The 57,671-nt window shown below is 53.4% G+C and carries 50 protein-coding genes, 1 other RNA gene and 1 pseudogene (2 of these 52 only partly in view); 29 read left to right on the top strand and 23 right to left on the bottom strand.

Translation table 11 applies throughout. From position 1 onward, the window contains the following. The 8 genes from Q8902_01820 to arfB form a co-directional block, all read left to right on the top strand. Window positions 1–2,056 carry the 3' portion of a PBP1A family penicillin-binding protein gene (locus tag Q8902_01820; protein ID MDP4198289.1) on the top strand. Its footprint begins 386 nt before the window's first position, so 2,056 of the gene's 2,442 nt are visible here — the last part of the coding sequence; its start codon lies off the left edge, out of view; the stop codon is at window positions 2,054–2,056. Between the two features lie 30 nt (window positions 2,057–2,086). Then, window positions 2,087–2,671 (top strand): DUF3501 family protein, encoded by a 585-nt coding sequence (locus Q8902_01815; GenBank protein MDP4198288.1) that lies wholly within the window; start codon window positions 2,087–2,089, stop codon window positions 2,669–2,671. A gap of 77 nt (window positions 2,672–2,748) precedes the next feature. Beyond that, on the top strand, window positions 2,749–3,168 hold the full coding sequence (locus Q8902_01810) for a 6-carboxytetrahydropterin synthase (GenBank protein ID MDP4198287.1): 420 nt from the start codon (window positions 2,749–2,751) through the stop codon (window positions 3,166–3,168). A gap of 219 nt (window positions 3,169–3,387) precedes the next feature. After that, the gene (gene folE / locus Q8902_01805; GenBank protein ID MDP4198286.1) at window positions 3,388–3,975 is read left to right on the top strand and encodes a GTP cyclohydrolase I FolE; all 588 of its coding nucleotides are present in this window, start codon (window positions 3,388–3,390) and stop codon (window positions 3,973–3,975) included. Between the two features lie 21 nt (window positions 3,976–3,996). Continuing rightward, window positions 3,997–4,569 carry a response regulator gene (locus Q8902_01800; GenBank protein MDP4198285.1) on the top strand — a complete coding sequence of 191 codons (573 nt, stop codon included), beginning with the start codon at window positions 3,997–3,999 and terminating at the stop codon, window positions 4,567–4,569. 80 nt (window positions 4,570–4,649) lie between these two features. Next, an RNA gene (ffs, locus tag Q8902_01795) (signal recognition particle sRNA small type) lies at window positions 4,650–4,749 on the top strand. A gap of 37 nt (window positions 4,750–4,786) precedes the next feature. Beyond that, window positions 4,787–5,158, top strand: coding sequence for a hypothetical protein (locus Q8902_01790; GenBank protein MDP4198284.1), 372 nt, complete (start codon window positions 4,787–4,789; stop codon window positions 5,156–5,158). After that, complete coding sequence (gene arfB, locus Q8902_01785; protein ID MDP4198283.1) at window positions 5,127–5,597, top strand: alternative ribosome rescue aminoacyl-tRNA hydrolase ArfB; 471 nt, start codon at window positions 5,127–5,129, stop codon at window positions 5,595–5,597. The genes Q8902_01790 and arfB overlap by 32 nt, the downstream gene beginning before the upstream one ends. 12 nt (window positions 5,598–5,609) lie before the next feature. Here arfB and Q8902_01780 read toward each other — a convergent pair whose 3' ends face one another. Beyond that, the gene (locus Q8902_01780) at window positions 5,610–6,044 is read right to left on the bottom strand and encodes a hypothetical protein (protein MDP4198282.1); all 435 of its coding nucleotides are present in this window, start codon (window positions 6,042–6,044) and stop codon (window positions 5,610–5,612) included. A gap of 171 nt (window positions 6,045–6,215) precedes the next feature. Here Q8902_01780 and Q8902_01775 point away from each other — a divergent pair, with 171 nt between their 5' ends. From Q8902_01775 to Q8902_01765, 3 genes are all read left to right on the top strand, one after another. Beyond that, complete coding sequence (locus Q8902_01775; protein ID MDP4198281.1) at window positions 6,216–6,803, top strand: thioredoxin fold domain-containing protein; 588 nt, start codon at window positions 6,216–6,218, stop codon at window positions 6,801–6,803. 110 nt (window positions 6,804–6,913) lie between these two features. After that, window positions 6,914–7,123, top strand: a complete 210-nt coding sequence (locus Q8902_01770) for a hypothetical protein (GenBank protein MDP4198280.1) — start codon at window positions 6,914–6,916, stop codon at window positions 7,121–7,123. Then, window positions 7,120–7,407, top strand: a complete 288-nt coding sequence (locus tag Q8902_01765; GenBank protein MDP4198279.1) for a hypothetical protein — start codon at window positions 7,120–7,122, stop codon at window positions 7,405–7,407. Before Q8902_01770 ends, Q8902_01765 begins: the two co-directional genes overlap by 4 nt. 56 nt (window positions 7,408–7,463) lie before the next feature. Here Q8902_01765 and Q8902_01760 read toward each other — a convergent pair whose 3' ends face one another. Together Q8902_01760 and purF are read right to left on the bottom strand one after the other, a co-directional pair. After that, on the bottom strand, window positions 7,464–7,838 hold the full coding sequence (locus tag Q8902_01760; GenBank protein MDP4198278.1) for a hypothetical protein: 375 nt from the start codon (window positions 7,836–7,838) through the stop codon (window positions 7,464–7,466). A gap of 57 nt (window positions 7,839–7,895) precedes the next feature. Next, on the bottom strand, window positions 7,896–9,503 hold the full coding sequence (gene purF, locus Q8902_01755; protein ID MDP4198277.1) for an amidophosphoribosyltransferase: 1,608 nt from the start codon (window positions 9,501–9,503) through the stop codon (window positions 7,896–7,898). A gap of 108 nt (window positions 9,504–9,611) precedes the next feature. Here purF and Q8902_01750 point away from each other — a divergent pair, with 108 nt between their 5' ends. From Q8902_01750 to Q8902_01740, 3 genes are read left to right on the top strand one after another with little or no spacing between them, the layout of a single operon-like run. Further along, window positions 9,612–9,860 carry a type II toxin-antitoxin system HicB family antitoxin gene (locus Q8902_01750; protein ID MDP4198276.1) on the top strand — a complete coding sequence of 83 codons (249 nt, stop codon included), beginning with the start codon at window positions 9,612–9,614 and terminating at the stop codon, window positions 9,858–9,860. 2 nt (window positions 9,861–9,862) lie between these two features. Then, window positions 9,863–10,087, top strand: coding sequence for a type II toxin-antitoxin system HicA family toxin (locus tag Q8902_01745; GenBank protein MDP4198275.1), 225 nt, complete (start codon window positions 9,863–9,865; stop codon window positions 10,085–10,087). Window positions 10,088–10,112: 25 nt separating this feature from the next. Beyond that, window positions 10,113–10,481: a VOC family protein gene (locus Q8902_01740; protein ID MDP4198274.1), complete on the top strand. Its 369-nt coding sequence runs from the start codon at window positions 10,113–10,115 to the stop codon at window positions 10,479–10,481. A gap of 113 nt (window positions 10,482–10,594) precedes the next feature. On the opposite strand, the gene Q8902_01735 is transcribed toward Q8902_01740, so the two are convergent. The 3 genes from Q8902_01735 to Q8902_01725 all read right to left on the bottom strand — a co-directional run bounded on the left by Q8902_01735 (window position 10,595) and on the right by Q8902_01725 (window position 14,228). Continuing rightward, window positions 10,595–11,833, bottom strand: a complete 1,239-nt coding sequence (locus Q8902_01735; GenBank protein MDP4198273.1) for a T9SS type A sorting domain-containing protein — start codon at window positions 11,831–11,833, stop codon at window positions 10,595–10,597. Between the two features lie 15 nt (window positions 11,834–11,848). Continuing rightward, the gene (locus tag Q8902_01730; protein ID MDP4198272.1) at window positions 11,849–12,829 is read right to left on the bottom strand and encodes a hypothetical protein; all 981 of its coding nucleotides are present in this window, start codon (window positions 12,827–12,829) and stop codon (window positions 11,849–11,851) included. A 373-nt stretch (window positions 12,830–13,202) separates the two neighbouring features. After that, window positions 13,203–14,228, bottom strand: coding sequence for a hypothetical protein (locus tag Q8902_01725; protein MDP4198271.1), 1,026 nt, complete (start codon window positions 14,226–14,228; stop codon window positions 13,203–13,205). Between the two features lie 1,348 nt (window positions 14,229–15,576). On the opposite strand from Q8902_01725, the pseudogene Q8902_01720 reads away from it, so the two are divergent. Next, a pseudogene (locus tag Q8902_01720) lies at window positions 15,577–16,764 on the top strand (aminotransferase class I/II-fold pyridoxal phosphate-dependent enzyme). A gap of 1,293 nt (window positions 16,765–18,057) precedes the next feature. Here the strand turns inward: Q8902_01720 and Q8902_01715 are convergent. The 3 genes from Q8902_01715 to Q8902_01705 all read right to left on the bottom strand — a co-directional run bounded on the left by Q8902_01715 (window position 18,058) and on the right by Q8902_01705 (window position 21,404). After that, window positions 18,058–18,909, bottom strand: coding sequence for a PCMD domain-containing protein (locus Q8902_01715; GenBank protein ID MDP4198270.1), 852 nt, complete (start codon window positions 18,907–18,909; stop codon window positions 18,058–18,060). A 69-nt stretch (window positions 18,910–18,978) separates the two neighbouring features. Then, on the bottom strand, window positions 18,979–20,331 hold the full coding sequence (locus Q8902_01710; protein ID MDP4198269.1) for a hypothetical protein: 1,353 nt from the start codon (window positions 20,329–20,331) through the stop codon (window positions 18,979–18,981). 59 nt (window positions 20,332–20,390) lie between these two features. Then, the gene (locus Q8902_01705) at window positions 20,391–21,404 is read right to left on the bottom strand and encodes a hypothetical protein (protein ID MDP4198268.1); all 1,014 of its coding nucleotides are present in this window, start codon (window positions 21,402–21,404) and stop codon (window positions 20,391–20,393) included. Window positions 21,405–21,583: 179 nt separating this feature from the next. Between Q8902_01705 and Q8902_01700 the strand changes: the two genes are divergently transcribed. The 4 genes from Q8902_01700 (at window position 21,584) to meaB (ending at window position 25,774) form a co-directional block, all read left to right on the top strand. Beyond that, entirely contained in the window at window positions 21,584–22,789 is a 1,206-nt protein-coding gene (locus tag Q8902_01700; protein MDP4198267.1) for an OmpA family protein, read from the top strand. Window positions 22,790–22,879: 90 nt separating this feature from the next. Next, window positions 22,880–23,590, top strand: a complete 711-nt coding sequence (locus Q8902_01695; GenBank protein ID MDP4198266.1) for a hypothetical protein — start codon at window positions 22,880–22,882, stop codon at window positions 23,588–23,590. Between the two features lie 6 nt (window positions 23,591–23,596). Further along, on the top strand, window positions 23,597–24,727 hold the full coding sequence (locus tag Q8902_01690; protein ID MDP4198265.1) for a GNAT family N-acetyltransferase: 1,131 nt from the start codon (window positions 23,597–23,599) through the stop codon (window positions 24,725–24,727). Between the two features lie 105 nt (window positions 24,728–24,832). Beyond that, window positions 24,833–25,774 (top strand): methylmalonyl Co-A mutase-associated GTPase MeaB, encoded by a 942-nt coding sequence (gene meaB, locus Q8902_01685; GenBank protein MDP4198264.1) that lies wholly within the window; start codon window positions 24,833–24,835, stop codon window positions 25,772–25,774. 63 nt (window positions 25,775–25,837) lie between these two features. On the opposite strand, the gene Q8902_01680 is transcribed toward meaB, so the two are convergent. After that, window positions 25,838–26,101: a hypothetical protein gene (locus tag Q8902_01680; GenBank protein ID MDP4198263.1), complete on the bottom strand. Its 264-nt coding sequence runs from the start codon at window positions 26,099–26,101 to the stop codon at window positions 25,838–25,840. Next, a complete protein-coding gene (locus Q8902_01675; GenBank protein MDP4198262.1) occupies window positions 26,101–28,068 on the bottom strand; it encodes a M1 family aminopeptidase in 1,968 nt (655 codons plus the stop codon). The genes Q8902_01680 and Q8902_01675 overlap by 1 nt, the downstream gene beginning before the upstream one ends. A 50-nt stretch (window positions 28,069–28,118) precedes the next feature. Between Q8902_01675 and Q8902_01670 the strand changes: the two genes are divergently transcribed. Together Q8902_01670 and Q8902_01665 are read left to right on the top strand one after the other, a co-directional pair. Continuing rightward, window positions 28,119–29,393, top strand: coding sequence for a sigma-54 dependent transcriptional regulator (locus tag Q8902_01670; protein MDP4198261.1), 1,275 nt, complete (start codon window positions 28,119–28,121; stop codon window positions 29,391–29,393). A gap of 16 nt (window positions 29,394–29,409) precedes the next feature. After that, complete coding sequence (locus Q8902_01665) at window positions 29,410–29,961, top strand: LptE family protein (protein ID MDP4198260.1); 552 nt, start codon at window positions 29,410–29,412, stop codon at window positions 29,959–29,961. 3 nt (window positions 29,962–29,964) lie between these two features. Here Q8902_01665 and Q8902_01660 read toward each other — a convergent pair whose 3' ends face one another. Then, on the bottom strand, window positions 29,965–33,471 hold the full coding sequence (locus Q8902_01660) for a choice-of-anchor D domain-containing protein (protein ID MDP4198259.1): 3,507 nt from the start codon (window positions 33,469–33,471) through the stop codon (window positions 29,965–29,967). Window positions 33,472–34,192: 721 nt separating this feature from the next. Between Q8902_01660 and Q8902_01655 the strand changes: the two genes are divergently transcribed. Both Q8902_01655 and Q8902_01650 read left to right on the top strand, forming a co-directional pair. Continuing rightward, window positions 34,193–35,239 (top strand): ABC transporter ATP-binding protein, encoded by a 1,047-nt coding sequence (locus tag Q8902_01655; protein ID MDP4198258.1) that lies wholly within the window; start codon window positions 34,193–34,195, stop codon window positions 35,237–35,239. Beyond that, window positions 35,236–35,856 carry a CDP-alcohol phosphatidyltransferase family protein gene (locus Q8902_01650; protein MDP4198257.1) on the top strand — a complete coding sequence of 207 codons (621 nt, stop codon included), beginning with the start codon at window positions 35,236–35,238 and terminating at the stop codon, window positions 35,854–35,856. Before Q8902_01655 ends, Q8902_01650 begins: the two co-directional genes overlap by 4 nt. Window positions 35,857–35,880: 24 nt before the next feature. Here the strand turns inward: Q8902_01650 and Q8902_01645 are convergent, their stop codons facing one another. Next, a complete protein-coding gene (locus Q8902_01645; protein ID MDP4198256.1) occupies window positions 35,881–36,213 on the bottom strand; it encodes a hypothetical protein in 333 nt (110 codons plus the stop codon). Window positions 36,214–36,288: 75 nt separating this feature from the next. Between Q8902_01645 and ftsY the strand changes: the two genes are divergently transcribed. Then, on the top strand, window positions 36,289–37,272 hold the full coding sequence (gene ftsY / locus Q8902_01640) for a signal recognition particle-docking protein FtsY (GenBank protein ID MDP4198255.1): 984 nt from the start codon (window positions 36,289–36,291) through the stop codon (window positions 37,270–37,272). A gap of 21 nt (window positions 37,273–37,293) precedes the next feature. Further along, window positions 37,294–39,207 (top strand): DNA mismatch repair endonuclease MutL, encoded by a 1,914-nt coding sequence (gene mutL / locus Q8902_01635; GenBank protein ID MDP4198254.1) that lies wholly within the window; start codon window positions 37,294–37,296, stop codon window positions 39,205–39,207. 24 nt (window positions 39,208–39,231) lie between these two features. Here mutL and Q8902_01630 read toward each other — a convergent pair whose 3' ends face one another. The 3 genes from Q8902_01630 to Q8902_01620 all read right to left on the bottom strand — a co-directional run bounded on the left by Q8902_01630 (window position 39,232) and on the right by Q8902_01620 (window position 44,176). Next, complete coding sequence (locus tag Q8902_01630; protein ID MDP4198253.1) at window positions 39,232–39,987, bottom strand: hypothetical protein; 756 nt, start codon at window positions 39,985–39,987, stop codon at window positions 39,232–39,234. Window positions 39,988–40,111: 124 nt separating this feature from the next. Then, window positions 40,112–41,275, bottom strand: coding sequence for a methionine adenosyltransferase (metK, locus tag Q8902_01625; GenBank protein MDP4198252.1), 1,164 nt, complete (start codon window positions 41,273–41,275; stop codon window positions 40,112–40,114). A 564-nt stretch (window positions 41,276–41,839) separates the two neighbouring features. Further along, a complete protein-coding gene (locus Q8902_01620) occupies window positions 41,840–44,176 on the bottom strand; it encodes a hypothetical protein (protein ID MDP4198251.1) in 2,337 nt (778 codons plus the stop codon). Window positions 44,177–44,582: 406 nt separating this feature from the next. Here Q8902_01620 and Q8902_01615 point away from each other — a divergent pair, with 406 nt between their 5' ends. Then, on the top strand, window positions 44,583–45,824 hold the full coding sequence (locus tag Q8902_01615; GenBank protein MDP4198250.1) for a T9SS type A sorting domain-containing protein: 1,242 nt from the start codon (window positions 44,583–44,585) through the stop codon (window positions 45,822–45,824). Between the two features lie 117 nt (window positions 45,825–45,941). On the opposite strand, the gene Q8902_01610 is transcribed toward Q8902_01615, so the two are convergent. Together Q8902_01610 and Q8902_01605 are read right to left on the bottom strand one after the other, a co-directional pair. Then, window positions 45,942–47,582 (bottom strand): DUF885 domain-containing protein, encoded by a 1,641-nt coding sequence (locus Q8902_01610; protein ID MDP4198249.1) that lies wholly within the window; start codon window positions 47,580–47,582, stop codon window positions 45,942–45,944. 31 nt (window positions 47,583–47,613) lie between these two features. Beyond that, a complete protein-coding gene (locus Q8902_01605) occupies window positions 47,614–48,600 on the bottom strand; it encodes a sugar phosphate nucleotidyltransferase (GenBank protein ID MDP4198248.1) in 987 nt (328 codons plus the stop codon). A 153-nt stretch (window positions 48,601–48,753) separates the two neighbouring features. On the opposite strand from Q8902_01605, the gene Q8902_01600 reads away from it, so the two are divergent. Then, window positions 48,754–49,764, top strand: coding sequence for a hypothetical protein (locus Q8902_01600; protein ID MDP4198247.1), 1,011 nt, complete (start codon window positions 48,754–48,756; stop codon window positions 49,762–49,764). 21 nt (window positions 49,765–49,785) lie between these two features. On the opposite strand, the gene Q8902_01595 is transcribed toward Q8902_01600, so the two are convergent. Further along, window positions 49,786–49,935 carry a hypothetical protein gene (locus Q8902_01595; GenBank protein MDP4198246.1) on the bottom strand — a complete coding sequence of 50 codons (150 nt, stop codon included), beginning with the start codon at window positions 49,933–49,935 and terminating at the stop codon, window positions 49,786–49,788. 38 nt (window positions 49,936–49,973) lie between these two features. On the opposite strand from Q8902_01595, the gene Q8902_01590 reads away from it, so the two are divergent. Further along, complete coding sequence (locus Q8902_01590) at window positions 49,974–53,483, top strand: T9SS type A sorting domain-containing protein (GenBank protein MDP4198245.1); 3,510 nt, start codon at window positions 49,974–49,976, stop codon at window positions 53,481–53,483. On the opposite strand, the gene Q8902_01585 is transcribed toward Q8902_01590, so the two are convergent. Then, window positions 53,463–54,278, bottom strand: coding sequence for a hypothetical protein (locus Q8902_01585; protein MDP4198244.1), 816 nt, complete (start codon window positions 54,276–54,278; stop codon window positions 53,463–53,465). The two genes, Q8902_01590 and Q8902_01585, sit on opposite strands and share 21 nt — an antisense overlap. Window positions 54,279–54,400: 122 nt before the next feature. Next, complete coding sequence (locus tag Q8902_01580) at window positions 54,401–54,934, bottom strand: tetratricopeptide repeat protein (protein MDP4198243.1); 534 nt, start codon at window positions 54,932–54,934, stop codon at window positions 54,401–54,403. A gap of 420 nt (window positions 54,935–55,354) precedes the next feature. On the opposite strand from Q8902_01580, the gene Q8902_01575 reads away from it, so the two are divergent. Then, complete coding sequence (locus Q8902_01575; GenBank protein MDP4198242.1) at window positions 55,355–56,536, top strand: DegT/DnrJ/EryC1/StrS family aminotransferase; 1,182 nt, start codon at window positions 55,355–55,357, stop codon at window positions 56,534–56,536. Between the two features lie 35 nt (window positions 56,537–56,571). Here the strand turns inward: Q8902_01575 and ispE are convergent, their stop codons facing one another. Both ispE and Q8902_01565 read right to left on the bottom strand, forming a co-directional pair. Beyond that, window positions 56,572–57,408 carry a 4-(cytidine 5'-diphospho)-2-C-methyl-D-erythritol kinase gene (gene ispE / locus Q8902_01570; protein MDP4198241.1) on the bottom strand — a complete coding sequence of 279 codons (837 nt, stop codon included), beginning with the start codon at window positions 57,406–57,408 and terminating at the stop codon, window positions 56,572–56,574. Further along, window positions 57,405–57,671, bottom strand: the 3' portion of a protein-coding gene (locus Q8902_01565; protein ID MDP4198240.1) for a ribonuclease P protein component. It continues 168 nt past the right edge of the window; only the last 267 of its 435 coding nucleotides appear in the window; its start codon lies beyond the right edge, outside the window; the stop codon is at window positions 57,405–57,407. Before Q8902_01565 ends, ispE begins: the two co-directional genes overlap by 4 nt.

Below are 57,671 nucleotides of genomic sequence, written 5' to 3'. Positions count from 1 at the left end.
CTGGGGCATTAACATCTGGGGCAATATCCGCGCGGCATGGACGGACCTCATCACGCTCTCGCCGCGACAAGGCGCGAGCACGATCACCCAACAATTGGCTCGGAATCTCTATCTCTCTCAGGAAAAGTCTATTCTACGCAAGCTGCGTGAAATGGCGAGCGCCGTACAGATCGAGCGGTCGCATACCAAAAATGAGATTCTCGCGATGTATCTGAACGTCGCGTACTTTGGCCGCGGCGCCTATGGGATCGAAGCAGCCAGCCAGGTATATTTTGGCAAAGATGTCAGTCATTTATTGCCACAAGAGGGCGCGTATCTTATTGGATTGCTCAAAGGTCCGGAAAATTACGATCCGGACGACGATTACGATCACGCGGTTGCGCGCCGGAACACCGTGCTCGATAACATGGCCGATGCAAAGTACATCACGCGCTATCAGGCCGGCGAGTTCAAAGCGACACCATTGCGCGTGCAGGATGCCAAAGGCTACGAAGGCATCGCGCCGCATTTCGTCGAGATGATCCGTCAGGAGCTGACGAAACAGCCGGAGCTTCAGGGATACGATCTCTACCGCGATGGACTCGTGGTGTACACGACGCTAAACGCGACCATGCAGCGCGCTGCGAACAAGGCCGTCCTGGAGCACATCGCTGAGTACCAGCAGAACGTGGTCGATAAACGATGGAATTGGGCAGCACATAAAGGCCTGCTCGATACACTCCTGATGAAAGCGGCCCATGCCCGCCCCGAGTATCGCATTGCAGCGGGCATTCCGGCAAAGCAAAGCGTCGAGCGCGGATTGCGCGCTGACAAAGCCTTCGTCGATAGTGTCAAAGATGCAGCCATTCGCATGCAGTGCGGATTTGTGTGTCTCGATCAGTCGACCGGTCAGATCCTCGCCATGGTCGGCAGTTCGAATTTCCGGGAGGCCCGCTACGGACTGAATCACGTTACGCAAATCGTTCGTCAGCCCGGCAGCGCATTCAAGCCGATCATTTATGCGTCCTGTTTCGAGCATGGCGCAACACCAGAGACTTCAGTCTCGAACGAGCCGATCTCGATTCCGGATGGCGATCACATTTGGTCGCCCGGAAATTTCGAAGGAGAGTCCGTCGGAGGCTACCGTACGATCCGAGCCGCGTTACAATATTCGGTGAATCTTTGTGCGGTACATGCTCTGCTCGAAATCACAAATCTGAACGATGTGACGCGCATGGCGAAGCGATTGGGCATCAAGTCGAACATCCCGCCTTATCCATCCATCGCGTTGGGCACCGCGGAAGTAAGTCCGATGGAGTTGACCAGCGCATACAGCACATTCGCCAACGATGGCGTCCGCGCGACACCCTATGCGATCGTTCGGGTCGAGGACCGGAACGGCAAAGTCATTTATCGTTCGCATCCGGAATTCGAAAATGTTCTGGAGCCGCGCATTTGCCACATGATGACATCGGCATTGAGCGATGTTGTTAATGCCGGCACGGCAGCGCGCATCCGCACACTCGGATTTCACTTTCCCGCCGCGGGCAAGACCGGTACGACACAGAATTTCGCTGATGCATGGTTCATCGGTTACACTCCACATTTTACTGCCGGCGTATGGGTCGGGTTCGATGATAAACGCGTAGCATTCACTGGGGCCGATGGACAGGGTGGTCGTGCCGCCGCGCCAATCTGGGGTTTGTTTATGAAGTATACCTACGAAGCACTCCGGCCTGCGATTCAATACTTCGTTACGAGTTACAGCAACACGAGCTCGCCGAACTTCCCCATTCAGGACCATTCCGGCGACACGAACGGACAGGGCCTGGAGTACATGCCGAAGATCGATGGTGGGCAGCACAATCCACCTTCCTCCGATTCGGTGCCGGGCCGCAAGACGTTCATTGATGATACGAATGCCGAAGAGCCATCAACGATCGGGCAATCCCAGCCGCACGCACAGAGTTTCGATCGTCCAAGCCTTGATGATAGTAATTCAAAACAGGAAAAGACCCTTCGTGCACCCTCGCTCAATGATACGCTGACACGAGCGTTGCAGAAGCGGGAACGGTAACGAGGATGCGATACCACTTGTTTAACTCCTATGCCCATCACCCTCACTGACATTCTTGACATCGCCCAATACGAAAAGATCCGACCGGAACTGCGCAAACGCGTAATCGAGGAGAAGCGGCACCGGCGGGTGCAGGTCGGCCCGGTCATGACGTTCGTCTTCGAGAACCGGATGACGGTGCAATTCCAGATTCAGGAAATGCTGCGCACGGAGCGGCTCGTGCATGACGAGGCAATCCAGCACGAGATTGATACATACAGCAAACTCCTGCCCTCCCGGAATGAGCTATCGGCAACGCTTCTCGTCGAGATTACAGAAAAAGAGAAGATCAAGCCGACACTCGATTCGCTCGTGGGCCTGACGGAAAATAGCATTTTCCTCGTAATTGGCGAATGGGAGATCGCGACGCAGTTTGATGAGGAGCAGTCCGAAGAAGGGCGCATCAGCGCCGTCCAGTATGTTCGATGGCACCTCACCGATCAGGATGTCGAGCGCATTCGCTTTGGACAGAGTGATGTAAGCCTGATCGTCCGGCATCCGAATTATCGTTTCGCGACCCAGCTTACGAACGAACAACGCGAGTCGATTGCGCGAGATCTTTCGGAGCCAGTGTAACTCATCGCTCAATCTCGTGTCCCAAGTGGGACAAAATAGCCCTGTTGCGGGTTCATTATTCTCTATTTCCCCTAATAATGGTATACGTCACCCGTAAGGCGCATTTCTCCGCGGCGCACCGGCTCTTCAACCCGAAGTTCAGCGATGCCGAGAATGAACGCATCTTCGATAAATGCAACAACCCTCGCGGGCATGGGCACAACTACATCGTCGAAGTAACGGTGGCCGGCGAGCCAGACCCGGAAACTGGATATGTCATCGATCTGAAGCGGCTTGCGGCTCTGATGGAAGAGCATGTTATTGGCCGGTTCGATCACAAGCACCTGAATTACGATGTGCCCGAGCTTGAAGGGATTATCCCAACGGCCGAGAATATCGCGCTGAAAGTTTGGGATCTGCTGGAACCGCAGATTACAGACGGTCATCTTCATTCGGTTCGAATTGCCGAGAGCGATAATAATTACGCGGAATATCGCGGCGCTCCCATGAAGCATTAAGAATGAAAAATTCAGGAATGCAACCGATTACATCAAATGCTCACTTCATGAGACCGCTATCCGCGTGCTCTTGTCCCCGACTCTTCATTCTTAACTCGTCACGCCTAATTCTTCATTCTTAACTTCTCGATGAGTATTACTACACTTCCGAATCGAACCCGCAATCTGGACGAACTCCCCGCAAATGAGCGCGAAGGATTTATTGCTTCCGCATGTGCGATGGGGCCGGCAGAGAACGAGGCTGAGTCAAACCCTCGCATCCGTGAACTCACCCGCGAATTGCTCACCGAGATTGGCGAAGACCCGGAGCGCGCCGGACTCTGGCGAACGCCCCACCGGGTTTCGGCCGCGTGGGAATACCTGACGCATGGATACACGGCAAATATTAAAAAAATCCTGAACGGCGCGATCTTCGAGGAAAAGTACGACGAAATGGTCGTCGTCAAAGACATTGACTTTTTCTCGATGTGCGAGCATCATCTGCTGCCATTCTACGGCCGGGCGCATATCGCGTATATTCCGAACGGGAAGATCGTCGGTCTTTCGAAGCTCCCGCGCATGGTGGAAGTGTTCGCACGGCGACTTCAGACGCAGGAGCGGATGACGCGGCAGATTGCCGATACGATCCAGGAATATCTCGATCCCGTTGGTGTTGCAGTCGTTTGTGAAGCGCGACATCTGTGCATGATGATGCGCGGTGTCGAAAAACAAAATTCGGTCACAACGACAAGCGCGATGCTCGGCGCATTCAAGGAAGCTCAAACCCGGTCGGAGTTCATGACTCTGATCGGGACAAAATTTCTGTAATGGAAAACGGTCTGAGTCATCATGATGAAACGTCAGGAAGCCCTTCGGCTAATCCGCACGATTGCCGGACACGCAAACGTCGCCATATCTGAGTCCGACGACGGTCCAAATATCAGCGTGACGCTTTCGTTGCGTCCCGATATTGAGCTGGTACCGCCATCGCCTCCCGGCACGGTACCCGAGCCAGGGCAGCGGTATCGCGTGCTGCACATCGAGGATATTGGCCGCACCGCCGATCTCGTTTACTATTATCTCCGCAATCATTACGATGTCGATACCGCGATGACGGCCGAAGAAGGACTCAAGGCGGCACTCGAACACCATTATGATTATATTTTGACCGATCTCAAGCTGAGCGAAGGCATGGGAGGATTGGAACTGACCAAACTCTTCCGACAGACGAGCGAGTATTCCTGGACACCAATTATCGGCGTTGCCGGCTTTGCCACCGAGGAGGATGTTCGACTGAGTATGGCCGCCGGGTGCAGCGCGTTTCTCTCCAAGCCCTTCCTGAAGTCCGACCTGCTGCGCATTCTGCATGAACTCGAAACCCGCATCATCAAGGTCAAAGCCGCGCAAGCCGCCGGTGCCTGAGGAGTGCCGCTCGAGAAATATTGGCTGATTTCAATTGCCAGAAACCACTCGTTACTCGTTCCGCGTTACGCGCTTCGAGGGACTGAGTCCCACGCAATTCGAACGCGCCCAACCGAGTCAGGTCCGGAAGGAAGCAGCTCTCAGCGATTGTACGAGTGTGACGTGGTAAGCTTGGTCCCTTTTTATTTGCTTTGACGAGATCGGACCGATCCGACCAATGAGTAAGCGCAAGACAGCACACCGCCCGACGGCCCCCGCCCGCTTAGCACAGCGTGCCGTTCCGACACGCCGGACTCTCGTGCTCCTGGAATCCGGATTGCTCGTCGGGCTGGCGGAGGGACTCATGGAGGATTTTATCCATCGATACTCTATCTCCCCGTACCTCAAGGCGCTACTCTTGATGGTCGGTGTGCTTGGGGTGTTTGCGCTGGCCATTCGAATTATCGAGCCGATCGTGCGAGGGACTCTCAAAGCCGTATCCAAACTCGATCAAGGTGGCGGAGCGATGGGCCGCATTGCGCTCCATGTTGTTATCCTCTTCCTCATTTTTGTCTGTTATGTCCGAGTCTTCTTCCCAAACATTAAGTGAGGCGCGTGGCGCGGGCGTTTCGCTTGCGATCCACATCTCGGACCGCCTGCAAATTCCACTCGCCGAGATCGAGATTTCCTTCACTCGTTCGAGCGGACCCGGCGGACAGCACGTCAATAAGACTTCCACGCGAGCCGAGATCGCGTTCGATCTGGCGCACTCGCCGAGCATCCCGGAGGCCGACCGCGCGTGGATGATGGGTCGGCTCCAAAGTAAACTCGATACCGAAGGCAAACTGCACATCGCCGCGCAGGAATACCGCAGTCAACTTCGCAACCGGCAAGCCGCGATCGATCGATTGGAAGCACTACTCCAGCAAGCCATTCTACGGCCAAAGAAACGAAAGAAATCGAAGCCGACCAGATCGGCCGTCGAGCGGCGGCTTAGCTCCAAGAAGCGAGAGAGTGAGAAAAAGCGGGAGCGAAGGACGAGAGAATAGAAGAGCTGGATATTATCTATCAATCAATTCGGGATACGGCAGCAAGCCGGTCTTGATATAGTCGACAAGGATTTCGGACTTGTGGCTGCCGTCCCAACAGTGTGTCTTTATCAGTACGCCATCGGAAATCTGATGAGCCGTGATTTTACAGACAGGATATTGGTGAATATATGGTGAGAAAAGTCGCGAGAAGTATGACGGTTTAGAAGTGTCCGTCGTAATAAGGCTGTCATTCGCGACGAGAACTGGTTGTGAAGAATAGGTCGAAACGAACCGCTTCGCGCGACTCCATGCCGTATCGAACTGGGCTCTCGGGACATGGATATTCGGAGAACTACCGTAAATGCTGGCTAAGTATTTTCGCTCGGCGTGATTCGGGAAGCTGCATCCGGCGACCAGCGCGAGAGCCAGCACGAGCAGGACGTTCAATCGAATTTGTGATTGCATACCTGGCAATTCGAACAACATGGCATGAGCAACGTGCCCGGATGAATTGTATATTCAAAAAGTGCTCGGATGACTTCCGTGAGGATTTGGTCATCTTATCCGCTGGATTTTTCAGAGAGAACTTTCGTTTACACAAACGCTAGGTAAGATAAACAACGATATGATATATCAATGAAAGGAATGAATATGAAGGTCTGGATACTCGGATTCGCTGGGTTGATTGGGGTCTTCGCTGTTGCGAAGGTAGCGGGACTATGCCCCGGCGGCTCGTGCAGCACCTCACAAGCGGTCGCGCATTCGCAGGCGGTGGCAAGTAATGTAAGCAATACTTTAGCCGCGCCAGCCGCGCCATTCGAATCGCTCGAGCAAGCAATGGCCGAGGCGAAATCACAGAACAAGTACATCCTTGTCGATGTCTATACCGACTGGTGCCACTGGTGCAAGAAATTGGATGAGGATGTTTATCCCGCACCAGAAGTCCAGAAGGAAATGCATAATTACTTCACGGCGGTGAAGATCAACGCGGAATCCGCGACAAGTCATACGTTTGGCGGCAAAGAACTCACGGAGCGTCAACTCGCGACTCAGTGGCAGGTCACCGGCTACCCGACGGTCCTCTTCTTAACACCCGACGGCAAGATCGTCGACCAGCTTCCCGGTTACATGCCTGCGAAGGAATTCGCCGGAGTCCTGCGATATATCGGCACCGGCGCATACCGGACGACATCGTTCGAGCAGTGGCAGACGGCTCACGGCTAAGGCGAATTGATAGGACACCAGCCGGGGTCATCTTTACAAGGTGGTGTCCTGCCGCAGTCAACGCTCATGGTTATTAGAACTTTTTCGGTTCTAAAAGAGTCAGATAGAGTATGAAAGCCACAGCAAAGCCGAAGACAGCCAAAGCAAAAAAGATGACCGACGCCGAGTGGAGAGCGCTGGTAACCTCCATGTGTGGTAAATATGCGTGGGTGGGAGGTTCTTCAGATGACGTGATCCGCGATCGACGGGAAGAAGTCGCGCGTGAAGAAGCAAAGTTCGCAATGCGATACCTCAAGCGATCAACGAACGGCAAGAAGTGAAGTACGTCCTGGATGCAAACGCACTGATAGCATTCTTCGACTCCGAGCGGGGTCATCTCGTTATCCAAGATATCTTATTGTCATCCCGTGAGCTGGTTACCATTCATTCCCTCAATGCCTGCGAAGTGTTTTATCATTTCTGGCGGATGGCCGACCACCTGACGGCAAATCGGGTGCTACGGGACATGGTGGCACTGGGAATCGAGATGCATGACGAGCTTGATCCAAGTATCTCGCAATATCCACTCGAAGTGTCTTCGTTACGTCCGATCACAAAGAACTGAAACCACTCGAACGAGACAACGTCTGCCGATTTCTCTTTTTTCGCTAACGGCGCAATCTATTTCTTCTTCACCGCCCATACTTGTCCAACGTGGACGTAATCGGCGGCGAGGGTATCTTCACCAATCGCGCGCGGTACGCTGTGGCGGTCCTTGGGGTGCAGGAGCTTCGGCGGGTCGATCTCCTTCATGACCGTATCGAAGTGACCCTTCGTTTCGAGAATCAGTTGGTAGCGGATTTTTTCGATCGTATCCTTGCCGAAATTCTCGTAGAGCGTCGTGATATAGGGTTTGCCGGCGTCATAATCGCGAAAGACTGTTATTTCGAGACCGGGTGATTTCTCCCATTTTTCGGGTTCCGATTTGCAGGAAGCCAGAAGCGCCAGGCAAGTGGCCAGTACGATCGGAAGAAATTTGATTTGTTTGCGGTTCACAACTACTGGTGTAGCAAGAAAAGCACCAAATGAGTTGCACGCTTGGAAAGCTATGGCTCAGTCGTCGGTTTCGGCAGCCTCTTCATCGAAGGGGACCGGATAGTTGCCGGTAAAGCAAGCTGTGCAGTATCCGATGTCTTGTCCAGCCTTATTCTTTCGCGGTACGCTTTCAAGTAATTTCTTGACCGATAGATACCGTAACGAATCAACGCCAAGGTACTCGCCGATTGCATCCTGATCCGAATGATGATTCGCAATCAACTCGTCTTTGCTTGGGAAGTCCATCCCATATTTGCAGGGATGTGTAATGGGTGGAGCCGTGATGCGTAGATGGACTTCGCTCGGAGCCGCTTCACGGATCAAGTTGACAAGTGCTTTTGATGTGGTCCCACGAACGATCGAATCATCGACGACGACAACGCGCTTATCCTTAAGCACGCCCTTGACGGTGTTGAACTTGACCTTGACTTTCATCTCGCGGCGGTCTTGTCCCGGCTGGATGAACGTGCGGCCTACATAGTGTGAGCGGATGAGGCCGATCTGATATTTCGTCTGATTGCCGAGCTGCTGGTTTTGGCTTGCATAGCCAAGCGTCGCGGTGTTCGAGGAGTCCGGCACGTTGATAACCGTCACCTTTTTGCCTTCGCCATTCTTGACGGGCGATTCCACGGCCAGGCTCTTGCCCAATTTGCGGCGGACGCGATCGACATTCTCTTCGAAGATTTTCGAGTCGGGTCGCGCGAAATAAATATACTCGAAAATGCAATAGGTCGGCTTTGGTGCATGCTCGGCGAGTTGCACCGAACGAATCTCGCCCGTTGCCACTGTGTGCGCATCGATGATCACGATCTCGTTCGGCTGGACATCGCGCAGATATTCGAAGCCAACGATATCGAATGCGCACGTCTCGCTCGCGACCATGTAGGCGTACTCGCCGTCGGGTTTTTTCAGGCGCCCGATCGCAAGCGGACGAATGCCATGCGGATCGCGCACAGCGATAAGTGCAGAGTCGGTCAGCAAGGCAAGCGAGAATGCGCCGCGCGTTTGCGTGAGCGCGTCGCGGATTTGTTCGATCTGGTCCTCCTTCTGCGAGCGCGCGACCAGATGCAGGATGAGTTCGCTGTCGGTCGAAGTCTGGAAGATCGTCCCCTGATTAGCAAGCTGCTCGCGGAGCGAGCGGGTGTTCGTCAGGTTGCCGTTATGCGCCAGGCCAAAATTGCCCATGCGATAATGCATGTAAAACGGCTGGATGTTCTCGACTTTACCGCTTGCGCCGGTTGTCGAGTAGCGATTATGCGCGAGTGCTGCATCGCCGACCAGGACTTCCGAAAGAATCTTGTCATCCTTAAAGACATCAAGGACAAGGCCGTTATCTTTATGAATCGCGAAGCGCCTCTTCAGATGATTGACCCTCTTCCCATTAGAAGAGGCAGGGTTAGTGGATTCTTCCCAATTCGCCGCGAGAATTCCAGCCGCTTCTTGTCCGCGATGTTGCAGCGCGTGCAATGCGTAGTAGGCGGTAACACTTGCCTCGGGATGATTGAATATGCCTACAACGCCGCAGTTGCTCTCGGGTTTGTCGATTTCCCGTTGGGAGTTGTCCTGACCCGGAATGGCCAGCACCGGTAACTCAATCGCGAAGGGGTCTGGCTTGGTGTTTGGCATGGGAACGTGCCTAACACCGGGAGCGGGGTGAGAATTTCATCAGGTACTTAGGCGCATTGTATTCAAGGCAGGGAACGCTGACCTTTTGCCACACGGTTGTCTGCTATTATGGATTCTCTCATTCATTTGCATGTCGAGCAGTTGGAGGAAGGCGGCTTTCTTGCTACGAGTAGCGACGTCCCTGGCCTTGTAGCAGAAGGACGAACAGTCCAGGAAGCGATGGAGATCGCCCAAGACCTGACGCGAAAGATTGCGGAATCCTGTGTCGAGCATGGGGATCCGCTCCCGCCTGCGCTGGAACGCTTGGCCAATGCTTTTTCCCAGCAGGATCTGCTCGTTCCAGTTTCGCTGCCATAGCGATGGGCCGCCTTGCCGGGTTTTCCTATCGTGAGGTAGTACGCCGATTGCGGCTCCTGGGCTTTACCTTCGATCGTCATGGCGCGGGAAGCCACGAAGTATGGCGGCATTCAATCTCCGGCAGGAAAGTAACCGTGCCAAGACATGCACGCGATATGGCCGAAGGCACACTCCGGGCAATTCTTCGGGAGGCCGCAATTGCGGTGGACGATTTTCTAAACCTCTGAGAGAAGTCAGCAACTATTGAATATCGTGCTTCAAGGACTGAGAACCGTCATCTATCCCGTCTCCGACGCCGCAAAGGCGAAGAAATTTTACAACGCGCTCACGGGTGCGGAGCCATACTTCGATCAACCGTTCTACATCGGCTACAATGTGGGCGGCTACGAACTTGGTCTGGATCCGAACCCGAAGAAGCAAGCATCTGGCCCGATGGAAGGTCCGCTGACGTACTGGGGCGTCGCGAACATCGAGGAAGCTTATGCCAACATTCTGGCCATCGGCGCGCGGCCGCACCTGCCGATTCAGGACGTCGGCGAGGGCATCAAGGTCGCCAGTGTCCTCGATCCGTTCGGGAATGCGGTCGGGTTAATCGAGAACCCGGGGTTCAAAGCCCAGTAATTCAAACGCGTAGGGGTCGGGCACTGTGTTCGGCAAGGGGACGAACGGTAGTCTTACAACTATTAGGGAATGTAAAGATTTTCATCACGTCCCTGAGACCTGCGAGCGTATTCCTACTTAGCAGCCTTTACAAATTTCATCGAAGTGACAGAAACGTCAGAGCTCAAGCGCAGGTAGTACACTCCTTCGGCTACCGAGCCTCCGATGTCAATGCTCGCCGAATTTAGACCCGCCGCCGCACGAGACATGATTTGTGAACCAACTTGGTTCCCCAGCAGATCATAAACCGCAATGGCGACGACCGAGGACTTAGACAAAGTGTACGTCAGGGTGAGTCTCGCAGTTGTTGGATTCGGCTGCAGATCAATAATGCCCAAGCCATCGGGGGAAGAGTGGCCTGAGGCCACCGAAAGTGTGCAGCTACTGCAATAGAGAAGTTTGAACCAGCAGCGAACAGGGTCACCAGTGGGAAGGCCAACGCTCGAAGGAGTTTTGAGGTCATCCCAATTATTAATACCGTACATTATACCGTCAGCTGCCGTATAGGGAGCACAAGGTAGGCCGCTATTGGTAAGAAGATTCTCGTCTGGATAGCCAAGATAGTGCCCCAACTCATGGGTGAGAACGTCCGTTACGTTCAGGAAGTAGTTTCCAACCTGGCCGTCAGATGGCTGAGGATGTATGATGTTTGAGGCGAGTTCAGGGTTATAAAAAGAGGTAGTCATGACCGAAAAATCACATGGATCTCCGCTTGGATCGTTATCAAACACCACGCTCGGGGACATAAAATCCTGGCAAAAGTTCAGCACCGTGTATTGTGCATCGCAAGACAGGATGCAATCATCGTGATCATAATTGTGGATAGTATAGGCAGGTGTTGGATTGTCTCCGCCTGGAGTACGACCGTCGGCTTGGATGAACGAAGCGTCATCGGTTAGTATAATATGCCAGCAACACGGAGAAGCAGGATCAGGATCACATATACCACTCCAATTTGATAGAGCATTATGAGCATCCTCATTCATGTATACAGGATCAAAGACTTTAGCTATCTTATTTGAAGCGCATGGACCGTTGTTAATAACATACATCGCCACACTGCTACTCGTCGTTCGACGGTCATCCACGCATACACTCGTCGGCAGACCCGGAGCATTTACTTTTTCCCCGGGTTCCGCATCATCCTTAGGGCAAGCACTGCAACGGATTATTGCCCCAGGGCAATACACAAATGGGTATTGCTTCCCAGGAGGACAGTCCACACTCAGCGCCGATAGCTTTTTCTGGGCCTGACTGCTCAGTGGCATCAGCGAAAGCACAACGAGTGCCGAAGCGAAGAAATATCTAAACATGATTTCGAACCCTCGCTATGGATTTTTGATAGAGTTAATCTTCTGCCGAAGCTTGGTCTTAAATTGATCCGCGGTGAGGCCGCTTCCGAAACCAAAGTCGTTGTTCGGATCAAAGACGATCCCACCTCGAATCGGATACATCCCGGCCATCGTGTTCTTGGTTGGAAGTGGCTCCAAAGTCGAGTAATTAAGTGAGGTATCTCGTCCAAGATCCAGGAGTTGAAGAAAAACGATATATTCCGAATCTGCCTCGACCCATTGATGACCCTGTAGGATCAGTGTTGAATCCGTAGCATCAATTGAATGTACGTTTGCGAAGCGGGGCCAGTCAGGCCGATAGGTAAACTCGACACACGTGTCAGTACTAAGAGCTTTGTTCGAGCCAGTCCCAGCAGCATGCAGGCTCGAAAGTACACAAGGGGGATAGCGCTGCCCTTTTATTCCATCTATGAGTGAGCAATCGGCTGCAATTCCATTCTGAAAAACCGGGAGTGCTGTGTCAATAACCGAATTCGTCCAATTAACCCTAATGTGAGCGATATAATCAGCATTATAAAGCAACAAAGTTGATTTGAGACTGTCGGGATACGTTTTGGAAATAGATCGGAACAAAAACTGTAAGACTCTTGCAAGATTTGCTCGATGACGCGGATACTGCTCCTGATTGTTCACGTATTGCGAGAATGAAACAGGATCGTAGTCATCTATTTCGTACGCAAACTTCAACGCATATTTGAGCGTGTCGGAATAACCGAGCGCATTGAAAAACGAGTCTATACGCGCGAGTGGCATGGTTCGCGAAAGGCTATCGAAGTAAATGTAGCCTATCAAAACTTCAAGAGGCATTCCAGTGCTTAGTGGCGGATAACTAGTCAATACGGGATAGGAAAACATTAGCGGTCCGGTGTAAACCGCTCGCCGATAAGTCCATTGCGCGTTGACAGTGTTGAAGCAGCCAGCAAGCAGAATTGTGAGAATGAAATATCGCGTTTTCATGGCCATCACTGATAAAAGCGGTCTATCCTTTGGTTGGTCTATTTGGTAAGGGCGATCCATTCAGTATTCCAGAACGAACCACTCTCGGCACTGACACAGTGCCGTTAGGAATCAAACTTGCATACCATTCATCAAATCCCCAGATGGGCAATGAACAGCCGCCCTTAAGGTCTGTACGACCGGGGCATTCCGTTATCGTCAGGGTCGTCCAGGTACCATTAGAGTTGTGATTCTCAATTGTAATTGTCGTGCATCCAGAAGCATCATTTCTTTCCCAACCCGTTATCCGCCAAGCGAAAGCTGCATTCGAAGCGGTAAGTATCGCTACCAGGAGAAACGCTGCAAAGTAGTTGCGTCTTTTCATAATCGTGTCTTATAGTTGAATTTTGTTGGTTGTCGTGGTTATACCATCCGTCAAGCGGAGGAAGTACGGACCTCTTTGTAGTTTGCTCACGTCAAAATCGAATGATGACAGGCCTGGTGACAGGGTGGAGACATTCGCAGCAACAATCTCACCGAGTACGTTAACGATGTCGCACTCCACTTGACCTCCGACGGAGCAGTCGATGGTGACGTGCAATCGGCCACCAGTGTTATCGAATGTCGTAGCAGAAAGTGAGTAACCAGTAGCTGTGTTGTTAAAGAGTTGCGACCGTTTTTCCGCACCCGGATCACAATTATCTTGATACTGCCCGCAAATCGGCGAAACTAAAGTCGGATCCTGGAGTGCGTGGAGATGCGCGTTATGAGCGAGGGTAGATCCTATCGGTAGAAGCGTCACCAGTCGAACATCCAAGAAGACGCTCGTTCCGGTACCGATACTTCCAATCGAACAGACACGATGCGAGGGAGTATTCTTAGTTGTGCTATATCTCAAATTGCCTAATGAATTCACGTAAGCCCTGACGGTATCGAGGCCCAACAGTATCGAGCTATCCGAAGCCCTTCTTATTTCGACAATGTAGTTCAACATCGAAGAAACGGCGAAGTAAGATGTATCGGGGTGTACGACTCTACTACTCATGATCGTGTCCCACGCCGCCAAGACTGAGTCGAACTGAGCTCCTTGGACTGTCATGTCCACGCTGGTCTCAAGGACGTCCTTCGTATCCATGTTCAGCGTTCTATAGAACGACAGTGTGTCAGTACTGCCAGAGATCGTGAACGGCAATGATACCAAGAAATCCTGCTCAGGGGCCGTCCAAGGTCCTGAAACAAAACCCACATAGCTGGCCGTCGTTGACTGCAGGAGCCCTACTTCGCCGATTCGATAATTGAACGTTGTTGAATCGCCGAGATAGCTAACGAGCGTGCGATACTGAATGGTATCTCCAAGCTGTGCTTGCGTCACCGAAACAAAGCCGAGAATCAAAACGAATGAGATCAAGATGTTCTTCATACATGGTATGAGTCACCTCGCCCCAAAAATCCGACACGCGATTTCAATTATTCTTAGAATTTCTTTTAGTACCACCCCGAGGCTTCCTCACTCCCGCGATCACTTGTGCTCGCTCAATGGCACGTTCGTATTGCCGCTGCACGGTTGCGTAAGTTCTGCCGCGCATTGTTCCGATTTCATCGAATGAGAGTCCAAGTCTATGCCTCATTAAGATAATCTCTCGATCGGATGCTTTGAGTGCACCGAGAATGACGCTCAAAGTTGCTTTCGCTTCAAACGACTTAAGCTTGTCTTCTGTCTGCGGGTCACGATGAAAATCGTCAAGATGTGTTGTGCGAGCGTTGCGCTTAATTTGCCGTTGGAGAATTCTCCCGGCGGTCCTTCGCATGAAGCTGAATGCTCTGTGCTCGCTACGGAGTTTGCCAGAGATCAGGGTATGGTGATAACGGTGGAGTGCTTCAGACGCAGCGTCTTCACGTTCGGCTGTAGAAGTAGACGAGGCATAGCTCCGACCCAGTGAGCGCACAACGGAGGGCCACTGTCGAACTGCTTCCCGAACAAGCTCATTGGATGCCATGATCGAATGGCGCGGGATGTATGAAGGGACGACGCGAAAGGAGAGTGAGCGATGAACCCCGAACGATGTGAGGCATGAATAACACATCCAAATAAGTCAATGGACATGGGAATATGTCCGGCGGCAGGACGTCGGGCGAACGAAGAACTCGATTTGTTGAAAACGATAGCTGCATTATGTTTGATAATAGACTACTGCTCATCCTATCGCTTCCAACTACCATTATCCGGACCGTGGACCGGCACTCGCGAACGGTCAGGATCTGACTTCTTTGGGAGTGGGTGTGAGACTGGCGCTCACCTGTGATGCAAGAATTGACATAGATGGATCACTAATAGTTCAGTCATAAGGGCATTCACCAGAATATTGAGGATGACCTGCTAGCCGTGCGTCGTGGTGAGGGGCCGCAGCACCGTGGGGCTGGTCCGGGAAACCAGGCCACAATTATTGTTGTGACTTTTTTGACGAAGCCCTTGCATCGCGGACTTTCGTGTGCTATATTAGGTGGTGAGGTCATAGGCACCTGTCTTGCTCATTGACAACTTAGGCGATTTCGCGCAACTGGAGAGGGCGTTCATTAAATGACAATTCAAAAGAGAGAAAATCGCTTCAAGAAGAAAGCGTGATGAATGCGTACTGGCTTTCGCGGAAATGACGAGGGGCGGTTTGCCTCCCCTGATCGGGTTGAAGGCAGTCCATTTGGGTGAATGACATTTTCGCTCGGTTTTGCGTTAGGCGGGCTCGAGCATTTGACATTTACCCCCTTACTCTGTGGACCTATTTCAAAAATGTTACGACTTCACGCGAGCCGATGAGGTCAAGGAAGCCGGTTACTACCCGTATTTTCGCGCGATCGAGGAAAACGAAGGCCCGGTCGTTCAGATCGAAGGCCGGAAGATCATCATGGCCGGCTCGAATAATTATCTCGGGCTGACCGCCGATCCGCGTGTCAAGGAGGCGGCGATCCATGCCATCGAGCGCTATGGCACCGGCTGCTCGGGCTCGAGGTATCTGACCGGGACGGTCCGGCTGCACGAAGAGCTGGAGCACGAAATGGCTGACTACTTCCAGAAGGAAGCGTGTCTGCTTTTTTCGACCGGCTACCAGACTGCGCAAGGCGTCATCCCGACACTGTGCCAGCGTGGTGAATATGTGATTAGCGATCGGGATAATCACGCGTGCATCGTTGCGGGTAACTTGATGTCGAAAGGGATGTACGGCGAAGTGGTCCGTTACAACCACAACGACATGGCGGACATGGAGCGTCGGCTTTCGAAGCTGCCGGTGGATGCGCCGAAGCTCATCGTCAGCGATGGCGTCTTCTCGACTTCGGGCGAGATCGTCGATCTGCCGCGCATGGTCGAGATCGCTGGAATGTACAATGCGCGTGTCATGGTGGATGATGCGCACGCGGTCGGTGTCATTGGCGAGGGTGGACGTGGCACGGCGAGCTACTTCAATCTCGTCAAAGAGACCGACATGACGATGGGGACGTTTTCGAAGACGTTCGCGAGTCTTGGTGGTTTCGTTGTCGGCGAGGAGCGCGTCATCAACTATGTCAAACATAATTCGCCTGCGCTGATCTTCTCTGCGAGCCCGACCCCAGCCTCGGTTGCTGCGGCACTCGAATCGCTGAAGATTTTGCGGGCGGAGCCGGAGCGCATTCAGCACCTGATCGATAATGCCGACTACATGCGTCGCGAGTTCAAGGCGATGGGCTTCAAGATCATCGAGTCGAAGACTGGAATCGTGCCGGTCATCATCGGTGATGATGTGAAGACGTTCGTCTTCTGGCGCAAGTTGTTCGATGCCGGCGTGTTCGTCAATGCATTTATTTCGCCTGGCGTGATGCCCGGTCTGCAGATGATGCGCACGAGCTTCATGGCGACGCATGAAAAAGAGCACCTGGACCGCATCCTCGAACTCTTCAAGGAAATCGGCGAAGAGCTTGGAGTCCTCGATGAAGAGGAAGCCGCAGAGCCAACAGCTGAGATTCACGCGGTTGGTGCTGCCAGCGCAAAGAAGATCCACATCCACAAAGTTGATGGCCGCAAGGATAAGCTCCGCTTTGTCCGGCTTCCGTGGGCGCTCTATGAGAACGTGCCGAATTGGGTGCCGCCGCTCGAGATGGACCGCATGCGGCTGATCGACGAAGTGAAGAATCCGTTTTACAAACATGCGATCTCGCAGCTTTTCCTTGCCGAGGACGGGTCGGGTCGAACGGTTGGGCGCATCGCCGCCATCATCAACTATAGTCACAACGAGATCTATGGTGATAAAACAGGCTTCGTCGGATTTTATGATTCGATCAACGATCAGCAGGTTGCCAACGCGCTGTTTGGCGCGGCGGAGGATTGGCTCCGTTCGCGCGGCATGACGGAAGTGCGCGGTCCGATCAGTCCATCGATCAATGATGAAGTCGGATTGCTCGTCGATGGCTTCGAGTTTCCGCCAGCCGTGATGATGCCGTATCATCCGGAGTATTATCAGAAACTTTGGAATGCGGCTGGATACAAAAAGGCGAAGGACTTGCTGGCATGGCGCATCACGCAGAGCATCGGACTCTCGCCGAAAATCGAGCGCGTCACCACGATGCTTCGCGAGCGCTCGAAGGTGCGTTTGCGTCCGCTCAACATGAAGAAGTTCGATGAAGAGGTGAATCTCATTCGCGATCTCTACGGTCGCGGCTGGGAAGAGAACTGGGGTGCCGTGGCGCTCACGCAGGATGAGATCACCATGCTGGCCGGTGAACTGAAGCAAATTATCGATCCGGATTTTGTCCTGTTCGCTGAAGTACCCGGCGCGGATGGAAAGCCGCAGACGATCGGCTTTTCGCTTTGCGTGCCGGACATCAATCAGGCATTCCTTGCCGGCAAGCCGATCCCGAAGGGCGCGATGAATTTGCCGACCGCGATCTCGAATCTCATGACGAAAAAGAAGTCGATCGACACGTTGCGCATCATACTGCTGGGCGTCATGCCGGAGTATCGTGGCCGCGCCGTCGATGCGATGATGTATCGCGAGATTCTGGAGCGATCGAGCAAGAAGGGCATCAAGTTTGGCGAAGCATCCTGGGTGCTCGAGGACAATGCGATGATGTCGCGCGCTGCACAGGTGATGAACGGCGAGCCGTACAAGCGGTACCGCGTGTATGAGAAGCCGCTGTTACAGGGGGATGAGCGGATCGGGGCGGTTTAGGAATTATCGTGGGATGATAGATACTGCCACGCCCCAATCCCGTACGGCTGTCTCTTACTTGATCAATTGGAGCAAGCGCCCGCTGGATTGATCGGCCGTGGCAAGGCGGTAATAGTACGTACCTGCTGGGAGGCTGGAGCCATCGAAAATGGCCATGTGATTGCCCGCCGTTTGGAAACCACTGGCAAGAACTGCGATTTGCCGTCCAGTCTCATCATAAAGCGTGAGCGTTGCGGGGCCATCGTTCGCAAGCGAATATTTGATCTTCGAACTGGAGAATACTGGATTCGGAACGCTTGCGGATAACGAGAGTGAGGGTGCGGTGCTTTCCGCTACATCACTGCTGCCTCCGAAACTCACATCGTCCACTTCGAAGGTCGTCCCCGAGGTGCCGATTCCATTCGCGGACTCTGTCGTTTCAATACTGGCCGCAACGGTGTCTGGCGCGTCACTTGTAAGCCACTGAATCGGAACAGTAAATTGAGTATAGGTCCCGGCAGCGGCGGCGGTTGCGATCCGTCCATAGCCGATGATATTCTTGCCGAGTGTCGCGTCGTATTTTGTAAACATGGCGATGAAGGACAACGTATCGTTGCTTCCGGCTATGGGTGAGAATTTATAATAGCCGGTGAAACTCCCAGGTCGACCCGTGTAAGGAACACCGAGTGTTGTGGGGTCATTCGTTGTAACAATCATCGCAGCAAGGGTAGGGAAGCTTAAGCCGACTTGCCCCTTGGCGGCGGAACTGCCGGAGTGAGCATCGGATGACTGCACGGTGTTAAATCCGTACCAGCTATCCGGCTGGCCGCTGGTCCAGGTTTCGAAACCGCCGTTTGGGATTTGGGCTGACGACGTGGTGCTAGTAAGAAGCCCGAATAGGAGAACCAGTATGTAGCGAAGATTCATGGTCGTTTTGATAGTTGGAATGTAAGTAAAGATGGTGTTTGCAAGAGTCATCGATGGTACGACGGAGAGCTAATCGTCTCCCTCGCCCTTCACCATGAGTTCTTCGTAGTTGCCAAATGTCTCTTTTTCAATTACCGCTTTTTGGATTTCGAGAAATGCGACTCGTGGATAGATCTCTTTGAGCGCGACTTCCATCTGATCGATATAACTCATTGCGCGAACTTGAGTCTGCGCAAGGTTGGTCACGAGCATTTGATCCTCAGGGGTCGTCAGCGTTTCGCCGTACCGCGATTGCATGAGGCTGGTATTGTAGCCGGCGCAGATGTGATCGAGTTGTTCCTTATCGCGTTTGAATGCGTTGGCAACATTGCCGAGCGCTATGTTGACGGCATTGATTTCATCGGTAACGGACTTCAATCGAATTGCGTGGTAGCCAGGCTCATCATGGATGACAGCCACACCGATCCGTTTGGCTTTTGTCTTCAGCTCCCTGTCATGCATTACGCGCGCTGAATCCTGCTTCGCCGGGGTCGCATCGAGGATCTCAACAATCCGCGCCGAGGCCTGGTCTGTCGAGACTTTGAACACAAGGAGTCCCTGCATCGCCGCATCAGACTGTTGCTTCAGTTGCGATGCAGGCGAACCCGTAGCGGCCTTCGAATCATCGTCGAAGCCCAGAAGGTCGTTAGAATTGCCGGTGCCGCCAGAGGACGTCACCGTTTCCTTGGGAGCTGAAGCAGCGGCCCGTTTTCGCGATTGAGAAGCCATCGACTTCCAGTCGGTGCCGTTCTTCGATGCTTGTTCTTTGAAATATGCATCTTGCTCGGCAGGTGTCTTCTTCTTCCACGCAGCGGCAAACGCAGGATCGTGGATCATCCGCTGCTGAAAGCCCTGCTTGGTAGTTGCCATTCCAGCGTCCTGTCCGACGACCGGGTTCGAATGAGGATTCAAAATGCTCTGGATGTACGCCAGCTTCTCATCTTGCGACATTGCCGCAATCTTCTTCATGGACTCAGGATCTTGCATTACTTCCGCCAGCGTAAGCGCCTTCTTATTCACGCCAGGAAGATTCTTCCCCGCGATCTCGATCTGGTCCTTCTTGGACTTCCCCTGTGCCGCGCCGAGTGCCGAGGCAAGACGTTTGTTGCTATCGACCTGACGCGACTGAACCGCGTTCAATGTTTCCCATTGTTTCCGGGCCGATTGTATATCTCGCTCGTACGCGTTGAACAGCTCGTCCACCTTGCAGCGACTATCGGTACAGGTTGCCCTTGCGTGCGCTTCCACGGTGGATGCTGGTGGCGCCGGAATTTCATCCAGGGTTTTGATCATGTCGATTTTAGCAATCGACTGCGCGCGCGTGCTTCCGGTCATGAAGCAGAGTCCGATGAGTGCAACGATGATGGTGCTGATATTTTTCATTGATACTGTTATCACTTTGATAGAGTACTTTGGAATGAGCCGTTACAGGTGGAGCGCACTCAATCCACTTCTTTCAGGCTCCATCCGGTCCTTAATACTTCCCCTGTAGTCGTCTTGGGAGAGACCACCTCGGTATAAGGCTTCGGATGTAGCTCGGGCACGAGTTCGGAGTTCGATGATGGTTTAACAGGCATATCCACGATCGTCCCGCCGGTCAGGAGTAGCACATTCTTGTATCCGGGGCAATCAGGATTGTGGAATTTGACTCGAAAGCGGAGCAGATTGTCGGAGCCAGTGTAGGTGCAACGGAAATCAGTCACCTCCATCGTTCTTCCAAGTGTAATTCCGGTTTTGATGGAAGGATCGCATGATCCTTTGCCTGTCTCGTCGTCCTTTACGATCATCGGCCCGCTCGTAATTTCCGATGTACATCCATCTCCCGTTGCATTGCGCTTGAGATTAAAATCAACTTCCATGCGGTCGATCTCATGCACATCGGCACTCGCGGTCGGATTGATGCTCATACACTTAAATCCAATTCCGACTTGATAAAGATAAACAAAAGACTTGTGGACGACGCTTATCTTCACGGATGCGGTATGCTGCAGGCCGTCCCTGCCGGTCACCTCGACGGAGATCGTGACCGGACTGACATCGTTCTCCGGGGCATCATAGTAGGCTCTCGCGTCCGGATCGTGCGGGTCAGAAAGGGGTCTGATTTTGCCAACCGTCGCGGTTCCATTGGCATATCCACTTACCGACCACTTCGCGAAGGCATTGGGAATATCTTCGGTATAAGAGAAATTCCCTCCTGCATGGAGCCAGGTGTCATAGCGTTCCTGGGTCGTACTGTACACACCTAGGACGAAGGTTTCACTCGTAAAGGCGATCGTTGAGTACGAAAGAGAAGCGGACATCGGGGCAGCGAAGATCACATACAGGGACTTATCAGCGGGTGAATGCGGCGGCGGGTGCGCAAATACGGGAACAGCAATGAAGCCGAGCATCATCAAGAGGATACCATACCGCAGGAAGAAGCGAGACAGCGACAATCCTCGAGCTACACGTATCATGGTAACATCTTCTTTACGATCAATTAGGGTCGGCTCACACTCGTCACAATCTCTTCAGCCGAACTTCGGGGAAACGAATCAGTGCAATTGCAGGATTCACTCGGGTACGAAGGACTACGTCCCGGTCCCGCATCGATGCAGGATCAGAAAGCGATCCACAATCTAACCGGATTATTCCAATGAAAGTTACACGATACGTCCCGCTCGCCTTGTTCCTTTTGAGTGCCTGCTCGTTGCCTGCAATGGCGCAGTTCGGCGGCCTGATCGACGCCATTAATGGTAAGGTCGAGGAGAAGGTTACCCAGAAGGCTACGGAGAAGACGGGCGAAGCAATGGACTCGATGTTGGGCAACAAGTCCAAGAACCAGCCGTCGCAGAGCGCGTCAACTCCGCAGACACAGAGTGGTAGCCCGGCCGCGGCCCAACAATCGGCGCAAGTCTTAAAGGCTTACAACAACTACGATTTCAAGTCCGGTGAGAATATTATTTTTGAGGACCATTTTGCCGACGATCAGGATGGCGAGTTTCCCGCGCATTGGAATTTGGAAGGTGGCCAGGCGGTCGTGAATAAGGTAAATGGAGAGCCGACCTTTCTCATGACCGATGGGAATTACGTGCTGGTCTCACCTCGTATGAAAACTCCATCGTATTTGAGCGATCCCTTCACGATGGAATTCGATTATTATCAGGTGAACAACAACCAGTGGGCACCACTGGTCCGGTTCATCGATGCGGAAGGCACACCGCGCGAGATCTTCTTTGGTCATGAGGTTCATACGGGCTCCTTCACACGAGATTTGGCTGGGGGCCAACTCGGTTCCGACGAAGAGTACTACGGCAAGTGGCACCATGCGGCGCTCATTTATCAAGCGGATCAACTCAAGGCCTACGTGGATAACACGCGCGCGCTTGTGGTGCCACACTGTGATTTGACGCCAGTAAAATTCGTGATCGGCGGCATCGGCGATGCGAACAACCCGATCTCCATTCGGAATTTCCGTCTGGCTTCCGGCGGTGGTGCGAATACGATTGGCAAGCTACTTACCGATGGGAAGTTCGTTACGCACGGCATCACCTTCGAGGCAGGCAAGGCGACGATCAAGCCGGAGAGCATGGGAGTGCTGAATGACGTGGCTGCTTTCCTCAAATCGCATGGCTCCATGAAATTCGAGATCGATGGCCACACGGATAGCGATGGTTCGGCATCATCAAATATGACGCTCTCACAGCAGCGGGCCGATGCGGTCAAGTCGCAGCTTGTCGCGATGGGTATTGCTGGCTCGCGTCTTACTACGACTGGCTTTGGTGCTTCGAAGCCCATCGCGGGCAACGACACACCGGAGGGCAAGGCCAATAACCGGAGAGTCGAATTCGTCAAACAATAACGCACGGCATTCTGTGGGGGAAAGCTGGGGCGCGGATTCCGCGCCCTTTTTCAAAGAATCTTTCCACGCCCGCCGGAAGTTGATTCCATCATGCCGTACCGCTACCTCGCACTTCCTCTAAGCGCCACGTCGCTTTTCGTATCGCTTCTTGTTTCGATCGTGCTGGCGCCAGCCGCGCAAGCTCAGACCAAAGAAGAGACGATCACGCGGCTCGTCACGATGAGCGCCAACAACGTGCTCGACTCGATGATGCACACGCTCTCGTTGCGCACGCAGGACTTCAATGCGCATGTTTCGGCAATCAACAAGACTCGTCCGCTCGAAGCCACAAATCTAGACTCGGCACACCTTGCCACGAACGCCGGCCTGACGTTGGAATTCATCGAATATCTCAAGCAATATCGCGCCAGTAGCAAGACGACCATCGATCGATTCGAAGATTCACTATTCATACTTGAAAGTGAATTTCCGCCGGTTCGGGAAAAGCGGCTCATCAAGGCGGTTGCCGAATCCTATATGGCCGATAATAAGGCGTTCGATGGATATGTTGGAGCCTTGAGCAAAGTTTATTCGAACGTACTGAACATCCTATTATTCCTTCAGCACACTCCCTATTCGATGGTCAAAGGCAAGCCACAATTTCGTCTACCAAAGGATATGGTAACCTATCAAAAGATGCTGACACAAACCGATGATGCTCAGAAAGAAGCTGCGGAGGCAGCGGCCGCATCACGTGATGCATCGCAACGGGCCCACAAGAAACTTCGGGAATTCAATACCGCACAATCCAACAACGATTAGAATAGCATGAGCAAGATCGACGTTCGAGAAGTTGTGTCCAAAGCGGACAGGCTCCGCTTCGTTCGGATGGTCTGGGATATTTATGGCAGCGATCCGAACTGGGTACCACCGATGGAGATGGACCGGATGAAGCTGATCGACACTGCGAAGAACCCGTTCTATCAGCACACGAACATCCGCTTTTGGACTGCCGAGCGAGATGGCAAGATTGTCGGACGAATAGGCGCATCGATCAACGATAATTATATCAAGGCCCAGAACGAGCAAGCGGGCTTTTTTGGATTCTATGAATCCATCAACGATCCGGATGTCGCTAACGCGCTATTCGAGCCAGCCGAGCGCTACTTGCGTGAGAATGGAATGAAGGTCGCCTATGGCCCCGCCAATCCATCCTCGAATGATGAGTATGGGCTGCTGATCGAGGGCTTTAGCCGGCCGCCGGTGCTGCTGCTAACGTACAATCCTCCTTACTATGCGTCGCTCTTCGAACAGAATGGCTATGCGAAGGACCACGATCTCTATGCGTGGCTGCTCTCACAGGAAACAGCGCGGAGTGATAAGCTCATGCGCGTTGCCAGCGCCTTGCGCGAGCGCAACAAGATCACGATTCGACCAATGAATCCGAAGCGATTCAATGCTGAGTTGGATCTTATCAAATACATCTATAATACGGCCTGGGAGAATCGAGGATTCTTCCCAATGACGGATGCGGAGTTCGATTTTCTCGCTAAGGACCTTAAGCCGATATACGATCCGAATCTGATCTTCTTTGCCGAGGTCGAAGGCAAACCGATTGGGTTTGCGCTCTCCCTGCCGGATGTCAATCAGGCATTCCATGCGGGGATTCGGATTCCGCGCGGCATGTTGAATCTTCCGATTGCACTCTGGAATTTATTCACGAAGAAGAAGGCCATTGATACGGTCCGCATTATCGTGCTTGGCGTACTCAAAGAGTATCGTAATCGGGGAGTCGATGCGTTGCTCTATAGCGCCACAATGGAAGCTGCAAAACGCAAAGGCTATAAGTATGGCGAAGCCTCGTGGGTCCAGGAGAGTAACACGCAGATGAACCGCGCCGCGCAGATGATGAACGGCGAGAAATACAAAACGTATCGGGTTTATAAGAAGACGCTTTGAACCGGGATTATGCCGATGATGCCGGCGCCACCATGAGAATCCGTCTAAAGCAGCTTTCGCAATAAGATCGCACCTCCGGGCGGCGATAAGTGTTTATCGCTGCCCATGACTTCTTCCGAACTCGCCCGACGACTTTCGACGCATGACAGGCTCGCGGTTGCCCGAGCAATTTCTCGTGTCGAAAACGACCGCGAAGATGCCGGAGCGCTTCTTCGTGAGTTAGCTCCGCGGCTGGGCCACGCGTATCGCGTGGGAATCACCGGCCCACCTGGCGCAGGGAAATCAACCATCACCTCCGAGCTGACAAAACTCATCCGCTCTTTGGGTAAAACTGTCGGCATTCTGGCTGTCGATCCGACTTCGCCATTTACCGGAGGCGCTCTGCTCGGCGATCGCATTCGGATGCAGGAGGTCTCGATGGACCCCGGTGTGTATGTTCGCTCGATGGCTACGCGTGGCTCGCTCGGCGGACTTTCTTCGAAAGCAAAAGATGCTGCTGACGTGCTGGATGCCGCCGGATTTGATTTTGTACTCTTCGAAACGGTCGGCGTGGGACAATCCGAGTTGGATATTGCAAAGGCGGCGGACACAACCGTCGTTGTGCTCGTACCGGAAAGCGGCGATGCCGTACAAGCGATGAAATCCGGACTGATGGAAATTGCCGATTTCTTCGTCGTAAACAAGTGCGACCGTGAAGGCGCGGATCAAGCTGTCCGCGCGCTGACGACAATTCTCACATTCCGCGTCACCCACAAAGAAGACGAGTGGATTCCACCCGTCATCAAGGCCGCCGCCAGCAAGAACGAAGGCATAGACCACATACTTTCGAACATCGAAAAACATCGGGAACATCTACTCAAGACCGGTGAACTGGCCACGCGCCGTATCGAGCGCGAGCGCGAGCGAGTCCACGAACTCGTCGAACTCATGCTTCACACGGATTTCTGGACCGCCGAGCGATCGGCGAGACTCGAACAAGAACTCATTCGCATCTCCGCGCATGAGACAACGAGCTTCGATGTGGCGCGAGAGTTGACAAAAGTGTAGCGCACGCTTTCGCTTGCGCGAGCGCCTCGAAACACCGAGTATTCGCGCAAGCGAAAGCGTGCGCTACACGGCCTCCGCGCGAAGCTTCTCCAGAGCCGAAGAAACGATATTCACGACATCCTCCTGCGGCAGCGATCTCGGCTTGAACCGCGAGCGCGCCATCCGCACCGCCTCTTCGAGCGTTGTGAGTTCACCTCGAAGATAAAGCCAAACGTGATAGCCTAACCGGTTGCGGTCGTTCTCTTCAACGGTCGGTACATCCGCAACCGCCGCGTAGGCTTGTCGCGCCAGTTCGGTGTCGTGCTCTTTGGAGATGTGGAGAGACATTAGCGACTTATTGTTACGCCGGTTGAAACAGAGAATTCATTTGGTATCCGAACGTACAACCGATAATTACCAGCGCTCAGTCCGGCAATATTCAAGCTATCTTGAATGATAGTCTTGGTTATCGTACGAGTCCAAGTGCGTACTTGATGACCAGCGTCATCGAAAAGTATGAGTAAGAGATCGCCAGACGCATTCGGATAGTCGATAGAGTACGAAAGCAAGTCCTGGTTGTTGGGATTGGGAAATACTCGAAGACGAGTGGCAGGAACACTGACCTCCACCATTGTAGTACCGACTGATGCAGAATACGTCATCTTCATTGTCGTCATCAACAGTAGTCCATCCGGGTCGATCTTGATCGAGTCTGGCATGAACCCAAAGTTTGCGAAATCCTGACTCTTTTGGGTCGAGTCCATCCAAACGATGACATCTTTTGGACTACCATTGCTGTACCCGCGCACTGGAATCGGCACTCGGAAGTATGGCATGCCGGCATTGTTAAACTTCTGATGAAATTCAATCGGCGCACCAGTCTGTCTTCGGTACCACACGATCGTATCCTTCGGAAACCCAATACCATAGACCCACTCTTTCCAGAACCACGACAAATCCTGACCACTGATCTCTTTAAAGTCTTGCTGCATATCGAAACTGGTAGCAGTGGAATATGCATGCACGCGACCGTAGTAACGGACACATTTGAAGAACGTAGAATCGCCGAGATACTGCCGGAGCATCCCGAGAACGGCCGCGCCCTTTTGATAAATTGTAGAGGGATAGTTATTGCTGTGATTGTCCGCAGTCGCGGCGCCGAAAAGTGGCAGAGCATTTACTGCCGGGTACTTGGAAATGGCGATGTTCGAGTGTTGCGTCGCAAGATATACCGAGCGCCCGAAGAGATGTTCGAGCGAGAGCGCCTCGCAGTATGTCGCAAATCCTTCATTGAGCCACGCATCGTCGAACGTCTTGCACGTCACCCAGTCGCCCCACCACTGATGCGCGAGTTCATGGATTGCAGTGGTGCTCCCGCCTCCGGTGCTGCTTGCCATTTTCGCTGAATCGCCGATGAGCACGCCCTTATCGAGCGAGATCATGGTCTGATGTTCCATCGAGCCGATGGGCGTGATGACATAGCCGACCTTCTCGAATGGATATGTGCCGAAGAGTGAATCATAAAACGCGAGTATGTCTCGCACGCGCGCGCGCATGTCCACCGCAGCTTTAGCACTATCGCGTTGCAACGCAAAGACCTGAAATGGCTTGTTCAGCGAGTTCGGAACATTATCTATGGTGTAGGGTCCCGTCGCAAACGTGAGCAAATACGTCGCAATCGGATGGCTGATGTGCCAGTGCATCGTCCGCCAGCCGTTTGCTACAGTGTTGCTGACGAGCAACCCGTTCGAAGCTGTCACATCGCTATCCCGACAAATGAACGTTAGGTCGACTGAGTCCGGCTTATCGTCCGGCAGATCGTAGCAGGGCATCCAGTGCCGCGTGCAGGAAGTGTAGGGCGCGTTGAAGCCGACGCCCATCGCAAACATCATTGTGTCCTCGTCGGTCACGCCTCCCCAGTGGAGCGTACCTTGCTGCTCGGGCATGCCTTTGCCGTGGTAGTAAGTCGTCACTGTGAAGAGATTGCCGCTGTCGATAGCACTTGGAGAGAGCGCGAAATACCCGCCATACATTAAGGAGCTATCAGGAAGTACCCGAACAACGGCGCGGCTGCCATTTACGAAAACACTATCGACCTGGATATACAAAGCGTATTGACGAATTCCAGTCAAGCTCTCTGATGTCCGGCCCGTCATGGTCACAACACCCCATAGCGAATCGGCTTGCCGGTCCAGCTTGACCGTAGCATTGTAGGAGATGGCGTGATAGCCTTTGGCAGGAATTTGGCCAGTTGCGCGGTGAGACAACCCGCCCAATAAAAACACCGCTAAAACGACCTGTAATGAGCTTCTCATCGGAATGCCGAACTCATAAGCAGACAGAAGAAGTTCTTGCATCTGACAAAATGGCAGAAATCAGCACATCCCGCTCGCTCGCTCATATTCTCCCCGAGGTCGCGCTTCCGCGCAGCCTGAGCGTCCCCTTGCCCGATCATATCATCGCGGCGAGCGAAGAAATGCGCGAACTCGTCTCCGTCGTGCGAGTCGTCGCGCCGACGGCGATCACCGTCCTCATCACCGGGGAGAGCGGCACCGGCAAGGAGGTCTTCGCGGAGTTGATTCACGATTTGAGCGGACGCAAGGGTCCATTCGTAACGGTCAATTGCGGTGCGATACCGGAAGGGCTGATCGAGTCCGAATTGTTCGGCCACGAGAAAGGCTCGTTCACCGGAGCGGTCGGGCAGCGCAAAGGATTTTTCGAAGCCGCGCAATCGGGTACGCTCTTCTTAGATGAGATCGGTGAAATGCCGCTCGCTTTGCAGGTGAAGCTTTTGCGGGTACTCGAGACCGGCAAGTTCACCCGCGTTGGATCGACCACACAGATCACCACCGACGCGCGCATCATCGCGGCGACCAATCGCGATCTCGAATACGATGTCCGCGCCGGGACGTTCCGGAGCGATCTCTATTATCGCCTGCGCGCGGTGATGCTCCGCATTCCGCCGTTGCGCAACCGGCGTGAAGATATTCCATTCTTGATCGAGACGATGCTTGGCGAGTTCGTTCGCAGACATCACATTGTCGACGCCAGTGGCAAGCCGCAGATGCCGCAGCTTACACCGGACGCGACACAAATGCTGATCGATCACGAGTGGCGCGGAAACATTCGGGAATTGCGCAACACACTCGAGCAACTCGTCGTACTCGTCTGCTCGATCACGCGAGCGGACGACCGATGCGTGATCACGCAACGCGACGTCGAGCGGGCGCTAGCATCGAGCGTTGCAGATCTTTGGGATGGCGGCGGCATTGGCCACGGAGGTGTAGCGCAAGACACGCGAGCGAACCGGCCGTTGCCGGCGGCGCCGATCTCCATGCCGAAGGAGCAGAGCGAGCGCGAGCTCATCTACCGGGCACTCATTGAACTTCGCAACGAGATCGCCGACATCAAGAGTATGATTCAGGATGGCCGCACGCCAACGCGCACAGGCACGCTGGCGCTGCCGCCATCAACAAACGGAGATAGCCGCCCGACGATCCGGCCACTCGAAATCATCGAGACCGAAGCGCTCGAACAAGCGCTTGCACATTATCAAGGCAACCGCCGCCACGCTGCGCGCGCACTCGGAATCAGCGAGCGAACGCTCTATCGCAAAATGAAGGAGAAAGGACTCGAATAAATATGAGATATGAAGTATGAAATATGAAATAAATCATTTGTTGAAGCGTGACAGAGGTGTCGAATCCCGATCCCTTCATATTTCATACTTCATATTTCATATTTTCCTTCTCAGCGGCTGCTACAGCTTCACCGGCTCCAGCATTCCGCCGCATATTCATACCATCGGGATTCCGGGCGTGGAAGATAACTCGGGATGGGGGCAGTCCGATGTGCGGCAAAATCTGACCGATCTGTTGATACAGAAGTTTACCAACGAAGGCTCGCTTCGCGTGGCGAACCGATCGAATTCGGACGCGCTGCTCGAAGCCTCGATTGCGCCGAACGGGATCATCGATGAAGCGGTCAGCGTGAGCGTTGGCGAGGTGGTCAAGGATAAGCGCATCACGCTTCGCGTCCATGCGAAGTACACCGATCAGAAAAAGCAGAAGGTCTTTTGGGAGCGCGATTTTTCGCAGACCGCGAACTACCAGATCATTGAAAGCCTGACCGGCCAAAAGAAGGCAATCCACCAGGCCGAAGATCAGGTGGCCGAGCAAATCATGATCGCGGTGATTTCGAACTGGTAAGCGCTACTCCCGCACGATTCTCTTCGCGACGCTTGCACCAATCGTAGGCGATGCCAGCCGTACGTTATAAACGCCACTCGCAACGCCAGAAAATTCGAGCGTGATCCTTTGTCGCACACCAGCATCGAGTTGCACAATTTGCGAGAGCCACGTCCGACCCAGCGCGTCCTCAAGCATGATGGTTGCTGGAATAGTCTCCGAGCCAGTCAGTGAGTAATACAGCGTCACCTCGTTGTGCGAGGGATTTGGCACGACCGCATCCACCGTGAGCGGTAGGCCAGTCAGCTCGCGCGTGATCTCATCGGAACCACACGTTGTGCGAAGAGTGAACGCGCTCGTATCCACCTGCGCGAGCGCAATGCAATCCGATGGGCGCGCGGGTTGCGAGGAGAAGGTGATGCCATCGACCGATAGCTTCGTGTGCTGATTCGGCGCAAGGAATGCTGAGAAGTGTAGTGTCGCAAGAACGGAGTCCGTTGGTACCGGCGCGATGTGAATCGGCATACGCGTGGCGCGGCCATCCTGGCCGCGTGCGCCCGCCAAAACGAATGGCTCATCCACATGCTCGAACTCCAGCAGGTTATCATCGTAATGCAGCACGAAGTCGATGGCGGTGACATCTGTCGGCAGCGCATCCGCCGCGGCGGACTGAATAAGCCGGTATGTGATTGGCTTGCCGGCGTATGCACTGTCCGGCGCGCTGATGGTGAGATGCCACGGTGCCGGATACTGAATCTCGCGCGTCAATGTGATAGGCGGCAGTGCGGTGTCTGCGTTCGAGGCAATCGTTAGCGTCGCCAGATTCTGTCCAGCATGTCCATTCGTGTCCAATCTCGAAACAAGCCACACGGTATCCCGCTCGCCCGGCGCGAGGCACCGCGCGCTCCACGGCTTTGCAAGTTGGAATGTGCCCTGTTGGAGAGTGACCGATGAATCGCACACCGTGTCGCAGCCGGTGTTCTGAATCACGACGAACGTGTCGCGCTCCTGACAGATGGGGGTGGTGCCGAGATCGAGAGTGGATTTGTCGCACGCGAGCATCATCGTGCCACGCAACCCCGTGCCGCTCATGGCGATGGCAGTTTTGCGCACGGTATCTCCGCCGTGGAGGCTATGCGAATCAAATAGAAGCTGTGCCGCGTGCGCGCCTTTGGTGCGCGGCGAGAAGTGAATGGAGATGATGGCCACGGAGTCTGGCGCAAGCTGCGAAGGCAATGGTGTGAGCAGTGTAAACGTCGCATCACCTTGAAGTTGCCCCTTCGAGAGCAAAAGTGTATCGCAACCAGTATTCTTAATGGTGTCGTAGACCGTTGTATCTCCCACGCAGAAGGAGAAGCTTCCCGCCTTTAGGGACATACTAGGCACATCCAGAATGCCGGTGCCGGGCACGGCCATCGTGGTGAGCCGCATTCGCTGGCTCGCCACATCCTTCTTCCCGACCGCATCGAAGAAATAGGTAATATATTGGGTGCTATTGCCCGGTGTCTTCGGAGCGAAGTGTACCCGCACGGTAAAGCTGCTATCCGGCGCGAGTACAAGCGGGAATGGTGGATCGACCGCGCTCCATCCCGGCGACCACTGCGACGCATTCGAATCGATCGTAATCGTATCGCAGCCTGTATTGCGAAACACCAGAATGGAATCCCGAAGCGAGCAGGCCTTCGTGGTATCGAGCAGAATATCGAGCATGCTCGAAGAGCAGGATAACCGAGGCTGCACACAGTTGCCTCGAAGCGCGACTTGCTCGGTGGTGGCAAGCATGCTCGTAACCGAGATGGCCGCGGTATCGACATACACACCCGAGTCCGTCGGCAAAAAGCGGAATCGGAAATGAGCCGATTTACCTTCCGGCACTATGATCGGTAGAGAGTCTTCAAGCCATGCGAAGCCATTATTTCCGAGCGTGACGTTCGTTATCGTATCGGGCAGGCAGCCGGTATTGGTGAGGGTCACGGTAGTATCCCGCACGCCGCCGCATGTGCGGATCGTCCCGAATGCAAACGATTTGTCTTTGGCCGTAAGGCCCGGATGACTTGGGCTGACTGTGATCGCAAATTGTAGACTATCGTTGAACGTCTCGAACTCATCGTCGATAAATCGTGCATAAACCGTGATCGTCCTTGTGCCAATGACCTTGGGAGTAATGAGAATCCGCGACAAATCTGGCATTGGCTCACAGGATCGGTAGTGGGCGGAAGTGAGCACGTACTCATTGGCGTCCAAACCAGTCTGCCAAATCGAATCGATTTGTGCATAGGCGCAGGTGAGACTCTGGTAGCTGATGACCACCGAATCTAGTTGGCATGTGCTATCGGTGAGGTTCGGGCTTCCCCCTATTCCCGGTAAAAAGTTAAACTGCACCTTCGGCGCCAATGCTTTCGAACTAAGAGCGCCGTCCCCTCCGTCGGTTGTCTTCCAGAGACTCCCTTCTAGATCGCACGCATAGACTACCGCGCCATATCCCACGACAGAAAGATTTTGGAAGTCCATGTCATCGAGTTCCACGAAAGTCGGAACCTGTGGAGACGTTCCGCCGGTCAGGGGTTGCCAGGATGTGCCGGCATCCGTACTCCGAAAGAAGGATGGTGAAGCTCTGGCGCCGCACAGATAGAAGGCACAAGCATCACCGGCAATCCATGCTCCCGTCTCCTGATGCATCAACGTTGAGTCCCAAACCGAGTAGTCACTTCCTTCCGATTTAAGAAAGCTATAAACATCGCCCCTGGAATCAACCAAAGGCACGTACTGACGAGTGATACTACATGCATGGGGTTGGATGTGGAGCGCCATCATCCACCACGTTGATGTACCGAGATTCTGGCTCGACCAGTGTGTGCCTAAGTCAGTGGAATAAATGATTTGAACCTGATTGATAGGACCATTCTGAGAATAGCAGACAGTTGCGACGAGACTATCTCGATTACCGTACACCTGTTGGAATTGAGAGTTTGCAGGTAGGTTGAGGCCCTTCACAAAGGCGAGGGAGTTCCATGATGCACCATCATCGCTCGAGAAGTACAATGGCCGACCACCTAATCGTATTGCAGCAGACGCAAATATCATGTCTCCAACTGCATGGACCCCAGTGTAGTCTGCTTTCGGAGGCTTCAACGATACCCAGGTGATGCCTCCATCCCTCGTTTCATAGAGTCCGGCGCCATAACCATTGGGTCCTATGCCGACCGCGGAGGCGAATCCTCGGGTACGGCTTTGAAAATACAGTTGACTGACCGCGATTTGGGCGAAGAATGGAATACTTGTCCATGCTTTTCCGCCGTCCGTGGTCGATGCGACTCCGGGGGATGCATACAGGAACCCTGTATCAGGATTGAGGAAGTAAGGGCTCCCAGCAAATGGTGCATTGACCTTCTGCCAATGCGATTGCGCTGCAATATCGAACGCCCAGAGGGTCGACGCGATAAGCAGCACGTGGAGAGCAAGACAATAACGCGCCGTAATGGATCGCGGTGCGAGAGTCGAGAACGGTCGGTCGTGAATGCGAATTAGCATGATCCGAAAAAGCTTTCAGATTCCTAACTGATTATGTTGGCATTCCAACGACATCCCCGGTGGCCGGGCGTTACCGTGCGCTGGAGAACCGGAGACCCGGTCGCGCATCGGCAGGGATAACTACTCTTTTCGAACCGCACTGTCAGAGCTTAAGATTCTCTTAGCCGCAAAAAAAATCGCCAAATTCGGATCTTGAAAACTATTCGAGAAGGCCTTCCCCTTCCTCAATCCTATCCAACGGCTTACACACAACTTCCGAAACGCGGTGGCTGGCAGGGATTATCTTAGGATGTCAACTCGAGCGGGTACTTGCGATTCCAGGATCGACGTTGCGAAAAAAAAGTGGAGGACATTTTTGCCCGAGACTTGCATTCGCGCTTCGAATGTATTATGTTCCTTGCAAGGTGATGGGCACCAAGCTGGTGGAAAAGGATGAGGGATGAAGGCTGAAGGATGAGGGCGGAGCAGGGGAATTAGCTCATTGACAACTCAGCGATTTCGCGCAAAAGGAGAGGGCGTTCATTAAATGACAATTCAAAAGAGAGAATTAAAGTATTACTTTAACCCGCCGCGGCGGGGGCACCTGTTTCAGGACGACATCATTTGAAATTGAGTCGCCACTGAACTCTCTTCGCTCGGGGCGGCGTTAGGCATGGCCCCTTAGTGAAGGGGTCAACCACCCCCTGCCCCCGCCTTGAAAAGGCGGGGAATAATGTAAAGCATGAGCGAATATCTTTTAGAAGTCAAAGGCCTCAGAAAGTACTTCCCGATCAAGCGGGGTCTTTTTTCGAAGACAGTCGGCCACGTGAAGGCAGTCGATGACGTGTCGTTTTCGATCAAGCGTGGCGAGACACTGGGTTTGGTCGGCGAGTCTGGCTGCGGCAAGACGACGACGGGCCGCGCGATCCTGCGACTTATCGAGCCCACAGCCGGCTCCGTGAAGTTCGAAGGCGAAGAAGTGACGACGATGTCCGCGGCGCGTTTGCGGGAGATGCGCCGCCAGATGCAGATCATTTTTCAGGACCCGTATAGCTCGCTGAATCCGCGCATCACAGTCGGCGGAATGCTATCGGAAATCCTGAAGGTGCATGGCCTGCGCAAGACGGACGCCGAGATCAAGGACCGCGTCAACGAGTTGCTGGAAATCGTGGGGTTGAGTCCGCTGCATGCGCGCCGGTATCCGCATGAGTTCTCTGGTGGCCAGCGTCAGCGCATCGGAATCGCACGAGCGCTGTCGGTCGAGCCAAAGTTTATTGTGTGCGATGAGCCGGTTTCGGCGCTCGATGTTTCGATTCAATCGCAAGTGCTGAACCTGCTTGGCGATTTGCAGCAAAAGCTTGGACTGACGTATCTGTTTATTGCACACGATCTATCGGTCGTAAAGCATATTTCGGATCGCGTGGCAGTGATGTATCTTGGCGAGATTGTCGAGACGTCACCCTACAGCGAACTCTATTCGAATCCGAAAGCGCCATACACGCAGGCGCTGCTTTCCGCGGTGCCGATCGCGAACCCGAGGGCGAAGAAAGGCCGGATTGTTTTGACGGGCGATGTACCATCGCCAGCGAATGTGCCGAGTGGCTGCTACTTCCATCCGCGATGCCCGAAGGTGATGCCGGAGTGTCCTTCGGTCCATCCGGAACTTGCCGAGGACTCCTCGCAGCATACGGTCCGCTGCCTGATCTATCCAGTCTCCTGGCCGGCGAAGAGCGAGATTCCGGCGCGGATCACGAGTGGCAAGCAGCGTGAGGTGATGGCAGTCGCATGATGACGGCCTCGAAGCAGCAACCGACTCCGATCATGACCGCAGCCGGACCGGGTTCCGAGCCGGATCCGATCAAGAAATTCAGGGCTAAGGACCTTGTCTTTACGCCTTCGAATCTGGTCAGCACGATGCGGGCGTTCATGGTATTCCCCGCCATCTTCGCGATCATGGCGCAATTGAATATCCTGGCGGCCGCAATTTGTTTTGTGGCATTCCTATCGGATATCCTCGATGGCTGGTTGGCGCGGAAGTTCGATACGGTCAGCGAGTTGGGAAAGGTGATCGATCCGTTAGCGGATAAGATTTTTATTGGCCTCGTGGTCATCACGATGGCAGTGTATGGTCTGATCCCATTATGGTTTCTGGCGACGATATTGGGACGCGATATGCTTATTCTCGCCGGCGGAATCTGGGCAAAACGGAAGCTTGGGGTCGTGTTGCCATCGAATTATCCCGGCAAGGCGGCAGCGCTGACGACCGCAGCGACGCTGTTTTTGGTCCTTGCTGGAGTAACGGGAATGACGATTGTTGGTTTGACCTACCTCAGCGTGGTGTTGATGGTGGTTTCGTTTGTGGTGTATGGACAGCGATTAGCGGGATTGGTGGCTGCGGCCAAATAGGATTGCTTGCAGACGAATCCGGATCTAAAAAATTGGGAAGCCGAAAGCGACCATGGTGGATGCCAGAAGAGATGCCACAAAGCTCCGGATCAGTATTTTCGGGAAGGACAACTTATCAGCCTGCAGAGCGCTCAAACCGATTCCTATCATCATGGCTGGCATCAGTGCGATTGCTTCAACTCTGAATATAGCTGAAGGAAGCGCGGAGGTCGGGTATAGATAGGGAGCCAGATTTTTTAGAACTGCGCTCATTGTGACATACAGGACGAATACACTTGCGATGACCTTGAGCGCGACCCGGTTCGGTAGCAAATGCCCTCTTCCGATCATATTATTAGGAAATTCTGCTTGCTTCATGCCGGTCTAACACGCGGCATGGGAAAGCATTACAGGCTGAAGCTTTCCCTCGTCTTCTGGTGTTGACCCGCTCCCATGGGATTTTTCGATAAACTTAAGCTCACCAAGCTCCGCGAGGGCCTGCAGAAAACGCACGATGAATTCGTGCGTAAGATCAACCGCGTCTTTTATCAATCGCGGAAGATCGACGATGAGTTGATGGCCCAGATTGAGGAAACGCTGCTCGGCTCGGATGCCGGTGTGGCAACAACCGATCGTATTATCGCCCATTTGGTCCACCAGATCCAGTTTAAGAAATGGTCGGAAGCATCACAACTTCGTGATGAACTCCGCTCGCAAATTTCGGATGCGTTGACCCGGAATGGCGAGCTTCGGTTGCCCGACGATCCCTTTGCAATTCCTTCGGACAAGCGGCCGTACGTGCAGCTTATCGTGGGTGTCAATGGCGTCGGAAAGACGACGACGATCGGGAAGCTCGCGTATAATTACCGTAGTGCTGGCAAGAAAGTTATCATTGGTGCAGCCGACACCTTCCGCGCGGCAGCGAACCAGCAGCTTGAAGTCTGGGCGCAGCGTGCTGGCGTCGACATCATTCAACAGCACGCAGGTGCTGATCCCTCGGCAGTGGCGTTCGATACGCTCCAGTCGGCCATCAGCAAAGATGCCGATGTTGTGCTTATCGATACTGCCGGTCGGTTGCACAACAAGCAACACTTGATGCAGGAGTTGGAGAAGATGACTCGCGTCATGCGAAAGCTATTGCCAGAGGCTCCTCACGAAGTCTTGCTTGTCCTCGATGCGACCACCGGGCAGAACGCCCTGCAGCAGGCACGCGAATTCACCAAGGTTGCTCCAATCACTGGGCTGGTACTCACAAAACTTGATGGCACCGCGAAAGGCGGAATTGTTATCGCACTCACGAACGAGCTTCGGGTACCTGTACGTTACATCGGAGTCGGCGAAACGATCGAAGATTTGCAGCCCTTCGATCCCGCAGAATTTGCGAAAGCAATGTTCGGCGATAGCACGTTCCAAGAAGTCGTAACGAGTAATGAGTAACGCATTTCGCGTTACTGAAGTATGCCCATCGTCAAACGGTTACCAGAGTCCATTGCCCAGAAGATCGCGGCCGGCGAGGTCGTGACCCGGCCGGAATCCGTTGTCAAAGAATTGCTGGAAAATGCGCTGGATGCCAAAGCGCAAAATATTACCATCGTCCTGAAGGATGCTGGCCGAACACTCATTCAAGTCATTGATGATGGGAGCGGCATGACGCGCGAAGATGCACGCACGTCGATCGAACGCCATGCGACGAGCAAGCTCTGGGCGATGGAAGATTTGGAGTCGCTCTCGACCTACGGATTCCGTGGTGAAGCGCTTGCCGCGATCGCTTCTGTCTCGCAGTTCGAAATGCGGACTCGGACTCGGTCGGAAGAACTCGGTACGCTCGTCGAAGTTGAAGGAAGCATTCTTCGAAAGTGCGAATCGATTGCCTGCGATGAAGGGACTTCGGTCTCTGTGCGAAATATTTTTTTTAATATTCCCGCGCGTCGGAAGTTTATGAAGTCGGAGGCGACCGAGTTCAAACACGTCGTCGATACGGTAACCAAAGCGGCGCTTTCGGCAACGCACGTCCATTTCATCTTCGTTAGCGATGGCGATCTGATTTTCGATTTACCTGGCTTTCGTCCGCTGCCAGAGCGGATCGAGCAAATCTTTGGCCCACGACTCCGGGGCGCATTGCTGCCAGTCGAAAGCGTTTCGCCGGCGCTGCATGTGGTTGGATTTACCAGCGCGCCGAGTTTCGTCAAGCGGGTGCGAAGCGAACAGTTCTTCTTCATCAATAATCGGCCCGTCACCTCGCGAAGCCTCTCGTATGCTGTGGCAAGCTCCTACGAGCATCTGATCGATAAGGGCGCATTCCCATCGACGTTCCTTTCGATCGAGATCGACCCTTCTCGCATTGATGTCAATGTGCACCCGCAAAAACTGGAGGTCAAGTTCGAGGACGAACGCTCGGTAACTGATGAAGTTCGCCGCGCCTTGCAGGAAGCCTTAACACGTGCCAATACCCATTCTGCCTCGGAAGGTGCGATGGCTCCGGAAATGACAATGCCGGAGACGCTCAACTCTGGCGAATCGAATGCCCGCATGCGGTTTCCGGAGTATGCTTCGAATCCCGCTAAGAATGGGTCTGCTGAATCTGGGCCAATTTCTATTCCCGAATCTTCGAATGGTCTTGGCACTCTCGAGCGCCTGTTTGGTTCGAAACCCGACGATCTCTTTCGTGGAAAATCAGTCCCAACGATGCCGACCTTTGGGGCACCACCGGTCGCCACGACACGCGTTCCGATCGAGCGAATCAGCCTCGCCTCTGAAGTGCTGCGTGACAAGCCGGTGCTCTGGCAACTTCACAACAAGTATATCTTTTCGCAGATCAAATCGGGTCTGATGATCGTCGATCAGCACGTGGCCCACGAGCGAATTTTGTACGAACGTGCCTTGCGGTCCCTCGAAGACAATCATCCGAATTCGCAGCAGCTATTGTTTCCGCAGCATTTGGATCTACTGCCGCGTGAACTTGCAATTGTTCGAGATCTTCAGCCCGAACTCGAAAAGATCGGCTTTCAAATTCGATTTTTTGGCGGGACCAGCATCATCATCGATGGCATTCCGGCCGACGTCCACGCGGGCCGCGAGGAGAGCATCTTGCGGGAAACGCTCGATGGCTATGATGAAAATGGTGATACTCGCTCGCAACCAACACGCGATAAGCTTGCCGCTACTTTCGCCTGCAAAGCCGCTATCAAGGCTGGCGATAAGTTATCCCAGGACGAGATGCATGTCCTGATCGAGCAGCTATTTGAGACCCAAATGCCGTATGTTTGCCCGCATGGCCGACCCATCGTCATCAAGCTTGCGATCGATGAGCTCGATCGCCGCTTCGGTCGCTCGCCAGTCGAGAATTTGGCGAAGACCGAAGCAGCGTCCTGAGGCACAGCGGCCTATGCAATCTCCTTACGGGTGGCTGACCATCACAGTCTCGCTACCAGAAACTTGCTGATTCACGGATATGATCGAGGGCAAATTAATTGCCACCCTCGAGCTATGCACCGTGTTTCGCACCATCCCGAATTCTGGAGACACATACGTATCGATCGTCCCTGCAATCGTTTGACCAACAGCAGATATCGTTACGCTATGCTGCACATGCTTGACCGCAATGCCGGAGATCGTTGTGTCGTTCATCTCGAGCGCGTTAATCAAAACATCCGCGTTGACTTGGTATTTAGTCTTAACGGCATTATTGTGGACCGCAACCCAGGTATCGCCCGGCTTCGCACCAAATTTCGCCTGTAGAACCCAGCCGACGGGCTCCGCCAGAACGCTCGAAAGTCCTTCCAGACCATAGTTGTAGTGCCAGTAGTTTCCATTCTCCTGGGCGATGTCGGTCGTGTCTTTTTGCGCGCCAGTCACACTGGACGTATGCGTGTTTTGGATGATCGTAACATCACTCGTGTCAAACTGGAAGGTCTGATTCGTGGCCAGCACAACCGACGTGATGGTGTCGGCCTTGGTCGGATCGACTCCGTCATTACCAAACGCTCCCCCAGACGTGTCGCGGCGATTTTGTGTGTACCGATAATCACTCCCTGCAGCGTAGTGTACCTGCGATGGAGTGACGGGCGGAGGGTTCGAGGTGCTTGAACTGCAACCGGCGTAGATCAAACCGAAACTAGAGAACAGAAAGGCGATTTTGCTAATATGCTTCATAATCCTGACAGTGCAAAGTGATAAGACCAGCATCTGCTGGCCTTATTAACAACCCCGGCCGAAGCCAAAAGTTACAGGATGAAACCGAAGTAACCGGAACCCGCGCTATCCGCGCTGAATCCGGCTATGCCAGCACGGCGCGTGCCGACACTCCCTCGACGGCGGCCAGGAAGCCTTCGACGAGATCGAGCTTTTCCCAGCTAAACTCATCGCGACCAAAGTGGCCGTATGCTGCGGTGGCCTGATAGATCGGGCGCTTCAAGTTAAGCCGTGAGATGATACCCTTCGGAGTCAGATCGACCGTCTTCCTAATCAACTGCTCCAACATCTCATCCGGCATGGTCCCAGAACCGTGCGTGTCGACATTGATCGATACCGGCTCGGCGACACCGATGGCATACGCAAGTTGCACTGTGCATTCATGCGCCAAACCGGCGGCAACGATATTCTTCGCAACGTGACGCGCGGCATAAGCTGCCGAGCGATCCACCTTCGAGGGATCCTTGCCGGAGAACGCTCCGCCGCCATGCGGTGCACGGCCGCCATAGGTATCGACGATGATCTTGCGACCCGTCAGGCCGGTATCGCCATGCGGTCCGCCGATCTCGAAATTACCCGTTGGGTTTACGTGGATGATGATACCTCCGGCGCGCATCGATTCCGGAATCACCGGCTCGATCACGTGGTGGATCACATCCTCGCGGATGCGGGCTTGCGTCACGTTGGGATCGTGCTGCGTCGAGATCACGACCGTATGCACGCGGGTCACAACTCGGTCATCGTATTCAACCGTCACCTGACTCTTCGCATCGGGACGCAGGTACGGCATCAACTTATTGTGGTTCTTGCGAATATCGGCAAGACGCTCCATGAGCCGGTGGGCATAGACGATTGCGGCCGGCATGTACTCCGGCGTTTCATCTGAGGCATAACCGAACATCATGCCCTGATCGCCAGCGCCGCCGGTGTCAACACCCATCGCAATGTCGGGAGATTGCGAGTGGATCGAAGTCAGCACACCGCAGCTTGCATAATCGAATCGGTACTCGGCCTTCGTGTAGCCGATGCGCGCGATCGTCTCGCGGGCTACTTCTTCGATATTGACATACGCCTTCGTCGTCACTTCACCGCCGACAACGACAAGTCCTGTCGTCACAAACGTCTCGCAAGCCACGCGGGAGTTCGGGTCCTGCGCCAGCAGCGCATCGAGCACAGCATCGGAAATCTGATCGGCGACTTTGTCCGGATGACCCTCCGAAACACTCTCTGAAGTAAATAGGTACGGCATTGGGCGCTAACTATATAGTTGAAAAAACGAACGTGTCGGCACAAAACCGCTGAGATAGAGCATCGGTTCAAAAAACGTGTACCGGACTTGACCGCCATTGCGAGTCGGGCGAAGCCCGATGAAGCAATCACCTCTCAGAGGCATCATTGCGAACGCAGCGAAGCGAAGCAATCCCGGGTACAGGAAAAGTCGCGGCTTCGCAGCAGGGGAATGCTTCCCCCCGATTCCTCGGAACCGCTCCCTTGCTTCGCCATTTGCCTTCTGAAATAGGTGCCCAAAGTTAAAGTATTACTTTAATTCTCTTTTTTGAATTGTCATTTAATGAACGCCCTCTCCATTTGCGCAAAATCGCCCAAGTTGTCAATGAGCTAATGACCGGGCACCACGCTTCATATTTCATACTTCATATTTCATATTTTCCCCGAAAACGGTGCCCATCACCTGACAAACAACATACTACATTCCTCACCCCTCGCGCAAGGTGCCCATCAAAAAAATCACGAAGTATTTTCTAAGGCCCGAAGGGACAAGAGGAGATAACCAGTGGCTTTAGACCCCACGTCGCTATCGTACCAATTTCAGCACCTGCCGTTCACCGCTCTGCAACAAACTAACGAATAAGAACTGATTCGAAGCTGGAATATGAAAGATATTGTCGCCTCGATTGGAAATGCCATCCCAGCGTTCAACCACTCTTCCGAGAAGATCGCAAACGGTCAATGAATAAGGACCTGAAGCGAATTCGACCATGAGGTCACCATTCAAGAACCGAAGTTGTGGTTTGGAATTTTCAGTACCCTGAGGGGTGACGCCAAGGTCTCCCTCTGAATGTAGGATAGTCGATGCGTATGGAACAGACCCATTAACCGAGAACAGTGCGAGGTCATCGACTGGCGAACCGGATGTAGAAGTATGATAGACTTTGAATGACATCTCCGAACGAGCTGGGATTGAAAGAGATGGGGGATACAGGCTGAAATTACCGTCTCGGATTGTTCCATAGACCGTTAGGTTTGTCGAAGAGGGATTCTTAATGGGTAGCTGAGCGACCTTCGTCTTGCCAATAGCAACAACCCCGAAGTCAAGCAAGCCTGGGACCGTTGGCTCCGCATACCCTTGATTTGATGAATTACAGATCGTTCGAATACGGCCTCCGTTTACGTCGTCAGAGAGATAGAGCAAGGGGGATTCAACAACGATGAACGGATTGCAGCCAACACTATCATCAAGTATGAGGGAGGTCCGGCTGGATCGGGAGATTCTCGTCAGCGAGCCATTGCTTCCACAGAGTCCACTTGCAAGGCAGTAAACATAATTCTGATCGCCCCATACTTGAATGTTCGAGTCGCGAATCATAAGGAGATTCTCAACAGAATCAGTGCGGCGGCTTCGAAGATAAACCGCGCCAGCATCATAGGAGTAATAGAGAATGTTTGCGCTGTCAGCATCGATTCCACCGATGGATTCCGATGTGATTACTCTAGCTGCCCCGCCAACCTTCGAAATTATCTTTAGGCCACCGGTTCGGTCGGATGTTGTTCGTTCTCCAAATACAATCGAGTCACTCACAATGCTGAATCCATCCAGTGCTGAGATACTATCCGCAATTGTTTGAATCGATTGCGTGCTAAGGACAAGTCGCTGAAGCATTCCATCATGCCGAAGAAGGCTGTCAGTCGAAGCAGAGCACATCCAATACAAAGATGAATCGGAATACTTTAGGTCTACGATGCGCTTCGCTCGAACGATAATATTCTGCTGCGCAAGTCCACCCTGTGTTATTGAAATCTTACTGATCTTGCTCCAATTCAATTCGGGATGGTCAATGTCATAATTGACAAAGTAACAATCATCACCATGAATTACGAACGGTCCGCCGTGCGGTTCGGGCATAGAGGTTAAGTATCCAATCGCGCCACCAGACCAGGGTATCTCTGCAACTCCGCCATTGCTGACATATATCCAATTCGGAGTGACTGCGAACGAGCCGATGTGGTTAAGGTTAGTTATGATTGCCTTAGATGAACAACCTGGAGTACTTGTGATGGGGAAGTGGAGAATAGTATCACCAACACGATTTATCGAACGTAAAACTCCACAGGCATTGAGTGCAAACAAATGGCCACTCTTGCTGATGAAGTAGTATATTTGGTCACAGCGACCTCCCTCATAGGTCTGATGCGCGGTCTTCCCATAATCGGCCGAGGTATAGGTCCCGTCAAACATGAGATACATGATTCCGCTACTATCAACCGCGATCGGTTCATAACTCCATACGTTGCTAGGAATTCTTCTCTGATGAGTCCAGACTCCATCTCTGAAGATAGATATGACTCCCGCGCCAAACTGACTGTTGGCCGCAATGATATCCCCATTCGGAGAAATAGACAAGCCAAATAAGCGCGAACCAAAGGAATAGCCAAGATCTGTCCATATTGTATCACCGACTGCACAGCATCTGATGCGATTGTAGAATCCTACGAGGATATGCCCACACGAATCGAGACAGCCACATGAAATATGATCAGTGGTATCCTTGAACATTGTGAGCCAATGCGTGCCTTCATCCGTTGAACGGCACACACAATTAGTAGTAAGGAGAAGCAAGGAGCCATCCTGTGCGACGAGCAGATCAACAACCGAACCTGGGATGTTCGTATAGAAGGAGGTGTCCCCGTTCGCTTTCCAATTTGCACCGCCATCAATTGACTCATAAAAATGGCCCTTGATAGAGAAGTAACCTGTCACGCAGATCAACTTGCCAGATGGCAGCACGCGAACGGCACTAATTCCACCAGCGAAATTGCACATCTGCGTCCACGATAGACCATCGTCCGCACTAGTATAGAAATCACCATCAAGATTGCCTGCGTAAAGAGTGCCATCTGGCGCCTGAGCCATGGTGATAACTTCGCTAGGACCTCCGTCTAAGGTCTCGGTCCAATAGCTAGTCTGGCCTTCAGCTTTTAGGGACGAGACAAGAATTATCACTACGAGAGCAATAGCCCCGATGCAGTGCAATGACCTCAACATAAAGATTGGACCCTCCAAGTTGAAAACCTTCGGCCGATTATTATGATTTCATCCGACCCAGCTGTGATCGGGGAGCTTTACGGCCAAACGTTTGACAATAAGCCATTCGTTGGTTTCTGAGCGTTTGAGAGTCCATTGGTTCAGATCGCATTGCCCTGAGAGTCATGAAACTTTTCGCGTGGTTCGCGGCATGTTATTGTTCTATGGCGCGCCGGCATTGCGTGCGGTGTCTCAAAGACGAGTCCATGTCGTTCACACTTTTGTTTTGTCATCCATGAAACAGATTAGTATCGTCTTTTCGCTTCTCTTCGCAATTTCGTGGCTTTCGGTGCCGAGCGCTCTTCGCGCGCAAACGCTCACCATCAATTCGGTCTCCGGAACGCAATTCTGCGCGGGCGATCCAGTCTCAATCACGTTCACGGCAACTGGGACGTGGTTACACAAAAACGCATTCACCTTCCAGCTTTCAGACGCAGGAGGCAGCTTTCTCACCCCGAATTTCAGGAATATCGGATCGCTCATTGATACCCTTCCTGGTACATTCACGATTGTTTCAGCCATTCCTCCGGATGCGCTTGCTTCGGGCAATTACCGATTCCGTGTGATGGCGGCAAATCCCTACACCGTCAGCGCGGATAATGGTACAGATGTGAACATCGCGGAATCGCCGGGTCAGCTTTACATCCATTCACCTTGCGGAAATGCCGGTTTGGTGAATTCCCAAATCCAGTTTGACATGAGTAATGGTTTGAAACAAGACGCTGTGATCTATTGGGACTTTGGTGCGAACTCGAACCCCTCCTCTACAATAACGCACTGGGATCTTTTCGGCCCAACCACCATGTATTCGGCCGCAGGACAGAAGACCGTGACGGTTCGGGCGGTCGCTCCCGGTGGATGTTCGGTTTCTGATATCTTCCATATTAATGTCTTTGATTGCACCGACCCCATCATTCCTTACTATGCGAACATTGCGAGTGCGGACCAGGATTTGAACAAGTGGGCTAATCGATCCGTATGGGTGAACCCCGGTGTCTCGGTCAGCGGCGGCATATTCGATACGATTTTCGCGGAAGCCGGAGCGACGGTCACCGGTGGATCGTGCAACGTCGTCTATCTGAAGCCAGGAGCCATGTACGCCAGCTCCGGGAGTTACGTCATTTATGCGGATGGTGCGAGTGTCTCAACGGATGCGACGAAGCTTGCCTGCCCGAGCCTGACCTTCGATTATTCGAATGCTCCGCCCAACTCGATCATGCACATCAACGATGCCGCCGTCTCCGTCCTGCCGCTTGTGCCGATCCAAGTCACCCCGAACCCAACGAAGGGTTTCGTGGCATTGCAGGGCGTCCCGGCGAACGCGAATATGAGCGTCATGAATATCCTGGGCGAGACGATCCGCACGCTGAAGGCGCCCGATGCGACGGTCGATCTCTCGATGCTCCCCGCCGGAACCTATTACATACGAATCGCCTCAATTCAAGGAGTCGTGACGAAGAAATTGGTCAAGGAATGACGCGAGTAATGCACCTTACTCGGAATGGTTGTAAGAGAAGCATAAAAGGAGCCTCGCCGGGCACGAAACCGCTAAAGGTGCTCGAAATCGAGGATGGCATCGATTCCGAATGGTAGCTTATCCCCCCATCATCTCCGCAATGATCTTGATGGGCACGGAGCCGTAGCTCAGGAGTTCGTTGTGGAAATCGAAGAGGGAGAATCCGGGTAGCTTCTCCATGCGCTCGCGGAGTTCGCGGATCTGGAATTTGCCGAGCGTGTAGAATAAATAGCCGGGATCGAAGACGGCGCGTTCGGCTTCGCGGCGCGCGGCCATGGGACGCATGAGTGCTTTTTCCTCGAAGAGTTGCTGTCCTTCGGAGAGCGTCATCGTGCCGCGGTGGAGTTCGATCGCCATGACAAAGCGCGAGATCCGCACGAGTGCCTCGTGCAGGTACGCCATGCGAATGCGCGGATCGCCCTGGCCCCAGCCGGCATTCAGCATCATCTCTTCAGTATAGTGCGCCCAGCCTTCGATGAAGCCATACGACTGAAACACCTTGCCGACCTTGCTCTGGATGTTCTGCAAATGCAGGAAGTGCGTGTAGTGTCCCGGATACGCTTCGTGTATCGAAATCACTTCGAGCACCGAGCGATTGAGTGTGTGCAAAAACTCTTTGCGCTTCTCTGCGTCCCACTCTGCTTCCGGCAGCGTGACGTAGTAGAACGCTTCTGTTGAAACGCGCTCGAACGCGCCAGGCGAGTTCATCGCTGCGAACGCCCAGCGCATGTGCGCCGGTGTTTCCTCAACCTTGCATCGCACTTCCGAGGGCATCGCGACGATATTGTGCGCGATGACGAACGTGCGAATGCGTTCGAGCATCTGCTCGACTTCCTTCAGCAGCGTCTGCTCATTGAAGTGCTCGGTCTCCACAAATGTGTGAAAGACTTCACGCGGGTTCGCCGTTGCATCCAACTCCGCGCTGGCTTTGTAGAGTTCGACGGTGAGCCGGTCCATCTCGCGGCGGCCTTTATCGAGCAGTGAGTCGAGCGATTCGGTTACCAGTTCACTCGACTTGACAAACCGCGCCATCAAGTCAGGGCCTAACCGGAAGGAGTCGTACATCGCATGCGGCAGCACGACGGTGCGGACGGCTTCAGCAAAACTCGTGATGGCAAGCTTCGCGGTCTGGATCGCATGCGTCAGATCTTCGATGAGCTCGGGATTATTGATCTCCCCGAAGATTAACTCCGGGACCTGATCGAGATAGGAGAGCCGTCCTTCGAGCGCCATGAGTCCCGTCTCAACGATCGTGCGGTCCATGTTCCGGCGGAGGTTTTGCCTCGCAATGGCAAGCACGCGTGGATAGGAACGCAAGCGCGCAAGCACGGCCCGCATGCGCTCGGCCGCCGGTGCAAAATCGCGGTCGATCAGGTGCATGATCTCCAACTGCTCGTTGTAGACCATCGGATTCCACTCGTAGTCTTTGAGTTCGGTCATCCGGAAGATCTCGTCGTTGATCTTCCACTCGAGCGCGCGGCACTCGAAATGCGTCGTCTTATCCGGCTTGTCGGCGAAATGCTTGCTGAGCAGCACTTCTTTCGCTTCGTGCAGCGTCGCAAGGTATTCTTCCCTTCGGGCAGGACTAAAATCTTCGACAACCGAATCGTATTGATGCAGCCCGAGCCAGGAGGCAAGCGTTGGATAATATGCGAGATACGTCGCGAGGACGTGATCGCGGAAATCGGCAAAATCGTGAAAGTGTCGCGCCTTAAGCATGGAATAATAATCGGCCAGCGTTACGCAAGCATTACGGAAGTTCGATCTCGGAGCAATCCCCGATATTGATACGTGATGCGGCCCGAGTAATAGATGAGTTGTTACCGACGAGGCTCTGTTCGATGACAACACCGTTCATGCGTACACCCTCCCCGACGATCGAGTCACGCACGATAGAATTCTTGATTCGTGCCCCACCGCCAATCGTTGCGAACGGCCCGATAATCGAGTCGTCAATCTGCGCACTCTGTGCGATAAAGACCGGCTCGACAATTACGGTGTTCCGGGTTTCGGGCCGAACCTGCGTGCCGGATTTCAGCAGATGCCGGTTTGTACTCAGCAGTGTTTCCGGCTTCCCGCAATCGTACCAGCCTTTGAGTTCGAAGGTCGAGAACTTCTCACCGCGCTCGACCATCAATTGCAGCGCATCGGTGAGTTGATACTCGTTGCGAGTCCGAATATTCTTCTCGATCAACTCATCGAGGCATTGCCGCAGAAGCGCGGGATTACGAAAGAAATAGAGGCCCGCCACCATCAGGTTCGTCGTAGGATTCTCAGGTTTCTCGATGAGTTTGGTGGCGAATCCATCTTTGAGTTCGACAATGCCAAAGCGCCGCGGGTCCTCGACCCAAAAGACCCCCAGCGAACTTGTCGGTGACTTGAATACCGCATCGAGATCGGCTTCGAAGATCGTATCGCCAAGCACAATAAAAAGCGGCGAACCATCCGAAGGAATCCGTTCGCGCGCCATCCAAATCGCGTGGCCAAGGCCCTTCAACTCGGTTTGCTCGACAAAATCCGATTTCAAATTGGGATACGTCTTGCGGACATACGCTTCGATCGCATCGCCCATGTAACCGACGATGATGGTAACGCTTGTAATGCCGCTGGCCACAAGCCGGTCCAGGATGTGGGCAAGGATGGGCCGTCCGGCCACATTGAGCAGGACTTTCGGCTGACTATAGGTGTGCGGCCGGAGCCGCGTGCCGAATCCGGCAACGGGAATAATCGCGTGCATGATACAAAAATACACTGTTCGAGCCATAATTTAACGAGATTCGTGAGATTGGTATAATATTGCTGCAGAATCGAACTATGCAAGTCTGCGAAATCGGAATAAAACCAAGGCTCCGACAATTTTTTTGACAAGCAACGGTGTTGCAATGGTACTATGAAGCGGTCATTAACCATTCTCCTTTTTGCATTCGGCGTGGCCGGCTGCGATTCCACCTCTACTCTGACAACCCTTCAGGTCGTCAACGAAGTCGCATGGCTTCCGGATCAATCGGGAATGCTCGCCATCATTCAGCGACAGACCCAGGACGCAACCACCGGCACGACTTCGACGACCGGCGGACTCTTTCGTGTCGGTGCCGATGGCACGATCGGCAGTCAAATCAGTATGCCCGACCAGCAAATGCTTCAGAGCAGTTATCCGAATGTCATCTTCATTTCGAAGAATGGCCGATATGCAATCACACAAGTCGGCATTAACATTTATCGAGTCGATCTTCAGTCGAATACCGCGACGAACATCATCTCGAATCAAAATCTGCTCGGTGTCTCGCCCGGCATGAAGTATCTGATCTGTACCGAAACACCGCCGATTGGTGAGTCCGGGACCAGGTTTGCGTTTGTCTATGATATTTCCTCGAGCCCCATCCGGGAAGTGTGCCAGCCAACCCTCAATGGCGTGTTCGATTCGCGCGCATTATGGCTCGATGATGCATCGTTTGCATTCTCTGCTCGGGATTCACTCCGGCATTATGAAGTGAGAATCTATGATACGCTGGGCACCGTCAAGAGTACGATCCCGGAGGCGCTGGTTGCGTATCACCAAAGCGGCTACGCCCCACAAGCGAATGCATTGTTCGTGTACGATGATTCTGGAAGCATCGATCGTGTCGATCTTGCCACTGGCATGAGGACCGCTGCAGTCGTTCACGATACCGTGCAGGCAATGGATGTCACCACTTCGGCGAATCTCATCGCATACATCTCCGGTGGTACCCAGAACCCATATACGCTCTATGCATTGAATCCGCAGACCGGCAATCGGAATGCAGTCGCAAGCAGTGCCCTGGCAGTTGTGCTTTCTCCGAATGGAGATCGTGCCGCCTACTTGCGCAATTCCGGCGGGTATCCGTTTGATATTCAGGTCGTACCGATTGCGGTACCATAGAGAAGACTCGAGGGCGCAACGTCACATCGCGCCGTCTTTTTTACGCCGGACGATCACAACCCGTTCATTCACGCTTAGTAATTGCACGCCGTTCGTAAGCCCGATGAGCGGCTCGGGCTGTTTGCGGTGACCGAAGACGGCGAGGGGCACTTCAGCGCTCCCCGGAATCATTCGGGGGGCGCTGGGCTTCGCGATTAGAGGGCAGTAACATGAGTACTCAAATACAAACTCGGTGGACGGGTCTCATTTTCTCGATTGTGCTCCTCCTATTGAGTTGCAGCGGTGCACCCGTGTATGCTCAACACTGGCAACATCTGTCTCTTCCTACGATGTGGAGTGGTCCTGGAGGGGTATTTTTCCTAAACGAGGACTATGGCTTTGTTTTTCAAGGTTGGGGTCACGGGAATCCTCGACAAATGTTCTATCGGACCAGGAACGGCTGCCGCACCTGGGATAGTGTTTTGGTGCCGTGCCCTAACAGTTCCGAAAATGGACCGAATGCAGAGCTGTTCTTCCTATCGCCATCTCACCTACTGCTACCGGTCCCAGCAAGTGTAGGGCATGCGTCGATCGGCGAGGGAATATATGAAAGTCTCGACAGCGGGTCTACTTGGAGACGGATTACACCGGATTCAGTCGGATGCGAATGGGCCTACGGCAGTGGTGACACGGTGCTTGCTTCAATTTGGGCATACAACGACGGGCATGGTGGCAGTGACGGCAGTACGACCGTGTATCGTCGAAGTACGAATGATGGCGTAACATGGACTGACACGTATCCCGGTGTTGGCGGTCAACCGAGGAACGGTATTCTTGGCAGCCGGTCCGGAGTCCTTTCGATTGTTGATTTGCAGACAGGCGCTAGTGTCGGCACGGGTATGACGGCAGTGTCCACGAATGCAGGTAGTTCCTGGCGGCGAGGATCGGCAACAAATCCAGTTAACATGGACAGCCGGTTTTTGTGCTGGATGAAGCCGAATTCGTCCACGATATTCCTGGCTCAGAATCTCTTCAAGAACTTCACCGTAACGGGCGCAATTATCTGGCGGTCTACGGATTACGGTCTTACGTTTCAGCAGGTCGATTCGATTGGGGGGCATGGTCTTGGAGCTGAAATCGAGGGCGTCGCCGGCAATGACTGCGCTCCCGTTTACATTGAGAACGACGAAGGTGTAACTGGTTTTGTGAGGACGACGGATGCTGGCGCGACTTGGCAGAACATCATGTCCCCAACGACCAATTACTGGGTTCATAGCTATTCGGTCATTGGTCGCGGCGCCATCGTATATGCTCTTGCGGCGGACGGCATGCTTTGGAAAACAACCGACGGAGGGGATGGGCTGCTCAACTCCTCCGTCCTGCCTTTGATCACGACGAACTTCTCGAAGTCAAATAGTGATACCATCACGACCACGCTTTGTGACAGCCTTTCACTCGAGTTTATTGCTTCGTTTGCTGGCTGCGACCGCGTCTGGATCGACTCTGCGTCGATCGATAGTATCGCGCCTAACCGCTATTATACAGTACTCACGAATCGCGCGTTGACGAATGGGTCATCACCCGATACGGCACGGCTATACGTGATTGCGGAGAAAGCAGGCACGTATCCGATCACGGTTCACGGGCGCCTTCGACGCGAAGATTGGAAGGATGAAGACACGTCCATCCACTTGATTCTTAATGTGCTTCCCAATCCCGGCATCCTCAATATCGTCAGTAACCGGCTGCATGACTTCGGTACGCAGAGCTTATGCCATCCGGTATCGGTAAGAGACTCATTCTCACTTTCTGCGCATGGCTGCCAGCAGGTGGTGGTGGATTCCATCGTTCTTCATCCAATTACAGGAGCGGTTCAGGATTTCTCTTTCAAGGCGGTCAGGAATATTATCCCGCCGGATAGTGGCGCGGCCGTTTTTCCAATCACCTACAAACCGTCCACCGCTCAGACCGATAGCGGCCTGATCGTGATCTATTATTTCGATGGCGAGCGGCATCAGACTGATACAATCATCGTCCGAGGTGCCGGAGTTGCAGATTCTCGCACCTTTGTGCTTCTCTCGAATTCGATTTCAAGTGCGATGTGCGACTCCACTCAGTGCATCGTCACAATCCGGAATCCAGCGTGCGGTGCCCTGGAGGTGGACTCCGTTTCGCTGCCAGCCGGTATTGAACTCCTGAGCCGTCTGCCCATCGTACTAAACCCTGGTGACAGCAGCTCACTCCAAGTTCGTGTTCTACCAGGTACAGAAGGAAGCCCTTTAGCGGCGTTGCACCTCGGTGACACAACGCTGCTCGTAACGTTACATGCGAGGTATGGGCCGAATGGCTTTGATACAATCATGGCGTTACAGATTCACATCGGACGCGGGAATCCATTGTCTGCGATCAGTCCGGTGGTGCTCGACTTTGATACAGTGACCACATGTGAAACGCGAACGCGTTCTGTTGCTCTTGCGAGTGTCGGTTGTGACACGCTATCGAATATTGTATGCCGATTAGGGAGTGGGGACAAGTTTTCGATTACGCAATCGCCATCGACCCCAATCCCGACGGGTTTTGATGATAGTATCTCACTATCATTCCACTCGGACATTCCGAACGGCCTGAGCAGAGATACTCTCTTCATTACGACAAATGCTGGTACGAAAACGATACCACTTTCAGCGTTCACTGTGAGCGGAAGTGTTGCCCTCGGCCTTACAGATACAGCGTTTACATTTTCTCCCGTAATCGCTGCATGTGGCGTTGATAGTCTGCTGATCGGACTGACCAATGGAAGCTGCAGAGCAATCATACTTGACTCGTTAGTCGGCATAGTAGCGCCGTTTGAACGGGTGCCATTTGGTGGTGATACAATTCCTTCGCAAGGGACTGATTCTCTTCGAGTGCGTTATCGGCCGGAATTAGCAGGCAATGCTTTTAGTCATGGTCGATTGTATTTCCATGGTCAGAATGGCGTGGAGCACGACACATCCATTGCGCTGTACGCAACTGCACTGAACCCTCCTTCCTTGGAGGTTTATCTCAAAGCTCAGGCGTTGACGGCGGGACCGACTGGCACTGTCGAGGTTCCCGTATATGCTTTGGCCACAGGTAATCTGCTGCCAGTTGGAGTGCGCGCTGTCAACTTTCGGCTGAATCTACGCACCGATCTTCTTACGCCCGTTTTGGTAAGCTATCTCGGTGGCGCGAATCAACCGATCTCGCAATTCGATTTCACGGGCATTGACCTCTCGGTTCCGATACCAACGAATTACGATCCGGTAGCGGAGTCGGAGCTTGCCCGAGTGACATGTAAGGTATTCGTAACAGATACGATGGGCACGAGTATCTATCTCACGGACTCCTCGCTATCCTCACGGAACTCCTGTATCGCGTTCTCGTCTGAGCCAGCATCTGTCAGCTTCACGCTTGACCCAGGCTGCGGTGATTCGCTCTTGACACATTTTATTTCGAAGCGGTCCTTCGAGCTTCAGAGTATCAGTCCAAATCCGGCGAGAGGAACGATGAAGATCTTGATTGCGGGCTACGCGCAACAGTCTGGATTTCAATTGGAATTGTTCGATGCCCTGGGAAGAAGAGTTCAGGGCGAGCAGATTGCGCGAATATTGAATGGCGAATTGACAATCGATGTATCCACCTTGCCTATCGGGTTCTATTGTCTTCGCCTGTCGCAAGGTCGTCAAAGAATTTCGAAGTTAATCGAGGTCCTTCGATGAGCTTGATACGCGGGTTAGAATCACAACCCGTTCATTCACGCTTAGTAATTGCACGCCGTTTTCCAGTTCTCGGAGAGGCTCGCGTAGCTTTCGGTGACCGAAGATAATGACCGGGGGCGAGCTGGTGCCCACAGCAAGTTGCGAAAGTCCCGAAAAGAACGGATCGAAGCGTTCAGGATTATCGTGCATGACAAGGATGTCCAGTTGCGCGCCAAACTGCCGATGGAACATCGCCGTAAATGCCGCTTCGGAGTGGCGCATCGGAAGTTTGGTCGAGTGACCGATTATTCCCCCGATTCCGTCGATCTTCAGGCCACAACTCCGGCGATCCTCATCATGCAAAAGATGCAGGTTCGGGTAACCGTCTCGTAACGTCAGTCTGAAATCGTCGTGATTGCCAGCAACGCCCACCACATGTCCGAATGCCGATGCGAATGCTTGCCACACCTCATCCGCGTATCCAAAGCCACCGCGCCCGCCGAGATTTAGTTCAGTGTAAAAATCCCCTGCGAGAACCGCCAAAGTCTTCTGCGGATTTGCATACTCATGGAGTTCAAAATACTGCCGCAGGCTCGAAGCGACGTGAACCCCCGACAGGATATTTTGCTTCGATGCAGGCGAGGAATGTACTCCCTGTAAGTCAGAGGTACAGACGATCGCTTCAATTCCCTCAGGCAACCCGCTTGCACGGCATTCGAACACCGGGTACTCATGATCGCGGACGACATTATCGTTGTCCAATTTCCGATACGGGATCAAGCAGATTGGCTCGGGATTGAATTGTTCGATACGCATTTTCCGCGGATGAAGAAGAACATCACCGGTTGGAATCGTTTCGGTTTTGGAGAATAAATAAGAGGCCGGGCACCCTGTGCCCGGCCTCATGCAAACTCTCTCCAGAGACCCTGCTGAAGCGATTAGTTCAATAGTGCTTGCAACCTGTAAAATGCGTCCTTGGCTAACGTGTAATTCGGTTCGAGATCGAGCGAGCTTTTGTACTCGTGCAGTGCTTCGAACCACAGGCCACGACGTTCCAAAATCCGTCCGTAATTATAATGCGGAAAGTGGGGAGTGGCGTAGCGAGTCGCCTTCATGGCAAGCTCGAGATACGGAATTGCCGCGTCGAGCTCACCTTGCTGGATCATGTAAGCCCCGATATCATTATAGGGGTTGCCGAAATCCGGATCGATTTCGATCGCCTTTCGGCACTCGCCAATCGCTGACTCGTAATCGCCTAAAAAGCTGAACGCCCAGCCTAAGAACGTGTGCGCTTCGGCCGTCGGCATGACCTCGATGGATTTCTTATAGCTTTCGATGGCCTCATTCAGATGTCCCGACATTTGAAGCCGGTAGGCTCGCTGCAGGAATTCCTGAGCACGCTCCTTCAGCACCGCGTCGTCGTGGTCATCCGGGCCGGTGCCGGCAGAACCGGCTGTATTTGGCTGTCTCATAATAATACTCCTTACTACTGTTTCGATAATCAGGCCTCAATGTTTCGTCTTCGCTTCCGCGATCGATTCGGTGATAAGAATCTGTTCTATTCTCGCCATAACTTTAGGTACGGGTATCATTTACTACGAAAACAGTGCCAAGACTAAAACATGCGGCTTGCACCCCGTTTTGGCCGTTTTTGAGTTGTCGGCATCGCGGCAGTTCAGTCAGGCTCTGCCACTCCGTCGCGCTCATCCGCCAATTCATGTGTATTCGCTGCCTCTGGTAATAGGACACTTCAATCAGCCAAAGGTAACAGTGAATAATAGGTTACTTTTGAAACATCCCACGATAAGAGCACAGGCAGTGGAATTAGCGATGGAATCAGAATCGCTCAATAATCATGAAGCACAAATGCGCGCCAGGGCGTTGTATTGGCCATGAAAGTTGAATTCTACAAGCACCCACTTGGGGATGATGAAATTGACAGTCTGACCGATGTCATCCATTCGACGTTTTTGACCACGGGTCCGAGAACCCGGGAGTTCGAAGCGCAATTCGCCAGGTACTTGCGCGCTGAGCATGCTGTCGGCGTAACAAGTTGGACCATGGGCGGTTTTATCGCACTCAAAACCCTCGGGATCGGCCCTGGCGATGAGGTCATCACTACGCCGATGACCTTCATGGCCACCGCGAATATTATCATCGAGTGCGGAGCCAAGCCCGTCTTCGTCGATGTCGAGCCGGAAACCGGGAATATTTCGTGCGATGAAATCGAAAAGGCAATCACACCCCGAACTCGGGCAATCTTGCCGGTGCACCTCTACGGGCAAATGTGCGACATGCGGCGAATGTCCGAGATCGCGCGGAAGCACAAACTCGCAATCATTGAGGACTGCGCGCATTCCGTCGAAAGCGAACGCGACGGCGTTCGACCGGGCGAGCTCTCCGACATGGCGGTCTTCAGCTTTTACGCGACAAAAAACCTCGCATCAGGCGAAGGCGGTGCGATCACGACTAATAACCAGGACCTATATGAAAAACTCATGGTGCTTCGCCAGCACGGCATGAACAAATCTGCTGCGGACCGCTACTCAGCGCGGTTTAAGCACTACGACATGGAGACGCTTGGCTATAAGTGCAACATGTTCGATATTCAGGCGGCCATGCTGTTGCCTCAGCTCCCGCGACTTGCTGAACGGCTCGAACGGCGCGAAGCGATCTGCACGAGATATGCCGAAGGCTTTCGCAATGCCGAAGGCATTTCATTCCCAAGTGTCCTACCCGGTTCGGTGCATGGCCGGCATCTCTTCACGATTTGGGTCGATCCATTAATTCGCGATGAAGTTCTGAATGATCTGCAAGACCGTGGGATTGGTGTGGCAGTGAATTTCCGCTCGATCAATCGACTGACCTATTACAGGACCCAGTTGGCATTACCCGAAGGATCATTCCCTGTCGCAGAACGGATTGGCGACTCGACGATCACTCTGCCACTCTATACCAAGCTGAAAGAAGAAGAGATCGATTACGTCATCGAGCAGACGATTGAGTCAGTAAACCAGATCATGTCATTGCGAGTCGCAACAACGGAGCGACGAAGCAATCTCGCGCAGGTTTGACAGATAGGGATTGCTTCGCTTCGCTCGCAATGACCCTATGAGAGGAACACAAGTAAGTCATCCGCTTCAAACCATCGCTTCGCGTCTTCAGCAACGGAGACATCTTCGAAGAGCCCAAAGATAGCCGAGCCGGACCCGCTCATAAGCGCGAGATCTGCGCCTCGGTCGAGCAGCGATTGTTTTATTGATGAGAGCTTGGGATACTGTTGAAAGACAGTTGCTTCGAAGTCGTTTCGCAGATGGTCTTGAAGATCACTCAAATCCACGGCGCCATCAAACAAATCGGCAAAGTTCGTGGCGATAGGAGTCAATGGCAAGCGCAGACCGGCGTATGCCTCGCGAGTCGAGACATGGATCGCTGGGTCGAGGACGATGAGGACCGCAGCATGGAGATCGAAATCGATCGGAGTGAGTTGCTCTCCGATGCCAGTCGCGACAGCCGCTTTTGCGCCGGTGAAGAAGAACGGGACATCGGCACCAATCGAGGCCGTAAGCTCCGCCGGTACTGAAATACCATTCGAGAACTCGGATAAGATACTCAACATCGTCGCCGCGTCGCTGGAACCGCCTCCAAGCCCTGCGCCCATCGGGATTCGTTTTTCGAGATGGACTTCTATCGATGGCAATTCCAAACCAAACTGGTCCGCAAATCTGTGCGCCGCGCGATACATCAGGTTGCCTTCACCAACGAGAGAAGGGTCGGAACAAGTGATGCGGAAGAACTCTGCATCGCTCACCGTGATAACATCATGCGGCTCTAATGTGCGATAGAAGACGGTGTTGATCTCATGGTATCCATCCGGCCGCCTCGAAAGAATCTCCAAACCGAGATTGATCTTCGACGGCACAATGTATTCGCGGAGGCCTGTCATGCGGTCGGCCCCTTCATCGAACGATAAGAAAGATATTCGGCTATTCGCTCGACATCGCTGACCACCATCCGCCAACTTACTTCCGGAAGCGGTTTCGATATTCGCATCATGATGAGAATTTGCTTTTCGCGCTCTTTCGCGCTCAATTCCAACGTTACAAATTCCGGGATTTCGGTCACGGCGGCTCGGAGCCATCGCTTAACGTGGTTGCGGTCGTGCGCGCGCCGATACGATCGCTTGGTGGCAAGGACGAGAAATCGGAT

Source organism: Bacteroidota bacterium (assembly GCA_030706745.1).
Taxonomy (GTDB): Bacteria; Bacteroidota; Ignavibacteria; order Palsa-1295; family Palsa-1295; genus PALSA-1295.
Note: the sequence above shows the minus strand (reverse complement) of the source record. Positions and strands in the feature narration are given on the sequence as shown.

What these genes read in the sequence shown, in the direction of transcription:
- Q8902_01815 (MDP4198288.1), top strand. Translation starts at nt 2,087, where the DNA reads ATGCCCATCACCCTCACTGACATTCTTGACATCGCCCAATACGAAAAG.
- Q8902_01810 (MDP4198287.1), top strand. Translation starts at nt 2,749, where the DNA reads ATGGTATACGTCACCCGTAAGGCGCATTTCTCCGCGGCGCACCGGCTC.
- folE (MDP4198286.1), top strand. Translation starts at nt 3,388, where the DNA reads ATGGGGCCGGCAGAGAACGAGGCTGAGTCAAACCCTCGCATCCGTGAA.
- Q8902_01800 (MDP4198285.1), top strand. Translation starts at nt 3,997, where the DNA reads ATGATGAAACGTCAGGAAGCCCTTCGGCTAATCCGCACGATTGCCGGA.
- Q8902_01790 (MDP4198284.1), top strand. Translation starts at nt 4,787, where the DNA reads ATGAGTAAGCGCAAGACAGCACACCGCCCGACGGCCCCCGCCCGCTTA.
- arfB (MDP4198283.1), top strand. Translation starts at nt 5,127, where the DNA reads ATGTCCGAGTCTTCTTCCCAAACATTAAGTGAGGCGCGTGGCGCGGGC.
- Q8902_01780 (MDP4198282.1), bottom strand. Translation starts at nt 6,044, where the DNA reads ATGCAATCACAAATTCGATTGAACGTCCTGCTCGTGCTGGCTCTCGCG.
- Q8902_01775 (MDP4198281.1), top strand. Translation starts at nt 6,216, where the DNA reads ATGAAAGGAATGAATATGAAGGTCTGGATACTCGGATTCGCTGGGTTG.
- Q8902_01770 (MDP4198280.1), top strand. Translation starts at nt 6,914, where the DNA reads ATGAAAGCCACAGCAAAGCCGAAGACAGCCAAAGCAAAAAAGATGACC.
- purF (MDP4198277.1), bottom strand. Translation starts at nt 9,503, where the DNA reads ATGCCAAACACCAAGCCAGACCCCTTCGCGATTGAGTTACCGGTGCTG.
- Q8902_01750 (MDP4198276.1), top strand. Translation starts at nt 9,612, where the DNA reads ATGGATTCTCTCATTCATTTGCATGTCGAGCAGTTGGAGGAAGGCGGC.
- Q8902_01745 (MDP4198275.1), top strand. Translation starts at nt 9,863, where the DNA reads ATGGGCCGCCTTGCCGGGTTTTCCTATCGTGAGGTAGTACGCCGATTG.
- Q8902_01735 (MDP4198273.1), bottom strand. Translation starts at nt 11,833, where the DNA reads ATGTTTAGATATTTCTTCGCTTCGGCACTCGTTGTGCTTTCGCTGATG.
- Q8902_01730 (MDP4198272.1), bottom strand. Translation starts at nt 12,829, where the DNA reads ATGAAAACGCGATATTTCATTCTCACAATTCTGCTTGCTGGCTGCTTC.
- Q8902_01725 (MDP4198271.1), bottom strand. Translation starts at nt 14,228, where the DNA reads ATGAAGAACATCTTGATCTCATTCGTTTTGATTCTCGGCTTTGTTTCG.
- Q8902_01715 (MDP4198270.1), bottom strand. Translation starts at nt 18,909, where the DNA reads ATGAATCTTCGCTACATACTGGTTCTCCTATTCGGGCTTCTTACTAGC.
- Q8902_01710 (MDP4198269.1), bottom strand. Translation starts at nt 20,331, where the DNA reads ATGAAAAATATCAGCACCATCATCGTTGCACTCATCGGACTCTGCTTC.
- Q8902_01705 (MDP4198268.1), bottom strand. Translation starts at nt 21,404, where the DNA reads ATGATACGTGTAGCTCGAGGATTGTCGCTGTCTCGCTTCTTCCTGCGG.
- Q8902_01700 (MDP4198267.1), top strand. Translation starts at nt 21,584, where the DNA reads ATGAAAGTTACACGATACGTCCCGCTCGCCTTGTTCCTTTTGAGTGCC.
- Q8902_01695 (MDP4198266.1), top strand. Translation starts at nt 22,880, where the DNA reads ATGCCGTACCGCTACCTCGCACTTCCTCTAAGCGCCACGTCGCTTTTC.
- Q8902_01690 (MDP4198265.1), top strand. Translation starts at nt 23,597, where the DNA reads ATGAGCAAGATCGACGTTCGAGAAGTTGTGTCCAAAGCGGACAGGCTC.
- meaB (MDP4198264.1), top strand. Translation starts at nt 24,833, where the DNA reads ATGACTTCTTCCGAACTCGCCCGACGACTTTCGACGCATGACAGGCTC.
- Q8902_01680 (MDP4198263.1), bottom strand. Translation starts at nt 26,101, where the DNA reads ATGTCTCTCCACATCTCCAAAGAGCACGACACCGAACTGGCGCGACAA.
- Q8902_01675 (MDP4198262.1), bottom strand. Translation starts at nt 28,068, where the DNA reads ATGAGAAGCTCATTACAGGTCGTTTTAGCGGTGTTTTTATTGGGCGGG.
- Q8902_01670 (MDP4198261.1), top strand. Translation starts at nt 28,119, where the DNA reads ATGGCAGAAATCAGCACATCCCGCTCGCTCGCTCATATTCTCCCCGAG.
- Q8902_01665 (MDP4198260.1), top strand. Translation starts at nt 29,410, where the DNA reads ATGAAATATGAAATAAATCATTTGTTGAAGCGTGACAGAGGTGTCGAA.
- Q8902_01660 (MDP4198259.1), bottom strand. Translation starts at nt 33,471, where the DNA reads ATGCTAATTCGCATTCACGACCGACCGTTCTCGACTCTCGCACCGCGA.
- Q8902_01655 (MDP4198258.1), top strand. Translation starts at nt 34,193, where the DNA reads ATGAGCGAATATCTTTTAGAAGTCAAAGGCCTCAGAAAGTACTTCCCG.
- Q8902_01650 (MDP4198257.1), top strand. Translation starts at nt 35,236, where the DNA reads ATGATGACGGCCTCGAAGCAGCAACCGACTCCGATCATGACCGCAGCC.
- Q8902_01645 (MDP4198256.1), bottom strand. Translation starts at nt 36,213, where the DNA reads ATGAAGCAAGCAGAATTTCCTAATAATATGATCGGAAGAGGGCATTTG.
- ftsY (MDP4198255.1), top strand. Translation starts at nt 36,289, where the DNA reads ATGGGATTTTTCGATAAACTTAAGCTCACCAAGCTCCGCGAGGGCCTG.
- mutL (MDP4198254.1), top strand. Translation starts at nt 37,294, where the DNA reads ATGCCCATCGTCAAACGGTTACCAGAGTCCATTGCCCAGAAGATCGCG.
- Q8902_01630 (MDP4198253.1), bottom strand. Translation starts at nt 39,987, where the DNA reads ATGAAGCATATTAGCAAAATCGCCTTTCTGTTCTCTAGTTTCGGTTTG.
- metK (MDP4198252.1), bottom strand. Translation starts at nt 41,275, where the DNA reads ATGCCGTACCTATTTACTTCAGAGAGTGTTTCGGAGGGTCATCCGGAC.
- Q8902_01620 (MDP4198251.1), bottom strand. Translation starts at nt 44,176, where the DNA reads ATGGCTCAGGCGCCAGATGGCACTCTTTACGCAGGCAATCTTGATGGT.
- Q8902_01615 (MDP4198250.1), top strand. Translation starts at nt 44,583, where the DNA reads ATGAAACAGATTAGTATCGTCTTTTCGCTTCTCTTCGCAATTTCGTGG.
- Q8902_01610 (MDP4198249.1), bottom strand. Translation starts at nt 47,582, where the DNA reads ATGCTTAAGGCGCGACACTTTCACGATTTTGCCGATTTCCGCGATCAC.
- Q8902_01605 (MDP4198248.1), bottom strand. Translation starts at nt 48,600, where the DNA reads ATGCACGCGATTATTCCCGTTGCCGGATTCGGCACGCGGCTCCGGCCG.
- Q8902_01600 (MDP4198247.1), top strand. Translation starts at nt 48,754, where the DNA reads ATGAAGCGGTCATTAACCATTCTCCTTTTTGCATTCGGCGTGGCCGGC.
- Q8902_01595 (MDP4198246.1), bottom strand. Translation starts at nt 49,935, where the DNA reads ATGATTCCGGGGAGCGCTGAAGTGCCCCTCGCCGTCTTCGGTCACCGC.
- Q8902_01590 (MDP4198245.1), top strand. Translation starts at nt 49,974, where the DNA reads ATGAGTACTCAAATACAAACTCGGTGGACGGGTCTCATTTTCTCGATT.
- Q8902_01585 (MDP4198244.1), bottom strand. Translation starts at nt 54,278, where the DNA reads ATGCGTATCGAACAATTCAATCCCGAGCCAATCTGCTTGATCCCGTAT.
- Q8902_01580 (MDP4198243.1), bottom strand. Translation starts at nt 54,934, where the DNA reads ATGAGACAGCCAAATACAGCCGGTTCTGCCGGCACCGGCCCGGATGAC.
- Q8902_01575 (MDP4198242.1), top strand. Translation starts at nt 55,355, where the DNA reads ATGAAAGTTGAATTCTACAAGCACCCACTTGGGGATGATGAAATTGAC.
- ispE (MDP4198241.1), bottom strand. Translation starts at nt 57,408, where the DNA reads ATGACAGGCCTCCGCGAATACATTGTGCCGTCGAAGATCAATCTCGGT.